47 protein-coding genes and 9 tRNA genes (2 of these 56 running past the window's edge) are annotated in these 57,511 nt (G+C 72.2%); 32 read left to right on the top strand and 24 right to left on the bottom strand.

All coding sequences use genetic code 11. The features are described from left to right. The 5 genes from BCL76_RS11785 to BCL76_RS11805 form a co-directional block, all read left to right on the top strand. Positions 1 to 878: the final stretch of a DNA polymerase III subunit gamma and tau gene (locus tag BCL76_RS11785; protein ID WP_109779487.1), read on the top strand. 1,312 nt of this gene lie to the left of the window's left edge; the window shows 878 of its 2,190 coding nt (coding positions 1,313–2,190); its start codon lies beyond the left edge, outside the window; the stop codon is at positions 876 to 878. A 60-nt stretch (positions 879 to 938) separates the two neighbouring features. After that, entirely contained in the window at positions 939 to 2,192 is a 1,254-nt protein-coding gene (gene purD / locus BCL76_RS11790; RefSeq protein ID WP_109779391.1) for a phosphoribosylamine--glycine ligase, read from the top strand. Between the two features lie 309 nt (positions 2,193 to 2,501). After that, positions 2,502 to 4,334, top strand: coding sequence for a hypothetical protein (locus BCL76_RS11795; protein WP_181382526.1), 1,833 nt, complete (start codon positions 2,502 to 2,504; stop codon positions 4,332 to 4,334). Between the two features lie 238 nt (positions 4,335 to 4,572). Further along, positions 4,573 to 6,060 (top strand): N,N-dimethylformamidase beta subunit family domain-containing protein, encoded by a 1,488-nt coding sequence (locus tag BCL76_RS11800; protein ID WP_030768837.1) that lies wholly within the window; start codon positions 4,573 to 4,575, stop codon positions 6,058 to 6,060. Positions 6,061 to 6,229: 169 nt separating this feature from the next. Then, positions 6,230 to 7,135 carry a phosphoribosylaminoimidazolesuccinocarboxamide synthase gene (locus BCL76_RS11805; RefSeq protein WP_109779393.1) on the top strand — a complete coding sequence of 302 codons (906 nt, stop codon included), beginning with the start codon at positions 6,230 to 6,232 and terminating at the stop codon, positions 7,133 to 7,135. A gap of 49 nt (positions 7,136 to 7,184) precedes the next feature. Here BCL76_RS11805 and BCL76_RS11810 read toward each other — a convergent pair. The 8 genes from BCL76_RS11810 to BCL76_RS11845 form a co-directional block, all read right to left on the bottom strand. Then, a tRNA-Gly gene (locus tag BCL76_RS11810) sits at positions 7,185 to 7,257 on the bottom strand. A 24-nt stretch (positions 7,258 to 7,281) separates the two neighbouring features. Then, positions 7,282 to 7,893 carry a response regulator transcription factor gene (locus BCL76_RS11815; protein WP_109779394.1) on the bottom strand — a complete coding sequence of 204 codons (612 nt, stop codon included), beginning with the start codon at positions 7,891 to 7,893 and terminating at the stop codon, positions 7,282 to 7,284. Continuing rightward, on the bottom strand, positions 7,890 to 9,137 hold the full coding sequence (locus BCL76_RS11820; RefSeq protein WP_109779395.1) for a histidine kinase: 1,248 nt from the start codon (positions 9,135 to 9,137) through the stop codon (positions 7,890 to 7,892). The genes BCL76_RS11815 and BCL76_RS11820 overlap by 4 nt, the downstream gene beginning before the upstream one ends. Before the next feature lie 22 nt (positions 9,138 to 9,159). Beyond that, complete coding sequence (locus tag BCL76_RS11825) at positions 9,160 to 9,924, bottom strand: ABC transporter permease (RefSeq protein ID WP_109779396.1); 765 nt, start codon at positions 9,922 to 9,924, stop codon at positions 9,160 to 9,162. Then, the gene (locus tag BCL76_RS11830; RefSeq protein WP_109779397.1) at positions 9,921 to 10,883 is read right to left on the bottom strand and encodes an ABC transporter ATP-binding protein; all 963 of its coding nucleotides are present in this window, start codon (positions 10,881 to 10,883) and stop codon (positions 9,921 to 9,923) included. The genes BCL76_RS11825 and BCL76_RS11830 overlap by 4 nt, the downstream gene beginning before the upstream one ends. A gap of 173 nt (positions 10,884 to 11,056) precedes the next feature. After that, positions 11,057 to 11,129 (bottom strand) — tRNA-Gly (locus tag BCL76_RS11835). A gap of 74 nt (positions 11,130 to 11,203) precedes the next feature. Beyond that, a tRNA-Gly gene (locus BCL76_RS11840) sits at positions 11,204 to 11,275 on the bottom strand. Positions 11,276 to 11,363: 88 nt separating this feature from the next. Further along, the gene (locus tag BCL76_RS11845) at positions 11,364 to 11,681 is read right to left on the bottom strand and encodes a histone-like nucleoid-structuring protein Lsr2 (RefSeq protein WP_109779398.1); all 318 of its coding nucleotides are present in this window, start codon (positions 11,679 to 11,681) and stop codon (positions 11,364 to 11,366) included. A 327-nt stretch (positions 11,682 to 12,008) separates the two neighbouring features. Between BCL76_RS11845 and purS the strand changes: the two genes are divergently transcribed. From purS to BCL76_RS11875, 6 genes are all read left to right on the top strand, one after another. Next, positions 12,009 to 12,254 carry a phosphoribosylformylglycinamidine synthase subunit PurS gene (gene purS / locus BCL76_RS11850; RefSeq protein ID WP_030009438.1) on the top strand — a complete coding sequence of 82 codons (246 nt, stop codon included), beginning with the start codon at positions 12,009 to 12,011 and terminating at the stop codon, positions 12,252 to 12,254. A 2-nt stretch (positions 12,255 to 12,256) separates the two neighbouring features. Next, positions 12,257 to 12,937 carry a phosphoribosylformylglycinamidine synthase subunit PurQ gene (gene purQ / locus BCL76_RS11855; protein WP_030768819.1) on the top strand — a complete coding sequence of 227 codons (681 nt, stop codon included), beginning with the start codon at positions 12,257 to 12,259 and terminating at the stop codon, positions 12,935 to 12,937. Further along, positions 12,934 to 15,183: a phosphoribosylformylglycinamidine synthase subunit PurL gene (purL, locus tag BCL76_RS11860; RefSeq protein WP_030768816.1), complete on the top strand. Its 2,250-nt coding sequence runs from the start codon at positions 12,934 to 12,936 to the stop codon at positions 15,181 to 15,183. Before purQ ends, purL begins: the two co-directional genes overlap by 4 nt. A gap of 276 nt (positions 15,184 to 15,459) precedes the next feature. After that, positions 15,460 to 15,702, top strand: coding sequence for a hypothetical protein (locus tag BCL76_RS11865; protein ID WP_109779399.1), 243 nt, complete (start codon positions 15,460 to 15,462; stop codon positions 15,700 to 15,702). Positions 15,703 to 15,711: 9 nt separating this feature from the next. Next, positions 15,712 to 16,503, top strand: a complete 792-nt coding sequence (locus BCL76_RS11870) for a maleylpyruvate isomerase family mycothiol-dependent enzyme (RefSeq protein ID WP_109779400.1) — start codon at positions 15,712 to 15,714, stop codon at positions 16,501 to 16,503. Between the two features lie 74 nt (positions 16,504 to 16,577). Beyond that, positions 16,578 to 17,384: an META domain-containing protein gene (locus BCL76_RS11875; RefSeq protein ID WP_181382512.1), complete on the top strand. Its 807-nt coding sequence runs from the start codon at positions 16,578 to 16,580 to the stop codon at positions 17,382 to 17,384. A gap of 12 nt (positions 17,385 to 17,396) precedes the next feature. Here the strand turns inward: BCL76_RS11875 and BCL76_RS11880 are convergent, their stop codons facing one another. Together BCL76_RS11880 and BCL76_RS40485 are read right to left on the bottom strand one after the other, a co-directional pair. Next, positions 17,397 to 18,890: a sulfatase family protein gene (locus BCL76_RS11880; RefSeq protein ID WP_375137906.1), complete on the bottom strand. Its 1,494-nt coding sequence runs from the start codon at positions 18,888 to 18,890 to the stop codon at positions 17,397 to 17,399. Between the two features lie 56 nt (positions 18,891 to 18,946). Next, positions 18,947 to 19,042, bottom strand: coding sequence for a putative leader peptide (locus tag BCL76_RS40485; RefSeq protein ID WP_324617183.1), 96 nt, complete (start codon positions 19,040 to 19,042; stop codon positions 18,947 to 18,949). A 148-nt stretch (positions 19,043 to 19,190) separates the two neighbouring features. Between BCL76_RS40485 and purF the strand changes: the two genes are divergently transcribed. Both purF and purM read left to right on the top strand, forming a co-directional pair. After that, the gene (gene purF, locus BCL76_RS11885; protein WP_109779488.1) at positions 19,191 to 20,708 is read left to right on the top strand and encodes an amidophosphoribosyltransferase; all 1,518 of its coding nucleotides are present in this window, start codon (positions 19,191 to 19,193) and stop codon (positions 20,706 to 20,708) included. A 91-nt stretch (positions 20,709 to 20,799) separates the two neighbouring features. Further along, positions 20,800 to 21,870 carry a phosphoribosylformylglycinamidine cyclo-ligase gene (gene purM, locus BCL76_RS11890; RefSeq protein WP_033223414.1) on the top strand — a complete coding sequence of 357 codons (1,071 nt, stop codon included), beginning with the start codon at positions 20,800 to 20,802 and terminating at the stop codon, positions 21,868 to 21,870. A gap of 78 nt (positions 21,871 to 21,948) precedes the next feature. Here purM and BCL76_RS11895 read toward each other — a convergent pair whose 3' ends face one another. Together BCL76_RS11895 and BCL76_RS11900 are read right to left on the bottom strand one after the other, a co-directional pair. Next, a complete protein-coding gene (locus BCL76_RS11895) occupies positions 21,949 to 22,212 on the bottom strand; it encodes a DUF3073 domain-containing protein (RefSeq protein WP_030009392.1) in 264 nt (87 codons plus the stop codon). 290 nt (positions 22,213 to 22,502) lie between these two features. Next, positions 22,503 to 23,597, bottom strand: a complete 1,095-nt coding sequence (locus tag BCL76_RS11900) for a Leu/Phe/Val dehydrogenase (protein WP_109779403.1) — start codon at positions 23,595 to 23,597, stop codon at positions 22,503 to 22,505. Positions 23,598 to 23,790: 193 nt separating this feature from the next. Between BCL76_RS11900 and BCL76_RS11905 the strand changes: the two genes are divergently transcribed. Both BCL76_RS11905 and bldC read left to right on the top strand, forming a co-directional pair. Further along, a complete protein-coding gene (locus BCL76_RS11905) occupies positions 23,791 to 24,645 on the top strand; it encodes a hypothetical protein (protein ID WP_258309535.1) in 855 nt (284 codons plus the stop codon). A 567-nt stretch (positions 24,646 to 25,212) separates the two neighbouring features. Next, complete coding sequence (gene bldC, locus BCL76_RS11910) at positions 25,213 to 25,419, top strand: developmental transcriptional regulator BldC (RefSeq protein ID WP_003949541.1); 207 nt, start codon at positions 25,213 to 25,215, stop codon at positions 25,417 to 25,419. A gap of 647 nt (positions 25,420 to 26,066) precedes the next feature. On the opposite strand, the gene BCL76_RS11915 is transcribed toward bldC, so the two are convergent. Both BCL76_RS11915 and hrpA read right to left on the bottom strand, forming a co-directional pair. Further along, positions 26,067 to 26,140 (bottom strand) — tRNA-Asp (locus BCL76_RS11915). 81 nt (positions 26,141 to 26,221) lie between these two features. Continuing rightward, positions 26,222 to 30,145 (bottom strand): ATP-dependent RNA helicase HrpA, encoded by a 3,924-nt coding sequence (hrpA, locus tag BCL76_RS11920; protein WP_109779404.1) that lies wholly within the window; start codon positions 30,143 to 30,145, stop codon positions 26,222 to 26,224. Between the two features lie 111 nt (positions 30,146 to 30,256). Between hrpA and BCL76_RS11925 the strand changes: the two genes are divergently transcribed. Genes BCL76_RS11925 through BCL76_RS11935 form a run of 3 tightly spaced genes read left to right on the top strand, consistent with a single transcriptional unit; the run spans position 30,257 to position 32,331 of the window. Further along, complete coding sequence (locus BCL76_RS11925; protein ID WP_181382513.1) at positions 30,257 to 30,676, top strand: hypothetical protein; 420 nt, start codon at positions 30,257 to 30,259, stop codon at positions 30,674 to 30,676. Positions 30,677 to 30,730: 54 nt separating this feature from the next. After that, positions 30,731 to 31,471 carry a DsbA family protein gene (locus BCL76_RS11930; RefSeq protein ID WP_109779406.1) on the top strand — a complete coding sequence of 247 codons (741 nt, stop codon included), beginning with the start codon at positions 30,731 to 30,733 and terminating at the stop codon, positions 31,469 to 31,471. Beyond that, positions 31,468 to 32,331: a cytochrome c biogenesis CcdA family protein gene (locus BCL76_RS11935; RefSeq protein WP_109779407.1), complete on the top strand. Its 864-nt coding sequence runs from the start codon at positions 31,468 to 31,470 to the stop codon at positions 32,329 to 32,331. The genes BCL76_RS11930 and BCL76_RS11935 overlap by 4 nt, the downstream gene beginning before the upstream one ends. Before the next feature lie 38 nt (positions 32,332 to 32,369). Here BCL76_RS11935 and BCL76_RS11940 read toward each other — a convergent pair. The 3 genes from BCL76_RS11940 to BCL76_RS11950 all read right to left on the bottom strand — a co-directional run bounded on the left by BCL76_RS11940 (position 32,370) and on the right by BCL76_RS11950 (position 32,654). After that, positions 32,370 to 32,446 (bottom strand) — tRNA-Phe (locus tag BCL76_RS11940). Between the two features lie 22 nt (positions 32,447 to 32,468). Continuing rightward, positions 32,469 to 32,542: transfer RNA gene (locus BCL76_RS11945), tRNA-Asp, on the bottom strand. A 39-nt stretch (positions 32,543 to 32,581) separates the two neighbouring features. Further along, positions 32,582 to 32,654, bottom strand: a tRNA-Glu gene (locus BCL76_RS11950). A 103-nt stretch (positions 32,655 to 32,757) separates the two neighbouring features. On the opposite strand from BCL76_RS11950, the gene BCL76_RS11955 reads away from it, so the two are divergent. From BCL76_RS11955 to BCL76_RS12010, 10 genes are all read left to right on the top strand, one after another. Then, a complete protein-coding gene (locus tag BCL76_RS11955) occupies positions 32,758 to 33,108 on the top strand; it encodes a metallopeptidase family protein (RefSeq protein WP_030726307.1) in 351 nt (116 codons plus the stop codon). A gap of 125 nt (positions 33,109 to 33,233) precedes the next feature. After that, positions 33,234 to 33,743: a FluC/FEX family fluoride channel gene (locus BCL76_RS11965; protein WP_109779490.1), complete on the top strand. Its 510-nt coding sequence runs from the start codon at positions 33,234 to 33,236 to the stop codon at positions 33,741 to 33,743. Further along, positions 33,740 to 34,132, top strand: a complete 393-nt coding sequence (locus BCL76_RS11970; protein ID WP_109779408.1) for a fluoride efflux transporter FluC — start codon at positions 33,740 to 33,742, stop codon at positions 34,130 to 34,132. Before BCL76_RS11965 ends, BCL76_RS11970 begins: the two co-directional genes overlap by 4 nt. Before the next feature lie 120 nt (positions 34,133 to 34,252). After that, entirely contained in the window at positions 34,253 to 34,804 is a 552-nt protein-coding gene (locus BCL76_RS11975; RefSeq protein ID WP_109779409.1) for a hypothetical protein, read from the top strand. A gap of 308 nt (positions 34,805 to 35,112) precedes the next feature. Further along, on the top strand, positions 35,113 to 37,347 hold the full coding sequence (locus BCL76_RS11980; RefSeq protein WP_109779410.1) for a DEAD/DEAH box helicase: 2,235 nt from the start codon (positions 35,113 to 35,115) through the stop codon (positions 37,345 to 37,347). A gap of 236 nt (positions 37,348 to 37,583) precedes the next feature. Next, positions 37,584 to 37,656: transfer RNA gene (locus BCL76_RS11985), tRNA-Lys, on the top strand. A gap of 232 nt (positions 37,657 to 37,888) precedes the next feature. Beyond that, entirely contained in the window at positions 37,889 to 38,401 is a 513-nt protein-coding gene (locus tag BCL76_RS11995; RefSeq protein ID WP_109779412.1) for a GNAT family N-acetyltransferase, read from the top strand. Positions 38,402 to 38,528: 127 nt separating this feature from the next. Next, positions 38,529 to 38,602: transfer RNA gene (locus BCL76_RS12000), tRNA-Met, on the top strand. 196 nt (positions 38,603 to 38,798) lie between these two features. Then, positions 38,799 to 40,022 (top strand): PP2C family protein-serine/threonine phosphatase, encoded by a 1,224-nt coding sequence (locus BCL76_RS12005; protein WP_375137907.1) that lies wholly within the window; start codon positions 38,799 to 38,801, stop codon positions 40,020 to 40,022. Positions 40,023 to 40,324: 302 nt separating this feature from the next. After that, a complete protein-coding gene (locus BCL76_RS12010; protein WP_109779413.1) occupies positions 40,325 to 41,350 on the top strand; it encodes a M23 family metallopeptidase in 1,026 nt (341 codons plus the stop codon). Here the strand turns inward: BCL76_RS12010 and BCL76_RS12015 are convergent. The 4 genes from BCL76_RS12015 to BCL76_RS39685 all read right to left on the bottom strand — a co-directional run bounded on the left by BCL76_RS12015 (position 41,275) and on the right by BCL76_RS39685 (position 46,740). Then, the gene (locus tag BCL76_RS12015; protein WP_258309538.1) at positions 41,275 to 42,720 is read right to left on the bottom strand and encodes a PrsW family intramembrane metalloprotease; all 1,446 of its coding nucleotides are present in this window, start codon (positions 42,718 to 42,720) and stop codon (positions 41,275 to 41,277) included. The genes BCL76_RS12010 and BCL76_RS12015 overlap by 76 nt on opposite strands. 43 nt (positions 42,721 to 42,763) lie before the next feature. Continuing rightward, positions 42,764 to 43,510, bottom strand: coding sequence for a tRNA (guanosine(46)-N7)-methyltransferase TrmB (gene trmB / locus BCL76_RS12020; RefSeq protein ID WP_234314400.1), 747 nt, complete (start codon positions 43,508 to 43,510; stop codon positions 42,764 to 42,766). 138 nt (positions 43,511 to 43,648) lie between these two features. Further along, positions 43,649 to 44,881 (bottom strand): L-2-hydroxyglutarate oxidase, encoded by a 1,233-nt coding sequence (gene lhgO, locus BCL76_RS12025; RefSeq protein WP_109779414.1) that lies wholly within the window; start codon positions 44,879 to 44,881, stop codon positions 43,649 to 43,651. Positions 44,882 to 44,925: 44 nt separating this feature from the next. After that, positions 44,926 to 46,740: a sporulation protein gene (locus BCL76_RS39685; RefSeq protein ID WP_258309540.1), complete on the bottom strand. Its 1,815-nt coding sequence runs from the start codon at positions 46,738 to 46,740 to the stop codon at positions 44,926 to 44,928. A 629-nt stretch (positions 46,741 to 47,369) separates the two neighbouring features. On the opposite strand from BCL76_RS39685, the gene BCL76_RS12045 reads away from it, so the two are divergent. Beyond that, positions 47,370 to 49,601, top strand: a complete 2,232-nt coding sequence (locus BCL76_RS12045; protein ID WP_258309541.1) for an asparagine synthase-related protein — start codon at positions 47,370 to 47,372, stop codon at positions 49,599 to 49,601. A 40-nt stretch (positions 49,602 to 49,641) separates the two neighbouring features. Here BCL76_RS12045 and BCL76_RS12050 read toward each other — a convergent pair whose 3' ends face one another. Then, positions 49,642 to 50,934 carry an MFS transporter gene (locus BCL76_RS12050; protein ID WP_109779417.1) on the bottom strand — a complete coding sequence of 431 codons (1,293 nt, stop codon included), beginning with the start codon at positions 50,932 to 50,934 and terminating at the stop codon, positions 49,642 to 49,644. Positions 50,935 to 51,088: 154 nt separating this feature from the next. Between BCL76_RS12050 and BCL76_RS12055 the strand changes: the two genes are divergently transcribed. Then, positions 51,089 to 51,595 carry a MarR family winged helix-turn-helix transcriptional regulator gene (locus BCL76_RS12055; protein WP_109779492.1) on the top strand — a complete coding sequence of 169 codons (507 nt, stop codon included), beginning with the start codon at positions 51,089 to 51,091 and terminating at the stop codon, positions 51,593 to 51,595. 85 nt (positions 51,596 to 51,680) lie between these two features. Here the strand turns inward: BCL76_RS12055 and BCL76_RS12060 are convergent, their stop codons facing one another. Beyond that, the gene (locus BCL76_RS12060) at positions 51,681 to 53,717 is read right to left on the bottom strand and encodes a sigma-70 family RNA polymerase sigma factor (RefSeq protein ID WP_109779418.1); all 2,037 of its coding nucleotides are present in this window, start codon (positions 53,715 to 53,717) and stop codon (positions 51,681 to 51,683) included. A gap of 150 nt (positions 53,718 to 53,867) precedes the next feature. Then, positions 53,868 to 54,644 (bottom strand): TetR/AcrR family transcriptional regulator, encoded by a 777-nt coding sequence (locus tag BCL76_RS12065; protein ID WP_109779419.1) that lies wholly within the window; start codon positions 54,642 to 54,644, stop codon positions 53,868 to 53,870. A 338-nt stretch (positions 54,645 to 54,982) separates the two neighbouring features. On the opposite strand from BCL76_RS12065, the gene BCL76_RS12070 reads away from it, so the two are divergent. Continuing rightward, a complete protein-coding gene (locus BCL76_RS12070) occupies positions 54,983 to 56,401 on the top strand; it encodes an NAD(P)/FAD-dependent oxidoreductase (protein WP_109779420.1) in 1,419 nt (472 codons plus the stop codon). Between the two features lie 135 nt (positions 56,402 to 56,536). Beyond that, positions 56,537 to 57,511 carry the 5' portion of an ATP-binding SpoIIE family protein phosphatase gene (locus tag BCL76_RS12075; RefSeq protein ID WP_109779421.1) on the top strand. 837 nt of this gene lie beyond the right edge of the window, so only the first 975 of its 1,812 coding nucleotides appear in the window; its start codon is at positions 56,537 to 56,539; its stop codon lies off the right edge, out of view.

Below are 57,511 nucleotides of genomic sequence, written 5' to 3' on the forward strand. Positions count from 1 at the left end.
CGACACAGGCTCCCGAGCCGGTTCCGGCCACTCCCGCCGCTTCGGCCGCTCCGGCTTCCGCGCCCGCCCCGGCCGCCCCCGGCGCCTGGCCCGGCGCCGCGCAGCCCGGGAGCGGTGCTCCCGGTGCCTGGCCGGGAGCCTCGGCCCCGGCGCCGGCCGCCGCTCCCGCGCCCGCCGCGGGTGCCTGGCCCACCGCGGCCTCCTCCGCCTCGTCCGCCCCGGCCACCGCTCCCGCACCCGTCGCCCCGGCCCCGGCCGCTGCGGCCCCTTCCCCCGGCATGGCCGCCGGAGCCGGGCAGGTGCAGGCGATGTGGCCCGGCGTGCTGGAGGCCGTCAAGAACCGCCGTCGCTTCACCTGGATCCTGCTCAGCCAGAACGCCCAGGTCACCGGCTTCGACGGGACCACCCTCCAGCTGGGCTTCCCCAATGTCGGAGCCCGCGACAACTTCGCCAGCAGCGGCAGCGAGGACGTCCTCAAGGCGGTCCTGGCCGAGCAGTTCCAGGTCAACTGGAAGATCGAGGCCGTCGTCGGCGGTGGCTCCCCGGCCCCGATCCAGACCGCCTCGTACGGCTCCTCGTACGGGGCCCCGGCCGCGCCCGCGCCCGCCTACAACCCGCCGCCCCCGGCCCAGCAGCAACCGCCGTCCACCCCGCAGGCCCCGCCCGCCCAGCAGTACACGCCGCAGCAGTCGCAACAGCCGCAGCATTCGGCTCCCGCCCCGCAGCCCCCCGTACAGCAGGCGCCCCCGCCGGTGGCCCCCGAGGACGACTTCGCCGAGGAGGACGATCCCGACCTCGTCGACAGCGCCCTGACCGGACACGACCTCATCGTGCGCGAGCTCGGAGCCACCGTTGTGGAGGAATACACAAATGAGTAGCCGGTCCTGATTGGGTGGCCGCACGAAGCCGACCGCGCCGTCCCGGCTAGGCTGAGCAGCGTGAAGGTCCTCGTCATCGGCGGCGGCGCCCGCGAACATGCCCTGTGCCGCTCTCTGTCCCTCGACCCCGCCGTCTCCGCCCTGTACTGCGCTCCCGGCAACGCCGGTATCGCCGACGTGGCCACGCTGCGCCCGGTCGACGCCCTAGACGGTGCTGCCGTCGCGACTCTCGCCACCGAACTCGCGGCCGACCTGGTCGTCGTCGGCCCGGAGGCCCCGCTGGTCGCGGGCGTCGCCGACGCCGTGCGCGCCGCCGGGATCCCCGTCTTCGGGCCGTCCGCCGAGGCGGCCCAGCTCGAAGGCTCCAAGGCCTTCGCGAAGGACGTGATGGCCGCGGCCGGGGTTCCGACCGCGCGCAGCTACGTCTGCACCACCCCCGAAGAGGTGGACGAGGCCCTCGACGCCTTCGGCGCCCCGTACGTCGTCAAGGACGACGGCCTCGCCGCCGGCAAGGGCGTCGTGGTCACCGACGACCTGGCCGCCGCCCGCGCACACGCGCTCGCCTGCGACCGGGTGGTCATCGAGGAGTACCTCGACGGCCCGGAAGTCTCCCTCTTCGCCATCACCGACGGCGTCACCGTGGTCCCGCTCCAGCCGGCGCAGGACTTCAAGCGCGCCCTGGACGGCGACGCGGGCCCCAACACCGGCGGCATGGGCGCGTACTCCCCGCTGCCCTGGGCCGACCCGAAGCTGGTCGACGAGGTCATGGAGCTGGTCCTCCAGCCGACCGTCGACGAGCTCCGCCGCCGCGGCACCCCCTTCTCCGGTCTGCTCTACGCGGGCCTCGCGATCACCGGCCGCGGTACCCGGGTCATCGAGTTCAACGCCCGCTTCGGCGACCCCGAGACCCAGGTCGTGCTGGCCCGGCTGCGCACCCCGCTGGCCGGCGTCCTGCTGAACGCCGCCAACGGCACCCTGGACGCGCTGCCCCCGCTCGTGTGGCGCGAGGACGCCGCCGTCACGGTGGTCATCGCCTCCCACAACTACCCGGAGACCCCCCGCACCGGCGATCCGATCGAGGGCCTGATCGAGGTGGCCGCCGAGGACGAGCCCGACGCCTACGTGCTGCACGCCGGGACCCGGCGCGAGGGCAACAGGGTGGTCAGCGCGGGCGGCCGCGTGCTGTCGGTGACGGCGACCGGTTCCGACCTGGCGCAGGCGCGCGCGAAGGCGTATAAGGCGGTGGCGCGCATCCGTCTCGACGGATCGCAGCACCGCACGGACATCGCGGCCAAGGCGGCCGAAGGCCACTGACCAGCGGATCCACAGACCCGCGGGCCCGGTGCGCACCTCGTGCGCCCGGGCCCGCGGGCGTGTCCGCGTGCGACTGCATCGAGCCGCGTTCGAACGCACCCACCTTTACCCAAAGCCATTCCATCGGGTGATCGTCACCCGGTCTGCCTGACGCCCGCGCGTGCCCCAACTAGGGTGCGATGCCAAGCATTCCGGCACTTGGCCCACCGGCATTGCGATGTCAGTGGCGGGTGTCACAGTGGGGGAGTGAGCAACGTCGCCGCAGGGCAGAGGGGGTGAGGTCCGGCCGTGTCCGGAACCGGTTCGATCATGGAAGCGAGCGTGCCGTCCGCGCGTTCCCGCGCTCTGGCCGTGCTGCGCGTGCGCAGCAGGGCCTCGGCCGTCGGGCTGCTGCCCGCCGCCCTCGCGGTGGTGCTGGTGGCCGCCCGGGCGACGGGTCGGCTGGCCGGTGATCCCTGGCCCACGGTGACCCTCGTCGTGTGCGTGGTCGCCGTGCTGGTGCTGCTCGTCGGCGGCGCCTTCGCCGCCGTGGTGCTGCGGGCGAGCCCCGCCGTGACGCCGACCGTGCCGCTCTCGGAGGCCGCCGCGCCCGATCTCTACCGGCTGGTGCGGGACCTGGCGGACCGGATGGACGTGCCGCCGCCGTCCGCGATAGCCCTGACGCCGGACTGCGACAGCTGGCTGGAGGACCGCAGCCACGCGGCCCACCGCCGCGGCGCCGCCCGTGTCTTCGGTGCCACGGCCGGACCCGTCGGGCCGGAGTCCGAGCCGGGCGCGGCCCCGATCCTCGTGATCGGCTCGCCCTTCCTGTGGTGGATGCGGGTCGCGGAGCTACGGGCGGTCCTCGCGCCCGTCGTCGCCGGTACGGGCCCTTCCGCGCACCCGGACATAGCCGACGCGCGCGGTTTCGTCCGGGGCCTGGACGCCGCCGTGGACGTGGGCGGTCGGCGCGGCCTCGGCTGGATCGGCGCCCCGGCCCGGCTGCTGCTGAGGCTGTGCCGGACGGACGCCGCCGAGATGGAGCGCGGGGTGGCCGCGGCCGCCTCGGAGCGTGCCCAGGGTGTGGACTACGGGCTGCGCATCGTCGCCCAGGAGCAGGTCGGCCTCGCCTACGCGGGCTGGGACCGGCTGCTGACCCGGGTCGCGCTGCCCGCGTGGCGGATGGGCCGCTGGCCGGCGCACCTCGACGCCGGGGTGGTCTCCGCGCTGACCGAGCTGTCCCGGCGGGACCGGCTGGCCGAGGGGTTCACCTCGCGGCTGGGCGAGCGCCCCGCCTGCGACCTGCTGGAGCAGCCCGGGCTGATCGACGAGGCGACCTCGCTGTTGGCCGCGCGGCTCTTCCACGGAGGTCCGGCCGAGGCCGGGCCGGACTGGTCCCCGGTGGACTGGGCGGAGTATCCGGAGGAGGTCGTGGACCGCAAGTGGCGGACCGAGGCGGCCCGCCTGCACACGGCGCTGGACGCCCTCGCCGTCCCGGCGGGGCTGCCGGCCAGCCCTTCGGCCGCCCCGGCAACCCCCGTATCCCCGACATCCTCCGCAACGCCCGCACCGGCCGCGTCGGCGCCTGTGGCGTCCCCTGCGGCCCGGCCCGGGTCCCAGGGCTCCGAAGGCTCCTCGGGAGCGGCCGGGGCTGCCGGGGCGCCCGGAGCGGCCGGTCCCGCCACGCTGGCGGCCGCCGACTCCCCCTCCCCCGCCGCGGACGCGTTCGCCGGGCCCACCCTGGAGCGGGTGCTGGGCTATCTCACGGACCTCGGTGGCGACGGCGCGGCCGGCGAGGCGCTGGCCGGCCGGATCACCGGCGAGCTGGCCCGCGAGGAGCGGGCCGCCGGACCGGCCGCCGGGGCCGGGAAGGCACGCGGCGCGGACACCGTCCCGCTGTTCCCGCTCCAGCCGCCGCGCAGCGGCCGGGACCTGCTGGCCGACCACGTCACGGCGATGGTGTGCTGCGCGGCCGTGGACTCGGCCGGGGCCACGCCCGGGCTGGACTGGCTCGACGGGCCGGTCCTGCTGGTGGGCGGCGACCGCCGCTCCGACCTGGCGCCGCGCGTGCTGAGCCTGGTCGAGGAGGGGAACCCGGAGCCGCTGCGGGACTGGCTCTCGGCCCTGGGCGTCCGCCCGGAGAAGCCGGTCCGCCTGGTCTGAGGCGGGTCGAGGCGCCCCCGGGAGGGCTACGGCTCGTACGGACAACCGGATGTCAGTGTTCCGTTCCCGTCAATTCGCGACGAACAGTGACGGGCTGCGTGCGTTATGTGATGTGCTGGGATCGGTCGCGGCCGACTGTCCTGGGAGCGGGTGCCGAAAAGCCCCACCTCGGCTCAGCCGGGAGCCGTGCACCGAGGCGATGTACGCCCGTTCGGGGGGTCGAGGGAGGGGAGCGGTCATGGGTGCGGACCAGATCCGGCGTTGGGAGTCAGGCGCGCTCGCGCACGCGGTGAACGACCCCTTCGGGCAGGGCCCCCTGCCCTGGTTCCGGGGCAGTGAGCTCTACTTCGACGACACCGGCCAGGTCGTACCCTGGTACGTGGACCCGGCCGCCGCGGCCGTCGGCACCGGCCAGATCCCCCGCGCCCGTCGCAACGGCGGTCCCCGCACCGCCGACGACGTGCACCGGCAGATCAAGGGCTTCGCCTCCACCGGCGGTGTGGCCCCCGGCGAGGCCATCGACTTCCACATCACCGTCGATCCGCCCCAGCAGTTCTCCGTCGACGTCTACCGGATCGGCCACTACGGCGGCGACGGGGCATCCAAGATCACCACCAGCCCCCGGCTCTCCGGCATCGTCCAACCGGCCCCGCTCGCCGCCGACCGGACCGTGTCCTGCCACCACTGGTGGCTGTCCTGGCGGCTCCAGGTGCCCTCGTACTGGAGTGTCGGCGCGTACGTCGCCGTCCTCACCACCGCCGACGGCTACCGCTCCCACATCCCCTTCACGGTCCGCGACGACCACCCCGCCGACCTCCTGCTCCTGCTCCCCGACATCACCTGGCAGGCCTACAACCTCTATCCGGAGGACGGCCGCAGCGGCGCCAGCCTCTACCACGCCTGGGACGAGCAGGGCCGACTGCTGGGCGAGCAGGACGCCGCCGTCACCGTGTCCTTCGACCGCCCCTACGCGGGCGCGGGCCTGCCCCTGCACGTGGGCCACGCCTACGACTTCATCCGCTGGGCCGAGCGCTACGGCTACGACATCGCCTACGCGGACACCCGCGACCTGCACGCCGGCCGCGTCGACCCCACCCGCTACCGCGGCCTGGTCTTCCCCGGCCACGACGAGTACTGGTCGGCCCCCATGCGCCGCACCGTCGAACGCGCCCGCCGGCACGGCACCTCACTCGTCTTCCTCTCCGCCAACACCATGTACTGGCAGGTCGAGCTCGGCCCGTCCCCCTCCGGGGTCGACGACCGGCTCCTCACCTGCCGAAAACGGCGCGGCCCGGGCCGTCCCAGCCTGTGGCGCGAGGTCGACCGCCCGGAGCAGCAGCTGCTCGGCATCCAGTACGCGGGCCGGGTCCCCGAACCCGCGCCCATGATCGTGCGCAACGCCACGCACTGGCTGTGGGACTCCACCGGCGCGGGCGAGAACGACGAGCTGCCCGGCCTGGTCGCGGGTGAGGCCGACCGCTACTTCCCCCGCACCCAGCTCCCCGAGCACCAGGACCGGATCCTGCTGGCGCACTCCCCGTACCTCGACAGCGAGGGCCACCGCCGCCACCAGGAGACCTCCCTCTACCGGGCACCCAGCGGCGCGCTGGTCTTCGCCTCCGGCACCTTCGCCTGGTCCCCGGCCCTCGATCGCCCCGGCCACGTCGACGAGCGGGTGCAGCGGGCCACGGCCAATCTCCTCGACCGGATCTGCAAGCACGACTGACCCCACCCCCCGACTCACGGACGGCCCCACGTACGGCCCACGGGCGATCCCGCCGCCGGCCCCCGCGATCGACCCGCGGCCGACCTGCGGCGCGGACCCCTGTCCACAGGTGGGGACACCGGTGCGCGAGAATCGAGGGGCGCTTCATACAGAACTACAGGGAGACCCCGTGTCCGGATTCGTCGAAAAGCCCGAGCCGGTTCAGGTACCTGGCCTCGTCCACCTCCACACCGGCAAGGTGCGCGACCTCTACCGTGACGAGGACGGCCGCCTCGTCATGGTCGCCAGCGACCGCCTGTCCGCCTTCGACTGGGTGCTGCCCACCGAGATCCCGGACAAGGGCCGCGTCCTGACCCAGCTCTCCCTGTGGTGGTTCGACCAGCTCACGGACCTCGTCCCGAACCACGTCATCTCCACCGACCTGCCCGCCGGCGCCCCCGCCGACTGGGCCGGCCGCACCCTCATCTGCCGCAACCTCGACATGGTCCCGGTGGAGTGCGTGGCCCGCGGCTACCTCGCCGGCTCCGGCCTCGTCGAGTACGACGAGAGCCGCACGGTCTGCGGGCTCGCCCTCCCCGAGGGGCTCGTGAACGGCTCGGAGCTGCCCGCCCCGATCTTCACCCCGGCCGCCAAGGCCGCCGTCGGCGAGCACGACGAGAACGTCTCCTACGAGGAGGTCGCGCGCACCACCGGCGCCGAGACGGCGGCGCTGCTGCGCCAGACCACACTCGCCGTGTACGGCCGCGCCCGGGACATCGCCCGCGAGCGCGGGATCATCCTGGCCGACACCAAGTTCGAGTTCGGTTTCGACCCGAAGGACGGCACCCTGGTCGCCGCCGACGAGGTGCTGACCCCGGACTCCTCCCGCTTCTGGCCGGCCGACGAGTGGGAGCCGGGCCGCGCGCAGCCCTCCTTCGACAAGCAGTACGTCCGCGACTGGCTGTCCTCCCCGGCCTCCGGCTGGGACCGCAAGGGTGAGCTCCCGCCGCCGGCCCTCCCGGCCGAGGTCGTCGCCCGGACCAGCGCCAAGTACATCGAGGCCTTCGAGCGCCTCACCGGCCAGTCCTGGTCGTAGAACGAGAGAAGCCCCCCGGTCCGAGGACCGGGGGGCTTCTTCGTCACAGAGCGGACAACGCGACTCGAACGCGCGACATCCACCTTGGCAAGGTGGTGCTCTACCAACTGAGCTATGTCCGCAGGTGCGCCGTAGCGCGAGAACTACTATACCCAACCTCGCTCGCGTGCGAGACGCACTGCCGTGTGCCGGTTCTCCGCGCCCAGCTTCGTCGCCGCCGAGGACAGGTAGTTCCGTACCGTCCCCTGCGACAGCGAGGCCCGCTCCGCGATCTCCGCGATCGGTGCCCCGTCCGCCGCGAGTTCGAGTACCTCCGCCTCCCGGGCGGTCAGCGGCGAGTCCCCCGCGCTGATCGCGTCGGCCGCCAACTCCGGGTCCACGTAGCGACCTCCGGCGTGGACGGTCCGGATCAGCTCGGCCAGCCGCTGCGCCGACACGGTTTTCGGGGCGAAGGCCCGCACGCCTGCCGCCAGCGCCCTCTTCAGGTGCCCGGGACGGCCGTGACTGGTCACGATCATGGTCTTGCAGCCGGGCAGTTCGGCCCGCAGGGTTGTGGCGACACTCACACCGTCCGCCCCCGGCATCTGCAGGTCCAGCACCGCCACGTCCGGCTTGTGGGCCCGTGCCATCGCCAGTGCCTCGGGGCCGGAGGCCGCCTCCGCGACGACGAGCAGGTCGTCCTCCAGCGCGAGCAGCGCCGCCAACGCGCCCCGGATCAGATGCTCGTCATCGGCGAGCAGTACGCGTACGGGGCTCACGCCCGCACCTCCAGTCCTTGCAGTCGTCGGTCCGGGATCTGCGCGAGCAGCCGGAACCGGCCGTCGCCGACCAGCCCCGCCTGCAACGTCCCGTCCAGGGCCGCGAGTCGTTCCCGCAGCCCGGCCAGCCCCGAGCCGGGCGGCCCGGTAGGGGTCTCGGGAGCCCCGTCGTTCTCCACCACCAGCTCCACGGAGCCGCTCTCCTCGGCGGTCAGCCGGATCAGGCAGCGCTGCGCGTCCCCGTGCCGCAGGATGTTCGTCGTGGCCTCGCGGACCACCCAGCCGAGGGCCGACTGGACCTCGGCGGGCAGCTCCCTGCCCCGCCCGGCCAGGGAGTCCACCCGGCAGTCCATCCCGGCCGCGCTGAGCACCCCGCGCGCGCCTTCCAGCTCCACCGAGAGGTCCGCCTCCCGGTAGCCCCGCACCACGTCCCGTACCTCCCGCTGGGACTCCTGGGCGATCCGCTGGACCTCGATCATCTGGTCCACCGCCTCCGGCCGTTCACGCCGGGCCAGCTGTATCGCCAGCTCGCTCTTGAGCGCGATCACCGCCAGGTTGCGGCCCATGACGTCGTGCAGGTCACGGCCGAACCGCAGCCGCTCCTCCGCCACCGCGAGCCGCGCCTGCACCTCGCGGGAGTGGTCCAGCTCGTAGACCGTTCTCAGCAGCCATGCGGAGAAACCGCAGGTGGCGCCGAAGAACAGGCTGCCGAGCAGAACGCCTACGACATACCCCAGCGCGGTGACGGCCGGCGTGCCCAGGGCGAGCGCGGCCAGTCCCGTCGCCACCCCCGCCGCCGGCGGGATGAACAGCATCCGCTTCACCGACCGCAGGCACAGCACCAGCGATCCCGCGGCGAACCAGGTCAGCCCCGACACCAACGTCGGCGCCACGGCCTCCTCGGAGATGTGCCCGGTCGCCCGGAGGCCGAGCACGGCCACGGTGCACGCGGCCGTCGTGACCGCCGTCACCACCGCGAGCCGGGTGGGGCGTTCGCGCCGGCCCACCACCCAGTGCAACGCCTTGGAGGTGAGCACCCCGCACAGCACCGCGTGGCCGCACACCATGAGGAGGAGGGCGAGGGGCAGCAGGACCGGGGGCCTGCCGGCGGCGGTGGCGGCCACGGGCATCAGTCCGAAGGACGTGATCTCCAGGAGCACGAAGAGATGGAACGACCCCCTGGTGTAGAGCTCGATCTTCCCCGCACTGCTGCGGTTCTTCCACCACCCCGTCATCTTCGACACGTTCCTCGTCCCCCGACTCGTCCTACCGGCGCGGTTCCCAACGGAACCACCTCCGAACAGAAAACACGGTGATCATGATCCAGGCCAGTGCGGTCAGCCCGGCGCCCAGCAGGTCCCCGCCCGTCGAGCCGCCGCTCCACCCGGCCCGTACGAGGGTCATCACGCCGCTCAGCGGCAGCAGTTCGCACAACGAGCCGGCCAGGTCCGGCATCGAGTCGGTCGGGACGAACAGCCCCGAGCCGAGCACGGTCGCCAGGAACAGCGGCAGCGTGGTGAGGCCCGCGGTCTCCACGGTGCGGGTGAACGAGCTGATCAGCGCGGACATCCCGGCCAGCAGCACGATGCCCGCGAGCACGGCCACCACGAGCAGCAGGGGGTTGCGTGGCATCCGTACGTCCATGGCGGTCGCCCCGGCCACGGTGAGGACGGTGATCTGCCCGAAGGCCAGGACGGCGGCGGGCAGGGCGGTGCCGGCGATGATCTCCAGGTCGGTCGCCTCGCCGGTACGGAGCCGCTTGAGGACGAGCTCCTCGCGCCGGGCGACGTAGGCGGAGACCAGGCTCATGTGGACGACCAGGATCAGCACCATGCCGATCCCGCCGGTCAGGGTGGTCTCGCCCAGGGCTTCGGCGCCCTCGGCCCCGCTCAGCGAGGAGCGCAGGAGGAACACCATCAGCAGGGGCATCAGGACGGCCAGGCTGAGCGTCGCCCGGTTGCGCACCAGCAGGGTGAGCTCGGAGCGGCCCAGCGCGGTGAGCCGGCCGGGGTTCAGGGAGAGCGTGTTCATCGGGTCCCCGCCTCGGTGTTCTCGGTGCTCCGGGTGCTCTCTGTGCGGCCGCCGGTCGTGCGGCGGTTCTCCGCGATCTCCAGGAAGGCCTCCTCCAGGGAGGCGGAGCGGGCGTCGAGCCCGACCAGTTCCACGTCGCACTCCCGGGCCCAGTCCAGCAGTTCGGCCAGGTCGGCCTGGAGCCGTTCGGTACGGATCTCCACGCGCTGCCCGTAGGCCGCCGCGCGCAGCGCCAGCGGGAGCCGGGCCGCGGGCACCTCGGCCGGCAGGGTGAAGCGGATCCGGGCCGGCCGGTCGGCGGTCACCTCGGCCGGGCTGCCGGACAGGACGATCTCGCCCTCGTGGAGGATGGCGAGGCGGTCCGCGAGCTCCTCGGCCTCCTCCAGGTAGTGCGTGGTCAGCAGCACCGTGGTGCCCTGGTCGCGCAGCTCCCGCACGAGCGCCCAGGTGTCCCGGCGCCCCTCGGGGTCCATACCGGTGGTCGGTTCGTCCAGGAAGAGCACCTCGGGCCGGCCGAGCAGGGCCAGCGCGAGGTCGAGGCGCCGCCGCTCACCGCCGGAGAGCTGTTTGACGCGTACGGAGGACCGCGCGGCCAGGCCGACCAGTTCCAGCACCTCCGCCGCCGGGCGGGCGCCGCTGGTGACCCCGCCCCACATCCGGACCGTCTCGGTCACCGTCAGGTCGGAGGGGAATCCGCCCTCCTGGAGCATGACCCCGGTGCGCGGGCGGACCTCGGCCCGCCGCGTGTACGGATCGAGCCCGAAGACGCGCACCCGGCCCTCGCTCGGCGCTGCCAGTCCCTCCAGCAGCTCGACGGTGGAGGTCTTGCCGGCGCCGTTGGTGCCGAGCAGCGCGAAGATCTCGCCCCGGGCCACGGAGAAGGAGACGCCGCGCACGGCCTCGAATCCTCCTGCGTAGCCACGGCGTAGGCCCTCGGCCTCGATCACGGTGTCAGTCATGATCCAAGACTCGCGGCGCCGGCGCCGGGTCGGCAGTGCGCGCTGTCACCGCCCCCGATGACATTTGTCAGGGCCGAGGTCGTCGGCGTCGAAGTCGGGTAACACGTCGGTGAAGCACGCCGGGGAACACGAAGAAGGCCCCGATCGTAATGATCGGGGCCTTCTTCATACAGAGCGGACGACGCGACTCGAACGCGCGACATCCACCTTGGCAAGGTGGTGCTCTACCAACTGAGCTACGTCCGCAAGCACTGCATTGCCCTGAGGCGATGCGTGCATCACTCTACCCGATCCACAGCAGTGGTTCGGAAGTGATGCAGAGCGGGTGACAGGAATCGCACACTGCGCCTTCCCTCTGGAAGAGGGATGTTCTGCTACTGAACTACACCCGCACGACCTCGGAGGCTTTGACCTGCGGTCTGGCCCCTCGGCGTGATCCACACACTAGCCGACGGATGGGGGTGCATGGCAAATCGACCCTCAGTGGGCCGCGTTGTAGGCCTCGTAGATCTTCTTCGGGATGCGGCCGCGGGGTGGCACGTCGAACTGGTTCGAGCGGGCCCAGGCGCGGACGACGGCCGGGTCGGGGGCGACGGCGGTGTGCTTGAAGACCCTCCCCGAGCGTGACTGGCGACGGCCGGCGGCCACGAAGGGGGCCAGGCCCTTCCGCAGTTTCTTTGCGTTCGCCACATTGAGGTCGATCTCGTAGGACTTTCCGTCCAGAGCGAACACGACCGTTTCCGCCGCTTCTCCGCCATCGATGTCGTCGGAGAGCGTGACTACTACGCGCTGCGCCACGGATATCGGTCCCTTCGTGCGACGCCGCCACCTGTTGACGTGCGGTGATGTCGCCTGTGTGGATGTTTCGGGGCAATGCAACTTTCCTCCGGAATCCGGAGTGATTCCTTTGTACCTCGATTCCCATTGCATTGCGAAGCCCAGTTAATTCTCTCCGCGTGTCCCGCCGCAATGCCGGGCGCGTGGTTTTCCGGCGGATTTTGCGAAGCGTTGGTGAAGCCGAAACGGCGTGGTGATCAAGGCTCCGCGATATCTACCCGCGTAGAAATTTCAGCCGGGTACGCTGATGGAACCGCCTTCGCACCAACCACCACACGGGAGTGCCCGATGGCACGCGTCGTAGTCGACGTCATGCTCAAGCCGGAGATCCTCGACCCCCAGGGCCAGGCGGTGCAGCGTGCGCTGCCGCGCCTGGGCTTCGAAGGGATCGCCGACGTCCGCCAGGGGAAGCGCTTCGAGCTCGAGGTGGAGGGACCGGTCGACCAGGCCGCCCTCGACCGCATCCACAAGATGGCCGAAACGTTCCTCGCCAACACCGTCATCGAAGACTTCACCGTGAAGGTCGAGGCCTGACGGTGACCACTCGCATCGGAGTCGTCACGTTCCCCGGAACGCTCGACGACCGTGACTCGCTGCGCGCCGTCCGCCTCGCGGGGGCCGAGCCGGTCTCGCTGTGGCACCGCGACAAGGACCTGCACCAGGTCGACGCGGTCGTCCTCGCGGGCGGCTTCTCCTACGGGGACTACCTGCGCGCCGGGGCCATCTCCCGCTTCTCGCCGGTGATGGAGACCATCATCGAGCAGGCCAAGGGCGGCATGCCCGTCCTGGGCATCTGCAACGGCTTCCAGGTCCTCACCGAGGCCCACCTGCTGCCGGGGGCGATGCTCCGGAACAACCACCTGCACTTCATCTGCCGCGACCAGAAGCTGCGGGTGGAGAACGCGGAGACCGCGTGGACCGGCGACTACACCGCCGGCCAGGAGATCTCCGTACCGCTCAAGAACATGGACGGCCGCTACACCGCCGACGAGCGCACGCTCGACGAACTGGAGGCCGAAGGCCGAGTGGCCTTCCGGTACCTGGACGGCAACCCGAACGGTTCGCTGCGCGACATCGCCGGCATCACCAACGCCGCGGGCAACGTCGTCGGCCTCATGCCGCACCCCGAGCACGCGGTCGAGCCGCTGATCGGGACGGGCCGCACCGACGGCCTCCCGTTCTTCACCTCGGTCCTGAAGAAGCTGGTCAGCGCATGAGCCTCGACACCGTCAAGAACGCCACCGAAACCCCGGACGCCTCCCAGCCCTGGAAGGAACTCGGCCTCAAGGAGGACGAGTACGCCCGGATCCGGGAGATCCTCGGCCGCCGCCCCACGGGCGCCGAGCTCGCCATGTACTCGGTCATGTGGTCCGAGCACTGCTCGTACAAGAGCAGCAAGGTCCACCTGAAGCAGTTCGGTGAGAAGGCCCCCCAGAACGACGCCATGCTCGTCGGCATCGGCGAGAACGCCGGCGTCGTCGACGTCGGCCAGGGTTACGCGGTCACCTTCAAGGTCGAGTCGCACAACCACCCGTCGTACATCGAGCCCTACCAGGGCGCGGCCACCGGCATCGGCGGCATCGTCCGCGACATCCTCGCGATGGGCGCCCGCCCGGTCGCGGTCGTGGACCCGCTGCGCTTCGGCGCCGCCGACCACCCCGACACCCGGCGCGTCCTGCCCGGCGTCGTCGCGGGCATCGGCGGCTACGGCAACTGCCTGGGCCTGCCCAACATCGGCGGCGAGGTCGTCTTCGACGCCTGCTACCAGGGCAACCCGCTGGTCAACGCCGGCTGCATCGGCGTGATGAAGCACGAGGACATCCACCTCGCCCAGGCCTCCGGCCCCGGCAACAAGGTCATCCTCTACGGCGCCCGCACCGGCGGCGACGGCATCGGCGGCGTCTCGGTCCTCGCGTCCGAGACCTTCGACGACACCAAGCCCACCAAGCGCCCCGCGGTGCAGGTCGGCGACCCCTTCCAGGAGAAGCTCCTCATCGAGTGCACCCTGGAGATCTTCAAGGAGAAGCTGGTCGCGGGCATCCAGGACCTCGGCGGCGCCGGGCTCTCCTGCGCGACCTCCGAGCTCGCCTCCGCCGGTTCCGGCGGCATGCGGGTCGAGCTGGACACCGTGCCGCTGCGCGACGCGACGCTCTCGCCCGAGGAAATCCTCATGAGCGAGTCGCAGGAGCGCATGTGCGCGATCGTCGAGCCGCAGCACGTCGACCGCTTCATGGAGATCTGCGAGAAGTGGGACGTCATCGCCACCGTCATCGGTGAGGTGACCGAGGGCGAGCGCCTGGAGATCTTCTGGCACGGCGAGCAGATCGTGGACGTGCCCCCGGGCACCGTCGCCCACGAGGGCCCCGTCTACAACCGCCCCTACGCGCGCCCCTCCTGGCAGGACGCGCTGCAGGCGGACGACGCCGGCAAGCTGCCGCGCCCGCAGACCTCCGAGGAGCTGCGCGCGCAGGTCCTGGCCCTGGTCTCCTCCCCGAACCAGGCGTCGAAGTCGTGGGTCACCGACCAGTACGACCGCTTCGTGCAGGGCAACACCGTGCTCTCGCAGCCCGAGGACGCGGGCATGGTCCGTATCGACGAGGAGTCCAACCTCGGCGTGGCCATGGCCACCGACGGCAACGGCCGCTTCGCCAAGCTCGACCCGTACACGGGCGCGCAGCTGGCGCTGGCGGAGTCGTACCGCAACGTGGCGGCGACCGGCGCCAAGCCGCTGGCCATCTCCGACTGCCTGAACTTCGGTTCCCCCGAGGACCCGGACGTCATGTGGCAGTTCGCCGAGGCCTGCCGCGGGCTGGCGGACGGCTGCCTGGAGCTGGGCACCCCGGTGACCGGCGGCAACGTCTCGCTCTACAACCAGACCGGTGACATCGCGATCCACCCGACCCCGGTCGTGGCGGTCCTCGGTGTGATCGACGACGTCAACCGCCGTACGCCGATGGCGTTCTCGGAGGCCGGCCAGCTGCTGTACCTGCTGGGCGACACCGCCGAGGAGTTCGGCGGTTCGGCCTGGTCGCAGGTGGTCCACGACCACCTCGGCGGCATGCCGCCGAAGGTGGACCTGGGCCGCGAGAAGCTGCTCGGCGAGATCCTGATCTCCGCCTCGCGCGACGGCATGATCGACGCCGCGCACGACCTGTCGGACGGCGGCGTGATCCAGGCGCTCACCGAGTCCTGCCTGCGCGGCGGCAACGGTGCCCGGATCGTGGTGCCCGAGGGCCTGGACGCCTTCACCTTCCTGTTCTCCGAGTCCGCGGGCCGCGCCGTCGTGGCCGTCCCGCGCAGCGAGGAGCTCCGGTTCACCGACATGTGCGGTGCGCGCGGCCTGCCCGTCACCCGCATCGGTGTGGTGGACGGCGAGGAGATCGAGATCCAGGGCGAGTTCACCCTCCCCCTGGCCGAGCTCCGCGAGGCCCACGAGACGACGATCCCGGCCCTGCTGGCCTGATCCCGTTCGAGTCGAGCCCCCGTCCGGTCCTGCGGACGGGGGCTCGGTCGTTCTCGGCCCGGTGGCCGGCCGGACCGACAGCTGCGGCTGGTACGCCGCCCACCTGCGGTCGGCCGACGGCGGACGGCTGCCCGACACGGCCGCCGCAGTGCCCGTGGGCACGGGCGCCCGCGAGGAGGGCTGTCTGCTCGCGGTGGGTCCCGAGGCGACGTCCTGCGGATATCGCCCTGGTGGGCCCGGAGCCGCTCGTACTTCGGCGACGACGCGGCCGCGCTCGTGGTCGACGTCCCCGGCAGGCGCAGCCCGGAGCCGCTGGTGCCCTGCACGGCGGGCCGCTTCGGCGACGTGCTCCACGGTTCGGCGACCTGCCAGGGGCAGCCGGCCACCCTGACGATGTCCGTCCCGTTCCGCTACCGGTCCGTCCTCGGCGCGCGCCTCGACGGCCTGTTCGTCGCCTACGCCACCGACTCCGCGCAGCGGCGCGGCTGCACCGGGGTGGTGCTGCCGGCCCCCGAGTAGGGTCGGAGCATGCCGCCCCGAGGGAAGAAGCCGCGTACCTACGACCCCGTCCGGATCCGCACGGCCGTCACCGCGCAGTTCGCGCATGTCTGCGGGGCCGTCGCGGAGTTGGGCCCCGAGCAGCTGGCGCGCCCCAGCGGGCTCGGTGGGTGGAGCGTCGCCGAACTGGCCGGGCACATCGCCTGGATCGCCGATTCGCTGGCGGGGAGCCTGGCCCGGCCGCCCGCCGCCGTCGCCGAGCTGCCGGCGGTCGAGTGGCCCTTCGCCACCGCCTCCCTCGCCGGGAAGATCTCCGAGGCGGCCAGGGAGACCCTGACCGGGGCCCCGCTGCCCGAGCTGTACGACCGGGCGGCAGCCCGGATGGCGCAGGCGCTCGCGGCGAACCCGGGCGACCGCGTACTGGACCTGTGGATCGGGGACATGACCCTGGCCGACTTCCTGGTCACCCGAACCGTGGAGCTGGTGGTCCACACCGACGACCTGAACCGGGCCGCCGGACTGGACATCCCGATCGACCGGCAGGCGCTGGCCGCCTGCACCCGGCTGCTCGCCGACGCCCTCGCCCTCAAGGCGCCGGGCGGTTCGGTCGAGGTCCGCATCCCGCCCTTCGCGGTGGTCCAGTGCATCGAGGGCCCGCGGCACACCCGCGGCACCCCGCCGAACGTCGTGGAGACCGATCCGCTGACCTGGATCCGGCTCGCGACCGGCCGTACGCAGTGGGCCGCGGCCCTCGACGAGGCACACGTACGGGCCGGCGGCGAGCGGGCCGATCTGTCGGCGCTGCTGCCGCTGATGAGCTGATGAGCTGATGGGCTGAGGAGCTGAGGGGAACAACCATGGTGGAACCACCGCGACGCCCGGTCCGTCCCAGGGACATGCCTACCTTCCGGCACGTCCCCGCCGCCGCGAGCCTGACCCTCGTACTCGCGCTCGCCCTGGCCGGCTGCGGCCGGGGTGAGTCCGGTCACGGCGCCCGGCTGCCCGATCCCGAGGGTTCCTGGGCCGTCGAGTCCCTGACCACCGGCGGCCGCACCCTGCACGCGCCCGAGAGCGCCCACCTCGACATCGGCCCGAACCAGGTCAAGGGCAACTACGGCTGCAACGGCTTCACGGCGGTGGCGGCCTTCGCCGGCACCTCCTCGGTGACCGTCACCCCCGGCGCCTCGACCACCATGGCCTGCGCGGACATGGAGTTCGAGACGGCCTTCGCCAAGCTGTTCCGGGGCAAGCTGGCGATCGACCGGGGACCCGACCGGCTCACCCTGAAGACCGCCGACGGAAGCACCATCGCCATGACCTCGGCGCCCCCGGTCACCGCCGCCCCGCTCACCACGACCGAGTGGACCGTGGAATCGCTGGTCAGCGGCGAGAGCGCGGCCTCCCTGCCCGCCGAGGCGGCCGGGAAGGCACGGTTCACCATCGCCCCGGACCTCGCGGTGAGCGGCAACCTCGGCTGCAACCGGTTCAGCGCCAAGGCCACCGTGGAGGGCTCCACGGTCACCTTCGGGCCGCTGACCTCGACCCGGATGGCCTGCGAGGGGCCGGTGGGCGAGGTCGAGCGGTCCCTGACGGCGCTGCTGGGCAGCGGTCCGCTCACCGTGAAGATCGAGGGCCGGACCCTGACCCTCACGGCGCCCGACGGCAAGGGCCTGACCGCGAAGGCCGCCTCCGCCGCCGAGTGAGCACGACCGCGGTCAGGCCGGGTACGGCAGGAGCTGGGCGTCCACCCGCTCCCAGGCCGCCCGCAGCCTGGCCAGTCGGTCCGGTTCCACGGCTGCCTTGTCGGCCTGTTCGCGGACGTCCCCGGCCAGGTCGAACAGCTGGTCCCGGCCCGCCTTGCCGCGGTAGTACTTCCAGTTCCCGCGGCGCAGCGCGCGTTCGCCCCGGACCCGCCAGAACAGGTCCCGCTCGGCGACCTTCTCGCCGCGCAGCAGGTATCCGGCCAGGCTCGCCCCGTCCAGCGGGTAGGCGGGGTGCGGGCGCGCGCCGGCCACCTCCAGCAGCGTCGCCGTCCAGTCCGGGCTGAACACCGGGACGTGGCTGACCTGGCCGCCGTCCAAGCGGGCGGGCCAGCGCGCGATGTTCGGCACGCGGATGCCGCCCTCCTGGAGGGAGGCCTTGTTGCCGGACAGCGGCCAGTTGTACGAGAACCGCTCGCCGCCGTTGTCGCTGGAGAAGACCACGAGGGTGTCCTCCTCCTGGCCGGAACGCTTGAGCGCCGCCAGCACCTTGCCGATCGAGCGGTCGAGGTCCTCGACCATCTCCCGGTACTTCTCGACCGAGCCGCCGTCCTGGTGCCACAGGGCGCGCCCGTCGCCCGCCTCGATCCGCCGGACGATCTCGGCGCTCTGCTCCGTGTCCCCGTCGGCGATCCACGGCCAGTGCGGGGTGGTGAAGTTGAGGTTCAGCAGCCACGGCTTGCCGTGGTGGTCGCGGGAGACGTACTCGCTCGCCCGCTCGGTGATGATCCGGGTGTAGTAGCGCAGGTCCTTGTACGTGGCGTCGCCCTCGTAGAGGTCGTACTCGCCGCCCAGGCCGAGCTTGGAGTAGTACTCCAGCGCGCCGCCGAAGTTGCCGAAGAACTCCTCCCAGCCGGATCTGGTCGGGCTGTGGTCGGGCAGGTACCCCGCGTGCCACTTGCCGATCAGCGCGGTCGTGTAGCCGGCGGACCTGAGCAGCGAGGCCAGCGTGGGGTGCGTGGGGTCCAGGCCCACGGACCTGTCGGCGATCGGCTCGGCCAGCCCGCCCTCGGTACGGCCCGGGTAGCGCCCGGTGTAGAGGCTGAACCGGGTCGGCGAGCAGGTCGACGAACCCGCGTAGGCGTCGGTGAACCGGACGCCCTGGCGGGCGAGACGGTCCAGGTTCGGGGTCTGGATGTGCGGGGAGCCGTACGAGGAGAGGTCGGCCCAGCCCAGGTCGTCCCCGAGGACGAACAGGATGTTCGGTCGGCGGGACGGCCGGGGCCGCCCGGCCCGGAACTCCCGCTCCTGCGGGGCGTTCCCCCCGTCCTCGGGGGTCGGGGCGGCGGCGGCCGGGGAGGCGGCCGGCCCCACCGCGGCGGCGACCGCGCTCACGCCGACCGCGCCGCCGAAGGCGCGCCGGGACAGGTGGGGTTCGTACGAGGTCACAGGTACTCCAAGGCATGGCCTGCCGGCCCGCCCCGGGCGGCGCGGGACGGCGCACGGCACGGCAGGGCAGGCTCGGTCAGGGAGCAGAAAGAAAAAGAACGAAAAGCGGCGTGTGACTACGCAGAACAGCGACAGATGGCGCTCGCGACACGGACAAGGTCCACGTGCCGGCGCTCGACGAGGGTGACGGTTCGGTCACCGAGAGGCTGCATGGGGCGAGAGCCTGTACGAATGCCCCTGGGCCTGTCAACAAGGGCATTCCGGATACCGAGACGGAATGGATCCGTCACCCTCTGTGCTGTGACATTTCCCGGCCGTCCCCAATTCGGACCAGTGGTCGATCTCGCCTACACTCGAAGCGTGCCTCGTGGTGATGGACGACTCAACCACGACCTGCTCCCCGGCGAAAAGGGCCCCCAGGACGCTTGCGGCGTCTTCGGTGTCTGGGCTCCGGGTGAAGAGGTCGCCAAGCTCACCTACTTCGGACTGTATGCACTGCAGCACCGTGGACAAGAGTCCGCGGGAATCGCTGTGAGCAACGGTTCCCAGATCCTCGTCTTCAAGGACATGGGCCTCGTTTCCCAAGTCTTCGACGAAACCTCTCTCGGCTCGCTCCAAGGTCATATCGCGGTCGGTCACGCCCGCTATTCGACCACCGGGGCCTCCGTCTGGGAGAACGCCCAGCCGACCTTCCGTGCGACCGCCCACGGCTCCATTGCCCTGGGTCACAACGGCAACCTGGTGAACACCGCCGAGCTTGCCGAGATGGTCGCCGACCTCCCCCGTCAGGACGGCCGTGCCACCCAGGTGGCGGCCACCAATGACACCGACCTGGTCACCGCCCTGCTCGCCGGTCAGACCGACGACGAGGGCAAGCCCCTGACCATCGAGGAGTCGGCCGCCAAGGTCCTGCCTCAGGTCAAGGGCGCCTTCTCCCTCGTCTTCATGGACGAGGGGACCCTCTACACCGCCCGTGACCCGCAGGGCATCCGCCCGCTGGTCCTCGGCCGCCTGGAGCGCGGCTGGGTGGTCGCGAGTGAGACCGCCGCCCTCGACATCTGCGGCGCCAGCTTCGTCCGCGAGGTCGAGCCGGGCGAGCTCATCGCGATCGACGAGAACGGTCTGCGCACCTCGCGATTCGCGGAAGCGAAGCCCAAGGGCTGTGTCTTCGAGTACGTCTACCTGGCGCGCCCGGACACCGACATCGCCGGCCGGAACGTCTACCTCTCGCGTGTCGAGATGGGCCGACGCCTGGCCAAGGAAGCCCCGGTCGACGCCGACCTGGTGATAGCGACGCCGGAATCCGGCACGCCCGCCGCCGTCGGTTACGCCGAGGCCAGCGGGATCCCGTACGGATCCGGCCTGGTCAAGAACGCCTACGTGGGCCGGACCTTCATCCAGCCCTCGCAGACGATCCGCCAGCTCGGCATCCGGCTCAAGCTCAACCCCCTCAAGGAAGTCATCCGGGGCAAGCGCCTGGTGGTCGTCGACGACTCGATCGTCCGCGGCAACACCCAGCGCGCCCTGGTCAAGATGCTCCGCGAGGCCGGCGCGGCCGAGGTCCACATCCGGATCTCCTCGCCGCCGGTGAAGTGGCCGTGCTTCTTCGGCATCGACTTCGCCACCCGGGCCGAGCTGATCGCCAACGGGATGACGGTCGACGAGATCGCCACCTCCATGGGCGCGGACTCGCTCTCCTACATCTCGCTCGACGCGATGATCGAGGCGACCACCATCCAGAAGCCCAACCTCTGCCGTGCCTGCTTCGACGGCGAGTACCCGATGGAGCTGCCCGACCCGCAGCTCCTGGGCAAGCAGCTCCTGGAGAACGAGCTGGCCGGCGGTAAGGACGCCGCCGACGCGCTCCGTCGCCCGTAGCCCTGGCTCAACCTGCGCCGGGCCCTGTCTTTGAGGCTTCTCCCAGGGCCCGGCACCACACGCAGTAACGACACGAAAGCTCTCTCCTGTCATGACAGAGAAGACCACCGGTGCCAGCTACGCAGCCGCAGGCGTGGACATCGAAGCGGGCGACCGCGCCGTCGAGCTGATGAAGGAGTGGGTGAAGAAGACGCAGCGCCCCGAGGTCCTCGGTGGCCTCGGCGGCTTCGCCGGCCTCTTCGACGCCTCCGCCCTCAAGCGCTACGAGCGTCCGCTGCTCGCCTCGGCCACCGACGGCGTCGGCACCAAGGTGGACATCGCCCGCCAGCTCGGCGTGTACGACACCATCGGCCACGACCTGGTGGCGATGGTCATGGACGACATCGTCGTCTGCGGCGCCGAGCCGCTCTTCATGACCGACTACATCTGCGTCGGCAAGGTGCACCCCGAGCGTGTCGCGGCCATCGTCAAGGGCATCGCCGAGGGCTGTGTCCTCGCCGGCTGCGCCTTGGTCGGCGGCGAGACCGCCGAGCACCCCGGCCTGCTGGGCCCGGACGACTTCGACGTGGCCGGTGCCGGAACGGGCGTCGTCGAGTACGACCGCCTGCTCGGCGCGGATCGCATCCGTACGGGGGACGCCGTCATCGCGATGGCTTCGTCCGGCCTTCACTCGAACGGGTACTCGCTGGTCCGTCACGTCCTCTTCGAGCGCGCCAAGATGTCGCTGGAGAGCCACGTGGAGGAGCTCGGCCGCACCCTCGGCGAGGAGCTGCTGGAGCCCACCAAGATCTACTCGCTGGACTGCATGGCCCTCACCCGGACGGCCGAGGTGCACGCCTACTCGCACATCACCGGCGGTGGCCTCGCGGCGAACCTGGCCCGGGTGATCCCGGACCACCTGCACGCCACGGTCGACCGTTCGACCTGGGCCCCCGGCGCCATCTTCGACCTGGTCGGCAAGGCCGGGCAGGTGGAGCAGCTGGAGCTGGAGAAGACCCTGAACATGGGCGTCGGCATGATGGCCGTCGTTCCGCAGGAGTCGGTGGACGTGGCGCTGACCGCGCTGGCCGACCGGGGTGTCGACGCCTGGGTCGCGGGCGAGATCCTGGACCGCGGTGACCACACCGAGGGCGCGACCATGACCGGTTCCTACGCGAGCTGAGCAGCACTGAAACCCGGTCCGGGGCGATGCCCAGGACCGGGTTTCAGTCTTTGTCTGTCGTGCAGACGCCTCAGGGCGTCAAGCGCCGCGACGCTGTGACGACGGCCCGGACTCCTCGTCCTCGTCGTCGTCATCCCTGTTGTAGAGGTCCGCGTACCGAGCGTACGGGTCGTCCTCGTCCAGTTCGTCGTCGTCTACCTCGACCGGCTCGCTGACAGGCAGCGGTTCTACGGTCGATGCGCCCAGCTCGTTGGCCAGACGCGAGAGGTCAGTCCCGCCGCTGCTGTACTTCAGCTGGCGGGCGACCTTCGTCTGCTTGGCCTTTGCCCGGCCGCGCCCCATGGCTCGACCCCCTCGGTGACGGGGCTCGACGGCCCCAGAGTCTGACACGCGTTCATGGTTCGGAGCGGGCTCTCCGTGGAGAGACCGTCCGTAGGGGTTTAACGGTACCTGCTTCCGCGGCCATACGGTACGCCGCCCGCATGACGCGCCCCGGTGCAGAACCAACAAGGCGCCCCGTCCTCGCTGGTCAGCTGCGATTTTAACCTTTTCCTGGCGGGCGACCCGCCGAAGTGCAGTGAGTTCCGTCTCGCCGCACCCCGGCGGGCGTGCCCAAGGGCCCCTGGAAGTGCCTAGACCGCGCGCGCGGCGCGGCCGTCGGCCATCCGCTGCTCGGCGATCCGGTCGGCCGCGGCGGCCGGCGGAATGCCGTCTGCCTTCGCGCGAGCAAAGATCTCCAGAGTGGTGTCGAAGATCTTCGTGGCCTTGGCCTTGCAGCGGTCGAAGTCGAAGCCGCGCAGCTCGTCGGCGACCTGGATGACACCGCCCGCGTTGACCACGTAGTCGGGCGCGTAGAGGATCCCGCGGTCCGAGAGGTCCTTCTCGATGCCCGGGTGCGCGAGCTGGTTGTTCGCCGCGCCGCAGACGATCGTCGCGGTGAGCGCCGGGACGGTCTCGTCGTTCAGGGCACCGCCGAGCGCGCAGGGGGCGTAGATGTCCAGGCCCTCGGTGCGGATCAGCGCGTCCGTGTCGACGACCGCGGTGACCTTGCCCGGGTGCTTGTCCAGGATCCGGCGTACGGACTCTTCCCGTACGTCCGTGATGACGACCTCGGCGCCGTCCTCCAGCAGGTGCTCGACCAGGTAGTGGCCGACCTTGCCGACACCGGCCACGCCGACCTTGCGGCCGCGCAGGGTCGGGTCGCCCCACAGGTGCTGGGCGCTGGCGCGCATGCCCTGGAAGACGCCGAAGGCGGTGAGGACCGAGGAGTCGCCGGCGCCGCCGTTCTCGGGGGAGCGTCCGGTCGCCCAGCGGGTCTCGCGGGCCACGACGTCCATGTCGGCAACGTAGGTGCCGACGTCGCAGGCCGTCACGTAGCGGCCGCCGAGGGACTCCACGAACCGGCCGTAGGCCTGGAGGAGTTCCTCGCTCTTGAGGACGTCCGGGTCGCCGATGATCACGGCCTTGCCGCCGCCGAGGTCGAGACCGGCGAGGGCGTTCTTGTACGACATGCCGCGCGAGAGGTTCAGCGCGTCCTGGACGGCCTCCTCGTCGGAGGCGTACGCGTGGAAGCGCGTACCGCCGAGGGCGGGGCCCAGGGCGGTGGAGTGGATGGCGATGACGGCCTTCAGGCCGGTGGCGCGGTCCTGGCACAGCACGACTTGCTCGTGGCCGCCCTGCTCCGTACGGAACAGGGTGTGCAGGACGCCGTCGGTCATTTCGGTCACGGTGGTGACTCCCATGGAAGAGATGCGGCGGAAATACGCCCGCCCTGCGGGTGGGGGAGGGCGTGCTGGGAGCAGAGTAAGACCTGAGGGCCGCCCGTAGGTGACCTGTCCGAGGATCGAAACACTCCCGTGGTGCGAGGGCGCGCGGGCACCCGGAGGTGAACCGGGCCCCGCCGCAGGGCAGTACGAGAGCGTGAGCGAATCCTCCGATCTCCCGCTGCCGTCCGCGCGCTCGGCGCCGACCATCCCGTACGCCTCCTACCTGCGCGTCTACGAGCCCCTGGCGGCCTTCGCCGAGCCGGAGCGCACGCACTGGGCCGACTACGCCCGGCGCGGGGCGACCCCCACCGCCCAGGACGAACTGCGCCGGTCGCTGTCGGACTTGGTGCGGGTCCCGGTGGTGGGGGTGCCGGCCCACGAGAGCGGGGACGCCTTCACGACGGTGGTCGACGGGGTGCTGCTGGTCTGCCCGTGGCGCACCCGGCTCCGCGGCTGGCTGGCGTTGCAGGAGCTCGTCGAGTGGTTCCCGCGCCCGGTGCTGGACGCGGCGCTCCCGCCGGGGGCACGTCTGCGGGCGGTCGAGGACTACGAGCGCTGGCGCGAACGGAACCCGGACGCACGCCCGTGGATCCGCACGGGTGTGTGGCAGGTCCCGCTGCGCTGGTTCGTCCTGGTGGCGGACGAGGAGCGGGATCACGTGCCGGGCGAGCGGCTGCGCTACCGCACGCCGATGGTGCAGGCCCGGCGGCGGCTCGCCCGGGCGCTGCGGACCCTGCGCGACGCGGAGGGGTACGGGGCGCTCGCCGACGGGCTGGTGGAGGTGGGGAGCTGGCTGGAGGAGTTCCACCCGCGCTCGCTGGTCGAGCTGGACTACGGCGGACTGGTGCACGCGCTGCCGGCGGACCGGTTGGCGGCCGATCGCTCGGCCGGGGACCTCGCGGCGGGCATCGCGGCCCTGCGGGCCGGGGACACGGAGGGCGCGACCGAGGTCTACGAGGGGCTCGCGGAGCGGTGGCGGGCGGTCCGGGAGCGACTTTTCGCGAATTAGGCCGAAAGGGGCCTGTGTGGCTGGATTCACCCGAGAGGGGGTCGCACGTATCGTCCGGTATCGGTCGATCGGTCAATACTGGCTGATCAGAGGCCTGATCATGGCATTTGGGACGTAGTACCAGGACCTACGTCCCGATACGGGCCATTGGCCCAAGCGTGACGGACCGCACTAACTACACCCTTGCGCCCTTCCCCTACCCTCGTGCCAAAATAGGACAAGGAGTCCGGGGAGGGTTCCTTCCGCCCAACTAAGGGCGGAATGCTCGGCATTGCACTCTACGGGGGGTCTGACGACTCCTGATCGCTCTGTGACTGATCGTCACAGTGGGGTGACTGTCCGTTATGGGACGGTCCATCGGCTTCCGCCGCTGATGAACACCTCGGAGGGCAATTCCGTCGGTTTGGCCGTCGAGGCTGGACGGATGGTGTAGTTGTAGTGCCGAGGACAAGCCGTTCGTCCTATAACCGACTCGGCCCGCGTATGTCCATTTCGGGCAACGCGGGCCAAGGTGCAGAATTTAGAGGAAAGAACCGAGATGGTTCGGTTCTCCCGAGGAGGCCGCTCATGACCGCTCGCACCCCTGATGCCGAGCCGCTGCTGACCCCGGCTGAGGTTGCCACGATGTTCCGCGTGGACCCGAAGACGGTCACCCGCTGGGCCAAGGCTGGCAAGCTCACGTCCATCCGCACCCTGGGTGGACACCGCCGGTACCGCGAGGCCGAGGTTCGCGCACTGCTCGCGGGAATTCCGCAGCAGCGCAGCGAGGCCTGAGGTCGCGTTAACACCCCGCTTTAACGGGTTTATCGGGTCCCCCAATCCGATGAAACCCACATAGCTTCATACGGCCGAGCCTGCCCCAACAGGCCGAGGTCGTTCGATCGCGCTGGACTCCGCCGGGTCCAGCGCGATCTTTTTTATGCCCAGGTCAGGGCGGTCTCGATCGCGCGAGGGGGCACCGGCGGAGTAGGTGCCATTGCACATATTCTATCGAGCGGGCGTATGGGTGCGATAAAAGTATGAGTCTCAAAAACTCATACGGTGACTCCCGTCACAGATGATCACTCTTGTATATCCGGTAATGCACCCCGTAAAGGGGACGAGCATCCCGAGGCGCATCATGCGAACGGGGGATTCCGTGCGACGGCCCACGGTTCGCCCGTGTTCCGTCCGTCCACGGCGTGCCCGTGGCGTGCTCACGGCGTGCCCGCGGTCGGCCCATGGCGTGCCCGGGGTCTGCCCATGGGCGCGCGGGCGAGCTGCAGGGGCCCCGGAGGGCGGGCGGGCGCGGCCCGGAGGTGTTCACGGGCGACGCGGGCGCTCCACGAGCCCCAGGCGCCTCCCAAGGCCGCCCGGGCGATGACACCCGCCAACGCGTCAGGGCCCGCATCCCCAGAGGGATACGGGCCCTGACGTTTCTGCGAACCTGACGGGACTTGAACCCGCGACCTCCACCTTGACAGGGTGGCGAGCTAACCAACTGCTCCACAGGTCCTTGATTTGCGGCCGCTCGGCGGCTGCGAATCAGACTGTACCGCAGCTCAGGGGGTGCAGTCGAACCGGACCACGGCGACGGTCACGGAGCCGCCGCGTCCACCGCCTTCACGATGCGCTTGTCGGAGATCGGGTACGCCGTCCCGAGCGCGTGCGCGAAGTAACTGACGCGCAGTTCCTCGATCATCCAGCGGATGTCGGTGACCGTGGACGGGACCGGCCGTCCCTTCGGCAACTGCTCCAGCAGCCAGGCGTACTCGTCCTGCATCTCGTGGACCTTCTCCATGCGCGTGGTGTCGCGCTGGACGCCCGTCGGCATCTGCTGGAGCCGCCGGTCCGCCGCCACCAGGTAGCGCATCAGGTCCGGCAGCCGGCGCAGCCCCGTTAGCGTCACGAAGCCCGCCGGCATGAGGGCCGCCAGCTGCGTCTTGACGTCCTGGATGTTCGCGACCAGGGCCAGGCTGCCCGTGGCCTTCAGCCGGCGCTCACAGGCCTGCCAGGCGGCCAGCACCTGCTGCACCTGGCTCACGGTGCGCACGGTCGTGTCCACCAGGTCGGCGCGGACGGCCTCGTAGAGCTTCCGGAAGCCCGCCTCGTCCCACGCCGGGCCCCCGTGGTCGGCGATCAGCTTGTCGGTCGCCGCGGTCGCGCAGTCGTCGAAGAGCGCCTGGATGGAGCCGTGCGGGTTCCTGGACAGGGCCAGCTTCTGCTGGTTGCTCAGGTGGTCCGAGGCGAACTTCGCCGGGTTCACCGGGATGTTCAGCAGGATCAGCCGCCGGGTGCCCAGCCACATCGCCCGCTGCTGCTCGGCCTCGGTGTCGAAGAGCCGGACCGAGACGGCCTGGCCCTCGTCCACCAGCGCCGGGTAGGCCTTGACCGGCTGGCCCGCGCGCCGGGTCTCGAAGACCTTCGTCAGCGAGCCGATCGTCCAGTCCGTCAGCCCGGTGCGTTCCACGGACTCCCCGCCCGCCCGCTCGGCGGTGGCCGCGGCGGCCTTGGACAGGGCCTGGCGGGCCTTCGGCTTCAGGCGCAGCCGCAGGGCCTCCAGGTCCTTGTCCTCGGCGAGGTTCTTGCGGCGCTCGTCGACGATCCGGAAGGTGATCTTCAGGTGGTCCGGGATCCGGCCGAGGTCGAAGTCCTCGGCCGAGACCGGGACCCCGACCATCCGCTGGAGCTCGCGGGCGAGGGTGACCGGCAGCGGCTCCTGCAGGGGCACCGCCGTGTCCAGGAAGCGGCCGGCGTAGTTCGGAGCGGGTACGTAGTGCCGGCGGATCGGCTTCGGCAGCGAGCGGATCAGCTCGGTGACGACCTCCTCGCGCAGGCCCGGGATCTGCCAGTCGAAGCCCTCGTCGGTGACCTGGTTCAGCACCTGGAGCGGGATGTGGACGGTCACGCCGTCGGCGTCCGCGCCCGGCTCGAACTGGTAGGTCACCCGGAACTTCAGCTGACCCTGGCGCCAGGAGTCCGGGTAGTCGGCCTTGGTGACCCCGGCCGCCTTCTCGGTCAGCAGCATCTCGCGCTCGAAGTCGAGGAGTTCGGGCTCCTCGCGCTTCTTGTGCTTCCACCACGAGTCGAAGTGCGCCCCCGAGACCACATGGGCGGGGATCTTCTGGTCGTAGAAGTCGAAGAGCGTCTCGTCGTCGACCACGATGTCGCGGCGCCGGGCCCGGTTCTCCAGCTCCTCCACCTCGGTGAGGAGCTTGCGGTTGTCGGCGTAGAACTTGTGGTGGGTCCGCCAGTCGCCCTCGACGAGAGCGTTGCGGATGAACAGCTCGCGCGAGACCTCGGCGTCGATCCGACCGTAGTTGATCTTCCGCTGGGCCACGATCGGTACGCCGTACAGCGTGACCTTCTCGTACGCCATCACGGCCGCCTGGTCCTTCTCCCAGTGCGGCTCGCTGTACGTGCGCTTGACCAGGTGCTGCGCCAGCGGCTCCACCCACTCGGGCTCCACCTTGGCGTTCACCCGGGCCCACAGCCGCGAGGTCTCCACCAGCTCGGCGGACATCACGAACTTGGGCTGCTTCTTGAAGAGCGAGGAGCCCGGGAAGATCGCGAACTTGGCCGACCGCGCGCCCAGGTACTCGTTCTTGTCCGTGTCCTTGAGCCCGATGTGCGAGAGCAGACCCGCCAGCAGCGAGACATGGACGACCTGCTCGGGGGCGTCGGCCTCGTTGACGTGGATGCCCATGCCCTTGGCGACCGTGCGCAGCTGGGAGTAGATGTCCTGCCACTCGCGGATCCGCAGGAAGTTGAGGTACTCCTGCTTGCACATCCGGCGGAACGAGGACGAGCCGCGCTCCTTCTGCTGCTCGCGCACGTAGCGCCACATGTTCAGGAACGAGAGGAAGTCGCTGGTCTCGTCCTTGAAGCGGGCGTGGTTCTGGTCGGCCTGGGTCTGCTTGTCCGAGGGCCGCTCGCGCGGGTCCTGGATGGACAGGGCCGCCGCGATGACCATGACCTCGCGGACGCAGTTGTTCTTGTCGGCCTCGATGACCATGCGGGCCAGCCGCGGGTCCACGGGGAGCTGCGAGAGCTGGCGGCCCATCTGGGTGAGCCGCCGCGTCGGATCCTTCTCGGTCGGGTCCAGCGCGCCGAGTTCCTGGAGCAGCTGCACGCCGTCGCGGATGTTGCGGTGGTCCGGCGGGTCGATGAAGGGGAACTTCTCGATCTCGCCGAGGCCGGCCGCGGTCATCTGGAGGATGACGGAGGCCAGGTTCGTCCGCAGGATCTCGGCGTCGGTGAACTCGGGACGGGCGTCGAAGTCGTCCTCGGAGTACAGCCGGATGCAGATGCCGTCGCTGGTACGGCCGCAGCGGCCCTTGCGCTGGTTGGCGCTGGCCTGCGAGATCCGCTCGATCGGCAGCCGCTGGACCTTGGTGCGGTGGCTGTAGCGGGAGATCCGGGCGGTGCCCGGGTCGATCACGTACTTGATGCCGGGGACGGTCAGCGAGGTCTCGGCGACGTTGGTCGCGAGGACGATCCGGCGCCCGGTGTGCTGCTGGAAGACGCGGTGCTGCTCGGCGTGCGAGAGGCGTGCGTAGAGGGGAAGGACCTCGGTGAAGCGCAGGTTCCGTTTGTTCAGGGCGTCCGCGGTGTCGCGGATCTCCCGCTCGCCGGAGAGGAAGACCAGGATGTCGCCCGGACCCTCCGCCTGGAGCTCGTCCACGGCCTCGCAGATCGCGGTGATCTGGTCCCGGTCGCTGTCGTCGCCCTCCTCCTCCAGGAGTGGGCGGTAGCGCACCTCCACCGGATACGTCCGGCCGCTGACCTCGACGATCGGCGCGTCCCCGAAATGCCGGGAGAACCGCTCCGGGTCGATGGTCGCCGAGGTGATCACGACCTTGAGGTCGGGGCGCTTGGGCAGCAGCGTGGCCAGATAGCCCAGCAGGAAGTCGATGTTCAGCGACCGCTCGTGGGCCTCGTCGATGATGATCGTGTCGTAGGCGCGCAGCTCGCGGTCCGTCTGGATCTCGGCGAGCAGGATGCCGTCCGTCATCAGCTTCACGAAGGTCGCGTCCTGGTCCACCTGGTCGGTGAAGCGGACCTTCCAGCCGACGGTCTGGCCGATCTCGGACTTCAGCTCCTCGGCGATCCGCTCCGCGACCGTGCGGGCGGCGATCCGGCGGGGCTGGGTGTGCCCGATCATGCCCCGGACGCCGCGGCCCAGCTCCATACAGATCTTGGGGATCTGCGTGGTCTTGCCGGACCCGGTCTCGCCCGCGACGATCACGACCTGGTGGTCGCGTATCGCCTCGGCGATCTCGTCCTTCTTCTGGCTGACGGGCAGGTTCTCGGGATACGTGACCTCCGGCATCCGCGAGGCGCGGCCGGCCAGACGCGCGGCGGCCTTGGTGGCCTCCGCGGCGATCTCGTCGAGCACGGCCTGCTTGGCCTCGGGCTTGCGGATACGGCGGGCGCCTTCGAGGCGGCGGCCGAGGCGGTGCGCGTCACGGAGGGAGATCTCACCGAGAAGCGTCTGCAGGGCGGCGAAGGAAGTAGACATACCTGATCGAGGATCTCACCTGGGCCCTCCGGGTGGCGAACGCATTTGTCGGGTGGACCCGTACCATTTCGGGACGAGTCCGTCGGCCGTATGTATGAGAGGCAGCCCACCTTGTCCCGCCCCCGCCTGTTCGGCTGCGCCGTGCTCGCGGTACTGGCGCTCCTCATGGGCTGCCGGGCCGTCGCGGCGGCGGACACCCAGGTCCACCCGCCCCGGGCCGGGACGAAGGCTCAGGTCGGGACGAAGCCTCAGGTCGGTGCATCCGTCCAGGCCGGGACGACGGCCTCGGCGGGGTCGGGCGCGTCCGGGTCCACCGACACCGGTGGGCCCGCCTGTGCGCCGGCGGCCCCCCAGCGTGACGGTACGCCCGCCGTCCCCGCGCGGGCCTGGGGCGAGCACGCCCAGGTCCCGCTCGGCCGGGCGGCGCCCGAGGAGACGAGCCCGCCCGCGGCCGTGCCCGTACACACCCTCGTACGCGGCCCCGAGCGCCCGGCGCCCGATCGGCTGGAGCTGTGCGTGATGCGGGTCTAGAGGAACCGGTCCCCCTCGGTCCCGTCCCACCACCCGCAGAACCGGAGCACCCGTATGCCCTCGTCCAAGAAGTCCACCAAGAAGTCCTCCACCAAGCCCCTGCTGATCTCCGCCGGGGTGGCCCTCGCCGCGATCACCCTCGGGCTCGTCTCCTGGCAGGCCACCTCCCCCAACGGGGCCGGCTCGGCCGGCGCCGGCTCCGGCGCAGTGGCCGCGCCCAGGACGGACCCGGCCGCCGAGCTCAAGGCACTGGCCCGCCGCGAGTCCGGCGACAAGCTCGCCGTCGGCCGCGCCGACGCGCCCGTCGTGCTCATCGAGTACTCCGACTTCAAGTGTGGCTACTGCGGCAAGTTCGCCCGGGACACCGAGCCCGAACTGGTGAAGAAGTACGTGGCGGACGGCACCCTGCGCATCGAATGGCGCAACTTCCCGATCTTCGGAGCCGAGTCCGAGGCCGCCGCCAAGGCGGCCTGGGCGGCCGGGCAGCAGGACCGTTTCGACGCCTTCCACGCGGCGGCCTACGCCGGCGGCTCGAAGGAGAAGGGCTTCGCCGAGTCCCGGCTCGTGGAGCTGGCCCGCGAGGCCGCAGTCCCCGACCTGGAGCGCTTCAAGGCGGACATGGCCGGCGAGCAGGCCGCGGCCGCCCTGCAGAAGGACCAGGAGGAGGGCTACCGCATCGGCGTCACCTCCACCCCTTCCTTCCTGCTGAACGGCAGGCCCATCGCCGGCGCCCAGCCGCTCGACACCTTCACGGCCGCCATCGCCAAGGCGAAGGCCGAGGCGGCGAAGCAGTGACCGACATCGGATATCTGGCCGCCCTGCTGGGCGGCCTCCTCGCGCTGCTCAGCCCGTGCAGCGCGCTGCTGCTGCCGGCCTTCTTCGCGTACTCCATCGACTCCACCTCGCGGCTCCTGGCGCGCACCGGGATCTTCTACGCGGGCCTCGCGAGCACCCTCGTACCGCTCGGGGCGGCCGGCTCGTACGCCGGGCGGTTCTTCCACAGCAACCGCGACCAGCTCGTACTGGCCGGCGGCTGGCTGATCATCGCGCTCGGCCTCGCACAGATCCTGGGCCTCGGTTTCGCCCCGAAGCGGATCTCGGAGCTGTCGGGCCGGATCCGGCCGACCACCGCCCTGTCGGTGTACGCGCTCGGCGCGGTCTACGGCCTGGCCGGCTTCTGCGCCGGCCCGATCCTGGGCAGCGTGCTGACGGTCGCGGCGGTCAGCGGCAGCCCCGTCTACGGCGGGGTGCTGCTCGCCGTCTACGCCTTGGGGATGGCCGTGCCGTTGTTCGTACTGGCCCTGCTGTGGGAGCGGTTCGACCTGGGCAGGCGGCGCTGGCTGCGCGGGCGGGCCCTGCGTGTCGGCCGCTTCGAGCTGCACACCACCTCGCTGCTGTCCGGGCTGTTCTTCATCACCCTGGGCGTGCTGTTCCTCGTCTACGAGGGGGCGAGCGCGCTGCCGGGCCTGCTGGACGTGGACGACTCGTTCGCGGTGGAGCAGTGGGTCGGCTCGCTGGCGGACGCGGTCCCGGACGGGGCGCTGCTGGGCCTGGTCGCCGCCGGGGCTGCGGCGGTCGGCGTCGTGCAGTGGCGGCGCCGGGAGCGCACGGCGGCAGCCGGCACGGGAGAGGCCGAAGGAGCCGAGGGGGAGTAACCACAGAAGGCCCCGTCCGATGGACGGGGCCTTCTTGATGGTGGCTGGGGCCGGGGTCGAACCGGCGACCTATCGCTTTTCAGGCGATCGCTCGTACCAACTGAGCTACCCAGCCACGAAACCGTTTCCGGCTTCAGCGATCCTGACGGGACTTGAACCCGCGACCTCCACCTTGACAGGGTGGCGAGCTAACCAACTGCTCCACAGGACCTTGCAGTGTGCGAGAACAAGTCTTGCACACGGTAATGCGTACCCCCAACGGGATTCGAACCCGTGCTACCGCCTTGAAAGGGCGGCGTCCTGGGCCACTAGACGATGAGGGCTAAAGGCCCGCCGGGCACTTCTCAGCGCGTCGGGGACGTGAGAAGCATATGGGATCCGGGGAGCTATCGCCAAAACGGTTTCCCCCGGAGCGACAATGGCCGGGTGCTGGAGATGACGCGCGAGGAGTTCGAAGAGCTCGTCGCAGAGGCCCTGGACCGGATTCCGCCGGAGCTGACGCGGCTGATGGACAACGTGGCGGTGTTCGTCGAGGACGAACCACCCGCCGACGACCCCGAGCTGCTCGGTCTGTACGAGGGAACTCCGCTGACGGACCGCGGCGAGTGGTACGCCGGGGTGCTGCCGGACCGGATCACCATCTACCGCAATCCCACGTTGCGCATGTGCGAGGACCGGGAGAGCGTGGTCGCGGAGACGGAGGTCACCGTGGTGCACGAGATCGCCCATCACTTCGGGATCGACGACGACCGGCTGCACGCGCTGGGCTACGGGTGACCGGGCCGGCTCGGGATCCGGGTCAGGGCCCGGGTCGGGATCCGGGTCGGGATCCGGCATGGTCACCCGGTCCGGGGCCGGTTCCCGGTGACGGGGCGGGACGGGCGGCGGATGTCGCGGAGGCGATCGATCCGGACGTCGACCTGCACGTACCCGCGCAGCGCGCCGAACCGCAGGGCCGGGTGCTCGCGGCGGTGGCGGCGGGCGGCGCGGCCGGAGGGGCGGCGCGGTACGGGATCTCCCTGCTGTGGCCGGCCGGGCCCGGGGCCTTCCCGTGGGCGACCCTGTGGATCAACGCCTCCGGAAGCGCGCTGATCGGCGTCCTCATGGTGTGCATCGGCGAGGGCGGCCGGACGACACCGCATCCGCTGCTGAGGCCCTTCGTCGGGGTCGGCGTGCTCGGCGGCTTCACCACCTTCTCCACCTACGCGGTCGACTTCTCGCGGCTCCTGGACGCGGGGGAGACCGGGACCGCCTTGGCCTACGGCGGGCTCACGGTGGTGGCGGCGCTCGGCGCGGTGTGGGCGGCGGCCTCGGCGACCCGGCTCGCGCTGCGCGGGCGCGGCCCCGGGCCCGGCCCCGGACCTGGTCCCGGACCCAGGCCCGGCCCCGGCTCCGGGCGGGCTCCGCGGTGAACTGGCTGCTCGTGGTGGCGGGCGCGGCCGTCGGCGCGCCGCTGCGCTACCTGCTGGACCGCGCGGTGCAGACGCGGACGGTCGGCCCGGACGGTTCGGACGCCCTCTTCCCCTGGGGCACCTTCGTGGTCAACGCGACCGCCTGCCTGGTGCTCGGGTCGCTGGCCGGGGCGGCGCTGGCGGGGGCCGCCTCCTCGCGGCTCCAGTTGCTGCTCGGGGCCGGGCTGTGCGGGGCGCTCAGCACGTACTCGACGTTCTCGTACGAGACGCTGCGGCTGGCCGAGCGCGGCCGGGGGTTCCTGGCCGCGGCGAACGTCGTGATGTCGGTGCTGGTCGGGCTGGGCGCGGTGCACCTCGGCTCGCAGGTGGCGCGGCAACTCCTCGGCTGAGGGTTGCCGAGGATCGGGCCGGGGGTTGGGCCGAGGGCGTGTCCCTTGCGGGTCAAAGGGAGTTGGGCACATTGACCCGCTCATGCGGAAAGTTCACCCACAGGCTCCGGAGGTGCCCCCGTGCGCCAGTTGTCCGCTTCCCTCCGACTGGCCGTCACCGCGCTCGCGGTCGCGGCGACGGCCGGCTGCATGAGCGTCGGTGAGGACGCGGCGAAGCCCGGGCCCGCCGCTTCGGGGGACCGCCGCAGCGGCGCCGAGGCGGGTGCGGGGACCGTCTCGGGGCGGGGCTCCGGAGTCCACGGCAACGGGCACGGCACGAAGGACGGTGCCGGGAGCCAGGGCAGGTCCAAGGAGGACGGCAAGGCCTCCGGCGCGACCGGGGCCTCACCGAGCGAGGGCGCGCCGAGCGGGCGTCCGGGGGTGCCCGCGCCGTCGGCCGGGCCGGGCGGCGGCGCCGGCGGGCAGGGCCCGCAGGAACCCACCACGGGCGGATCGAACGGTTCGAGCGGTTCGGGTGGATCCGGCGGCGGCCCGGGCGGATCCGCCGGTGGGCAGCAGTCGGCCGGCCCGACCCCGGCGCCGCCGGCCACCACTCCCCCTGTGACGGAACCCACGTCGGCGCCGCCGAGTCCGCAGCCGGAGCCGACCACCGCGCCGGCCCCCGAGCTCTAGGCCCGGCGGGCGGTCGGCCGGGCCTGACCGGGCTCGGCCCGGTGCCCACCCTCGGGGAGTCTTCGCAGGTCAGAGGTCTATTGGGTGGAGCGACTTGCCAGACCCCGGGGAGGGTGCGTATGGTTATAGATCGTTTGATCCCATTGCCCGGCGCCGAATCCGAAGAGCGCCGTGTGGCGCGTACTCTCCCTAGCCGTGGCTGACCGCATTGAGGCGGTCGATTTGCGATTCACGGAGTTTGGGCGCGTGCCGAGACTCCGGAAGGTTTCGCATTTCGCATGTCCATTTCCAGTTCTGACCGTTCCGTCATGCCCGAGAACGACACCAACGAGATCATCGACGCCGAGGCCCTTGTGGTCACCGAGGCGATCGAGGCCGCCGAGGCGGACGAGATCATCGAGGCTCTTGAGGCCGACGTGAACACCGACGAGTCCTTCGAGGACTCGACCACCGACTTCGACGACGACGCCGACGCGGACGCCGAGCCCTCGATCACCTTCGGCGACCTCGGTCTCCCCGAGGGCATCGTGCGCAAGCTCGCGCAGAACGGCGTCACCGCCCCCTTCCCGATCCAGGCCGCGACCATCCCGGACGCCCTGGCCGGCAAGGACATCCTCGGCCGTGGCCGCACCGGCTCCGGCAAGACCCTCTCCTTCGGTCTGCCGACCCTGGCCTCGCTGGCCGGCGGTCACACCGAGAAGAAGAAGCCCCGCGCGATCATCCTCACGCCGACCCGTGAGCTCGCGATGCAGGTCGCGGACGCGCTCCAGCCCTACGGCGACGTGCTCGGCCTGAAGATGAAGGTCGTCTGCGGCGGTACCTCCATGAGCAACCAGATCTACGCCCTGGAGCGCGGTGTCGACGTCCTCGTCGCCACCCCGGGCCGTCTGCGCGACATCATCAACCGTGGCGCCTGCTCGCTGGAGAACGTCAAGATCGCCGTCCTCGACGAGGCCGACCAGATGGCCGACCTGGGCTTCCTGCCCGAGGTCACCGAGCTGCTCGACCAGATCCCCGGCGGCGGCCAGCGCATGCTCTTCTCCGCCACCATGGAGAACGAGATCGGCACCCTGGTCAAGCGCTACCTGTCCAACCCCGTCACGCACGAGGTCGACAGCGCGCAGGGCAACGTCACGACCATGACGCACCACGTCCTCGTCGTGAAGCCGAAGGACAAGGCGCCGGTCACGGCCGCCATCGCCGCCCGCAAGGGCCGCACCATCATCTTCGTCCGCACCCAGCTGGGCGCCGACCGCATCGCCGAGCAGCTCGTCGAGGCCGGCGTGAAGGCCGACGCGCTGCACGGCGGCATGACGCAGGGTGCCCGTACCCGCGTCCTCGCCGACTTCAAGGACGGCTACGTCAACGCGCTCGTCGCCACCGACGTCGCCGCCCGCGGTATCCACGTCGACGGCATCGACCTGGTCCTGAACGTGGACCCGGCCGGCGACCACAAGGACTACCTGCACCGCTCGGGCCGTACCGCCCGCGCCGGCAAGTCCGGTGTCGTGGTCTCCCTGGCGCTGCCGCACCAGCGTCGCCAGATCTTCCGCCTGATGGAGGACGCGGGCGTCGACGCCTCGCGTCACATCGTCCAGGGCGCCGGCGCCTTCGAGCCGGAGGTCGCCGAGATCACCGGTGCCCGTTCGCTGACCGAGGTCCAGGCCGACTCCGCGAACAACGCCGCCAAGCAGGCCGAGCGTGAGGTCGCCGAGCTCACCAAGCAGCTGGAGCGCCTGTCGCGCCGCGCCGTGGAGCTGCGCGAGGAGGCCGACCGCCTCGTCGCCCGTTCCGCCCGTGAGCGTGGCGAGGACCCGGAGGCCGCTGTCGCCGAGGTGGCCGAGGCCGCCGAGGCCGAGGTCGCGGCCGCTGCCGCCGCCGCTGCCGCCGAACTGGCCGCGCAGGAGCGCCGCGAGGAGCAGCGCGCCCAGCGTGACGACCGTGGCAACTTCGAGCGTCGCGACAACCGTGGCGGCGACCGCGGTGGCGACCGTGGCGGCTTCCGCCGCGACGACCGCGGTGACCGCGGTGGCCGTCCGTCCGGTGGCTTCAACCGTGACGACCGTGGTGGCGACCGTGGTGGCTTCCGCCGCGACGACCGTGGTGGCGACCGTGGTGGCTTCCGCCGCGACGACCGTCCGTCCGGTGGCTTCCGCTCCGGTGGCGACCGTCCGTCCGGTGGTGGCTTCCGTCGTGACGACCGTCCGTCCGGTGGCTTCAACCGCGATGACCGTGGTGGCGACCGTGGTGGCTTCCGCCGCGACGACCGTCCCTCCGGTGGCTTCAACCGTGACGACCGCTCCTCGGGCGGCTTCAACCGCGACGACCGTCCGTCCGGTGGCTTCCGCTCCGGTGGCGGCGACCGCCCGTTCAACCGTGACCGTCGTGACGACCGTCCCTCCGGTGGCTTCCGCTCCGGTGGCGGCGAGCGCCCGTACGGCCGCCGTGACGACCACCGTCCGGCGGGTGGCTCCGGTTCCGGTTCCACCGGCGGCTTCGGTGGCCGTCGCGACGACAAGCCGCGCTGGAAGCGCAACGGCTGATCGCAGCTGAGCTGAACCCCTGAGAAAGGGCCCGTACGACACCCAGGTGCCGTACGGGCCCTTTCCGTATCCCCGGACGCCTCGTAGGCCTCGGAAGCTGATGGTCCGTAACACCCCCTGGAAAGCCGGTCCCAGGCCGTGTGAAGGGCCACGGGACCGACGGCGACAGGCCGGTCGGCGGATACCCGATCGGCTGACCGGCGCGGTCCGGCTATGCTCTGGGGTGAGCACCTGGAGGGCCATTAGCTCAATTGGCAGAGCAGCGGACTTTTAATCCGTTGGTTGTCGGTTCGAGTCCGACATGGCCTACCGCTCGCAGGGACGGGGAGACATCCTCCGACCTGCTGCTGAGCGCCCCACCCAGCTTCGGCCGGATGGGGCGCTCCGTCGTTCCCGGGGGCCGGCCGGCCGCCGGGGCCGCCGAACCGGCGGACCGTGGCCGGGCGATGGGCGCCGCCTCCGGTGGGGTGGACACGGGCGGCGGCGTGCCGCCCGGAAAATCCGGTGACCGTTCAGGGCCGCGGAGGTAGCGTCGCCGATCATGACGCCTGTTCTGCGTACCGAGCGCCTGCTCCTCGACCCGTACACACCGGCCGACGAGGAGGCGTTCGTCGCCCTCTTCCAGGACCACCGGGTGTCCCGGTGGATGGGGGACGGTCCCACTTCCGAGGACGAGGACCGGGCGCTCTTCGGGCGGGTCTTCTCGAAGGTCTACGCCGAGAACCTCTTCGACGTGTGGGCCGTGCGCCGGGACGGCCGGCTGGTCGGGCACGCCGAGATCAAGCGCACCGACGAGGTCGACGGCCACGAGATCATCTACGCCCTGGCCGCCGAGGCCTGGGGGGCGGGCCTGGGTACCGAGATCGCCGAGGCGATCGTCGCGTACGGCTTCGGCGCCCTCGGTCTGACGGAGGTGCACGCCACGGTGGCCGACGCCAACACGGCCTCGCTGGTCCTGCTGGAGCGGATCGGCTTCAGCCACGTCCGGGACGTACGGGAGGACGACGGGAGCACGACCCACGTGCTGACCCGGCACCGGGACCCCGTCGCCTGACGGCCACCACCGGGCCGGTTCCGGGCCGGTTTCAAGGCTTTGACCTGCGACGATGCCCTCCTGTGGGGCGCGTGGCGGTTAATTGGTGAAGGGCTCTCCCCGGATGGCGTAGAGTTGTGTTCACCGACGCGGGGTGGAGCAGCTCGGTAGCTCGCTGGGCTCATAACCCAGAGGTCGTAGGTTCAAATCCTGCCCCCGCTACTCAGTACGAAGGCCCGGTTCCTCACCAGGAACCGGGCCTTCGTCGTGCTCCGGCCCCGCCGGTCCTCTTGCCTCGTCACCCGTCCGGCCGCTGTCAGGTCGCCGTACGGATGCTCCTGCCGCCAGCCTTGAGGGGCGATCGGACAGCGGGCCCGGACCCGTGTGACGGACCGGGCGGCGGGAGAGCGGCGTGGGGCTGGGCCGGCAGGGCGACGGCGCTGGGCGCGCGTACGGGAACGACACGGGGAACGGCACGGGGAACGGCACGGGGAACGACACCGTTCCCGGCGCCGGGAACGGTGTGACCCGTCGCGTGGTCCGGCTGCTGCCGGGCGTGCTGATCGTCCTCGGCATGGTCTTCGACGTGCTGACCCCGCCCAGTTTCACCGGATCCCCGTTCTTCACCGCGGCCCCGCTGATCGCCGCTCCTCTCTTCACCCTCTGGGCCACGGCCCTGACCGGCGGGGTGGCGCTGTTCGCGGTGTTCGTGCTGCACATCTTCAACGGCACCAGTTGGAGGGTCGAGGCGTTGACCGAGCTGGTGACCGTACTGACCGTCGCCGGGCTGGCGCTCCTGATCAACCGGATGGTGCGGCGCAGCGGTGAGCGGCTCGCCTCGGCGCGCGGGATCGCCGAGGCCGCGCAGCGGGCGGTGCTGCCGAAGCCCGCCGAGCGCATCGGGGGGTTGCACGTCTGCGCCTGGTACGAGGCCGCGCAGGCGGACGCCTTCATCGGCGGCGATCTGTACGCGGTCCAGGAGACCCCGTACGGGGTGCGCCTCGCGGTGGGCGACGTACGCGGAAAGGGGCTGGGGGCGGTCGAGGCCGTCGCGGTGGTCCTCGGGGCGTTCCGGGAGGCGGCGGACACCGAGCCCACGCTGCAGGCGTTGGCGCAGCGGCTGGAGCGGGCGCTGGCCCGCGAGGGCACGCGGCGCGACGGTCTGGACGCGGTGGAGGGGTTCACGACGTGCGTGCTCGGGGAGATCCCGCCAGGGGCGGGCGCGCTGCGGCTGCTCAACCGTGGCCACCCCGAGCCGCTGCTGCTGCACGGGAACGGGGAGGTTGCGGTCCTCGCCCCGACGGAGCCGGCCCTGCCGCTCGGGATGGGCGAGTTGGGTGGCTGGCCCGACGTGGTGCAGGAGTGGGCCTTCCCGGCGGGGACCACCCTGCTGCTGTACACGGACGGGCTGACCGAGGCCCGGGACGGCGCGGGGGACTTCTACGATCCGGCGGCCCGGCTGCGCGGGCGGATCTTCCCCGGGCCGCAGGCCTTGCTCAGCGCGCTCAGCAGCGATGTGCGCCGGCATACGGGCGGCGGGGCGATGGACGACATGGCGCTGCTGGCGGTGGGGCGGCCGGGGGAACGGGAGCCGGAGCGGCGGCGGACCGTGCCGGTGGTGCCACGCGGCGACGCGATGTGACGATCGGTAGTCGAACGAATGCTTTCCGCAAGGAGATTGACGGGTCGTCATTTCAGGCCTGTGGCTGAAGTGATAGGGGAGTCGGCTGATTTTTGCACCGGTTGGGGTGGGTTCGTTCGAGAAAGGTGTGGCCAAAGCCAGTCGGTGAGTGGCTGATTGGTGGGAACGATCAAGCGGAGAAGCTTGGAATCACTCCCCTACGTCTATTACCTTTCGATAACGCAGCGCGGTCGTCCCAGCCGTCGCAAGAGACGGCACCGTGCGCGCGCGCGTCTCTGCGCGTCGATGAGGAGTGTGCCCCGGTGGCCTCCAACTTGCCTGCCCCTGAAGGCATCGAGATCCAGGAGCAGCCGCCCACCGCGGGTGCCTGGGGCGAGTGGAATCCCACCGAGGATTCGGTGCGCCCGGTCCGAGGCAAGCACCGGGTCGCCAAGCAGCGCGGGGGACTCGCCCGCAGCTCCACCGTCCTCGGCGTCGGCGTCATCGCGGCGGTCGGCGCCGGCGGCATCGCCACCGCGCAGGACCGGCCCCAGGTCGCGATATCCCTGCCGGCCCTCCCCGACATGATGGGCGGGAACAAGGCCCAGCAGGACGAGGGCGGTTCCGGATCGGCGGCCGCGACGGGCGAGCGGACCGGGATCATCGCGCAGCAGTCCGCCCAGGGCGCGGACGCGGGCGAGGTGCTGCGCAACCGCATCCTCCAGCAGGCCGAGTCCCAGCAGGACGCCGCCGAGGCGAAGGCCCGGGCGGAGGCCGAGCAGGCCGCGCAGCAGGCGGCCGCGCAGGAGGCCAAGCAGAAGCTGGACGAGGCCCGTAAGGCCGCCGAGGAGGCCAAGACGCAGGCCGAGGCGAAGGCCAAGGAGGAAGCCGAGGCGAAGGCCGCGGCGGAGGCGGCGGCCAAGGCCGAGCAGGAGCGCCCCGCCCAGCCGGCCGGCAGCTACTCCCTGCCCACCTCCGCCTACACCCTCACTTCGCACTACGGCGACTCCGGCTCCATGTGGTCCTCGGGCCACCACACCGGCCTCGACTTCGCGGCCCCGACCGGGACCCCGGCCAAGGCCGTGGCCGCCGGGAAGATCACCTCGGCCGGCTGGTCCGGCGCGTACGGCTACCGGATCGTGCTGGAGCTCCCGGACGGCACGGAGATCTGGTACTGCCACCTCTCCTCGATGTCGGTGACCTCAGGCACGGTCGGCGCCGGCGAGACCATCGGCCGCGTCGGCGCCACCGGCAACGTCACCGGACCTCATCTTCACCTGGAAGTACGCAAGGGTGGATCGACGCAGGACCCGTTGGCGTGGCTGAACTCCAAGGGCCTGAACGTCTGATCCGCGGGTTCCGGATCCCGTTCCGGGTCCCGTTCCGGATCCCGTTCCGGATCCCTGTCCGGGTCGTGGACCTTCTCCGGGTCCGCCGAGCCGTGGTCGAGGTGCGGGTCGTGGTCCGCCCGGCGCGGACCGGGTACGTCCCTCCGCGCGGCCGGCGGGTCCACCGGGTCCAGCGGGTCGAACCACGGCGGGATCAGCTCCTCCATGACCGCCGCCCGGGCCAGCGCGGGACCCGCCGTCGCCCGGGACCGCCAGAGCCGGTGCAGCAACTCCCGCTCCCGGCGCGCGAAATCCCGATCCCGTACGGGGCCGCCGCGCCGCGCCCGGTGCCGTAGCAGGGCCAGGGCCGCCGCGTCCGCCTCGTAGCGGGCGACCGTGCGTCCGGCCGCCCGGCCCCCGCTGTGCCGGGCCAGGGCGCGGGCCAGCGAGCGGGCCGGCATCGACGCCAGGGCCGGGACCTCGGCCCGACCGAGCCAGCCCGCGGCCGCGTACAGCGCGAGCTCGTCCTCGACGGCCCGCAGCCGGTCACGCCTTATCCGCACCGCCAGCCACACCAGCAGCCCGAACGCCGGGACCATCACGCAGCTGTAGACCACGTAGAACCCGTGCTCCCCGAACTGCGAGGAACCGTTCCACAGCGCGTGCATGCCCATGGCCGGCGCCAGGCCGAGCAACGGCAGGCAGATCCTGCGCGCACGGCGGGCGCTGACGGCGGCCATGCCGAAGCCCAGCCCGGTGAGCACGGTGAACAGCGGGTGCGCGAACGGCGACAGCACTATCCGTACGAAGAAGGTCGCCGCCGTCACCGATTCCAGCGGGCCGCTGCCGTCGGCCAGGTCCTCCACGAAGGCGTTGCCGAGGTAGAGGATGTTCTCGGTGAAGGCGAACCCGGTGGCGGTGAAGCCGGCCACCACGAACCCGTCGGCGGGGCCGGTGAAATGCCCTCTTCGGAACGTGAACACCAGCAGCAGGGCTGCCGCCTTCGCGCTCTCCTCCACCACCGGGGCGATGGCCACCGAGCCGAGGTGATCGACGGCGGAGGCGTCGGTGGTGGTCGCGGCTATCCACTCGGTGGCGAAGTTGTTGGCCAGTATCGCGATCAGCGCCGCGGTGCAGGCACCCCAGCCGAAGCAGAACAGCAGCTGCGACCAGGGCGCGGGCGCGGCCCGGCCCAGCCACCGGAAGGCCGCCATGAGCGGCGCCACCGGCAGCACGGCCAGACCGAGACCGACGAAGAAACCGGCGGTGCCGGTCTGTTCCCGCACGAGTTCGAGGATCGCGATCCCGGTCGCGCCGAGCAGGGCGAGGAGCACGCAGGTGCGGACCGTGCCGGACGGACGTGGGAGTACGAGGTGGAGCGCTCGGTACACACCACGACCCTAGCGAGCGGGTCTGACACGCGCGGTGACCTTGTCAGTTCTCCGTGCGACGGAAGAGCAAGTCGTGTACGAGGTGGCCCTTGTCGAGGCCCTGGCCCTCGAAGCGGGTCAGCGGCCGGAAGGCGGGGCGCGGGGAGAAGCCGCCGTCGGGCTGCGTGTTCTCGAAGTCCGGGTGCGCGGTGAGCACTTCGAGCATCTGCTCGGCGTACGGCTCCCAGTCGGTCGCGCAGTGCAGTACGGCCCCGGGCGCCAGGCGCGTGGCGGCCAGCGTGAGGAAGTCGGGCTGGATCAGCCGGCGCTTGTGGTGGCGGGCCTTGGGCCACGGGTCCGGGAAGTACACGCGCATCCCGGCCAGCGAGTCGGGCGGCAGCATCTCCCGGAGCAGGATGATCGCGTCGCCGTTGGCCACCCGGATGTTGGTCATGCCGCCGCGCTCGGCGAGGGCGAGCAGGTTGCCCTGCCCGGGGGTGTGCACGTCGGCGGCGAGGATCCCGGTGCCGGGGTCCTCGGCGGCCATCTGGGCCGTGGCCTCGCCCATGCCGAAGCCGATCTCCAGGACGACGGGGAGCCCGTCGAAGAGAGCGTCGAGGTCGATGACCTCGTGGCCGTCGATGTCCAGGCCCCAGGTGCCCCACAGGCGCTTCAGGGCCTCGCCCTGGCCGGTGGTGACCCGACTGCGCCGGGGCTGGAAGCTCCGGATCCGCCGCTCGTGGTGCGAGCCGGCCGGGTCCGGCGCGGGCCCGTCGGGGAAGCGGGGCTCGGTGCGCCACTTGGGCGGCACGTACGAGTTCGTCTCCGGCGCGGCGTCCGGGAGGCGGGGCGACTGGGGATTCAGGGACTCAGACACAATGCGCTGATTCTACGACGGGGGTCGCGTCGGCCGCCGCGCGAGCGGCCTCCGCACCCCCCGAAGTGGTCCTCAGGCCGAGGCGAGGGTCCGCAGGGCGCGGGTGGCGATCTCCCGGCCGATCGGCAGGGAAGCGGTCGCGGCGGGCGAGGGGGCGTTGAGGACGTGGACCGTGCGCGGGGCGTCCCGGATCAGGAAGTCGTCCACCAGGGTGCCGTCGCGCAGCACGGCCTGGGCGCGGACCCCGGCCGCGGCGGGGCGCAGATCGGCGGCGGTGACGGCGGGCAGCAGGCGCCGTACCGCCCGGGTGAAGGCCTGCTTGGACAGCGAGCGGTGGATCTCGCCCGTCCCGTACCGCCAGTGCCGTGCGGCCATCCGCCAGGATCCCGGCCAGGCGAGCTCGTCCGCGATGTCCCGGGGGCGCACCGTCGACCAGCCGTATCCCTCGCGGGCCAGCGCGGGCACGGCATTGGGCCCGACGTGGACGCCGCCGCCGATGCCCCGGGTCAGGTGCACGCCGAGGAAGGGGAACGCCGGGTCGGGCACCGGGTAGACCAGGCCCCGGACCAGGTCCGGCCGCGCCAGGTCGTAGTACTCGCCGCGGAAGGGGATGATCCGCATGCCCGGGTCGTCCCCGGCGAGGCGGGCGATCCGGTCGCACTGCAGGCCCGCGCAGTTCACCAGCACCCGCGCCCTGACCACCAGGCCGGAGGTGGTGCGGACGGCCACGGCCGACGCGCGCCGGGAGATCAGGTCCACGGCGCCGCCGTAGACGATCTCCGCGCCCGAGGACTCCGCGAGCTGCGCGCTCACCTGTCCGTAGTCGACGATCCCGGTGCTGCCGACATGGATCGCCGCCAGCCCCCGGACCTCCGGCTCGTACTCCGTGATCTGGGCCGGGCCGAGCTCGCGCACCGGAATGCCGTTCTCCCGGCCGCGCTGGACCAGGGCGTGCAGCCGCGGCAGTTCCTCCCGCTCCGTGGCGACGATGAGCTTGCCCGTCACCTCGTGCGCGATGCCGTGCTCCGCGCAGAACTTGACCATCTCGGCGGCCCCGCTCACCGCGAAGCGCGCCTTCAGGGAACCCGGGCGGTAGTAGATCCCGCTGTGGATCACCCCGCTGTTGCGGCCCGTCTGGTGCCGGGCCGGACCCGACTCCTTCTCCAGGACCACGACCCTGGTCCCCGGAGCCAGGCGCGCCACGGCATGCGCCGTCGACAGGCCGACGATCCCGCCGCCGATCACCAGCACATCGCAGTCCACGCCGCCACCCACGCTGACACCTCCCACCCCTGCATACTGCACCCCGGCACCGACAACCCGGCCACGCGGCCCCCGGAAGACAGGTCCTAGGCCTGTGCCACCAACAGCGGCCGGGCCCGCTCCCGCAACTCCGCCACCCGCGGCTCGTCCCCGTACGGTTCCAGGCGGTGCAGCAGGTCCCGTACGTATTCGGTCGTCCGTGCCGAGGAGATCCTCCCCGCCACTTCCACCGCCCGGGTGCCCGCCGCGCACGCCGCGTCGAGATTTCCCGACTCCAGCTCGGCGACCGCGCTCACCACCAGCCGCAGCCCGTGCGACCGTACGTACTCCTCGGTGGGGCGCGACAAGGCCTGCTCGGTGAACCGCCGTACCTGCCGGGGCAGTTTCAGATCCCGGTAGCATTCTGCAGCATCCGCCGCGAAACGGTCGTACGAGTAGAAACCCAGCCAGGTCGGATCCGGATCGCCCTCCCGGGACCGCTCCAGCCAGCCCTCCGCCGCCCGCAGCGCCGCCCCGGCGGCCGTCGAATCGCCGGCCTTCGCGTGCGCCCGCGCCTCGACCAGCCGGAAGAAGCTCATGGTGCGGGCGGTGGCGAGGCCCCGGTTGCGCTCGACGGCCGCCTGCGCGAGGTCCACCCCTTCGTCGGGGAAGTCCCGGTAGGTCGCCTGCAGCGACATCGAGGCCAGCACGTAGCCGCCGAGCGGTACGTCCGCGGCCGCGCGGGCCAGCCGAAGCGCCTGGATGTAGTAGCGCTGGGCCGCTTCCTGCTGGCCGGTGTCGAAGGCCATCCACCCGGCCAGCCGGGTCAGTTCGGCGGTCGCGCCGAACAGTGCGCGGCCCACCTCGTCCGTGTAGGAGCCGAGCAGCAGCGGCGCCGCGTCCACCCGCAGGCACTCGGGCACCATCGACGAACGCCAGTCCCCACCGCCGTACTTGGAGTCCCAGCGGCGTGCGTCCTCGGCGGCCTCGCGCAGCTTCGACACATCGCTGTGGCCCACACGCTGGCCGTGGTCGCGCGGCGTTTCGGGTCCGGGCTGGGCGGGCACAACGGTGGACGGCGGGCCTGTCGCCGGTCCCGTCATCGGGCCTGCCAGACCCGTCATCGGGCCGGTCGTGCGGCCGTCCGGGGAGGGTCGCGGACCCGGTGCCGTCGCCTCGCGCGCCGGTCCGTCGTGAGCCGAGGGGGTCGCTGCTACGGGGCTCTGGACCATGGAATGCCGCGCCGCGGGGTCGAGCGCCGCGGAGCTGCCGGCGGTCGGGTCGTGGGCGGTGGCGTCGGCCCTCGCGTCGGCCCTCGCGTCGGTGGTCGTCGGGGTGTCGGTTGCCGCCGGGCCGGTGGTCGTGGCGTTGGGCAGCGTGGCGTCGGGCGGCGTGGATCCGGGCGTCGGTGCGCCGTGCGTGAGGTGCGGTGTTCGGCTGCCCGCCGCTTCCCGGGCCACCGAGCTGTCGGCGGGAGATATCAGCCAGCGCGAGGCGGGCGTCGCGTACGCCGCCACGGAGAACGAGCCCGCGAGCGACTGCCAGATTCCGCCACCCCCGCGCCGCCCGGCGAGGTCGAGCCGGTAGAGATCGGTGGCCGAGCGCACCGCCGCGCCCACGTCACGCGGGAAGGCCAGCCCGACCTCGGGCGCGGGGTCCGCGTCCGCCAGCCCGATCTCGTGCAGCGGCACCGGCCGGCCCAGCTTCGCGCCGATCGCGGCGGCGATCAGATGCGGGGCGGCGCCCTGGGGCACCATCCCCTTGGACACCCACCGGGCCACCGACGTCTTGTCGTACCGAAGCGTCAGGCCGCGCTGAGCGCCGAGGTCGTTGACCCGCCGGGCCAGCCCGGCGTTGCTGATGCCCGCGAGGGCGAGGACGGCGCCGAGCTTCTCATTGGGCTCGCGGAGCTCCCTGGACATGCGCCACCCCTCGTCACACGCGGAACGCAGACGCCGCCGGGGCATAGGCGCCCGGCATTTCGTAAACCCAGCGTAGTTCCCCGCCTCCCAAGCGTTAAGGCCCTTACTTCCGTATGGCGGGATTGTTGTCCGTTTGCACAGTCCGCCCCGGACCCGGCGCCGGGGCGCACGTGTCAGCGCGTGCTCCGCCCGTGTGGCCGTGCGCCCACCCGTGCGCTCTGGCCGGTCCCCGGACCCGGCGATTCGATGTGCGGTGCGTGGGTCGACCCGCCGCCTGACCGGGCGGGTCGGGGGATGCCGCTGCCTCAATCCCCGCGGGTGGCGGAACGGTCCGGGGGGTGGATTGCGCCCCCCGTACCGCGCCCCCATGTCGGACGCCGGCGGCCCGTGGCGGCTCTTCCGGCGGTCGAAGAATGGCTGAAAGCGACCTATGGGGCGGTGGGAACGGAACGCCAAATACCGAGTTGCCGGGGCGTGTTCGTTTGCGTGTGCGCCCCCTTTAACCCCTCTCGCACGCCTGTCCCGTGGCAGCATGGACCCCGAGCCACCCGGGGTCCCGCGGCCGCGCCCTCAGCGCTGTCCGTGCTGCCTGTGCCCCGGTCATGTGCCCACGGGTCGGGGAGGCGGCGGTGCGCTGGTTGGTGGGTTGGAGCAGTATCGCCGCGAGCTTCGGCACGGCCGGACGGGTCTCGGGCCAGAGCTCCGGGCAGAGTTCCGGTCAGGCCTTCGGCCAGGGCGGATACGGCCAAGGCGGCGGCTACGGCGACAGCGGTGCGCCCCTGCGCGGCGGCCTCGCGGACGCCGCCCATCCGGACGACCCGGGCGCGGACGCGGAACGCACCGTCCACCCCGTCGGCGCACAACTGCTCTGGGGAGACCCCGACCCCCTCTGGGCTGTGGGCGACTGGCGCCCCGACGAGATCCGCACAGTCACCGCCGATCCCGCCGACCCCTTCACCCGGCTCGCGGTCCTCGGCTGCTGCGGCGCGACCGACGCCGAACTGCGCCGCGCCCTCTACGCCGCCCGCGGCGGCGCGCTGCGCCACCTCACCCAGTGGTCCGGCAGCTACACCGCCGTCGTCCAGGCCGGCCGCCGGATCACCGTCCTCGGTGACCTCGCGGGCGCCCGGCCCGTCTTCTACACGCCCTGGGCGAGCGGTACCGCGTACGCCACCGCCGCCCTCCCGCTCGCCGACCTGATCGAGGCGCAGCTCGACATCGGCCATCTCGCCGCCCTGCTGGCCTGCCCGGACAGTCCCGAGGCGCTGGGCGACGGCACACCGTACGCCGGGGTCCGGCGGATCCCGCCCGGGCACGCGCTGATCCTGCGGGAGGGCTCCCGCGAGATCACCGGCTACGAGCAGGTCGCCTCGCTCGCCGTGGCCGCCCCCGAGGCCGACGCCGAGCGCGCGGTGGAGGGCGTACGGGAAGCGTTGGTGGACGCGGTGCGCGCCCGGCTCACGGCTCCGCGGCATGCTCCCGACACCTTGCCGCCGTACGATCCCGGCCCCGTGCCCGGAATGGGCCCCGCCGACCGGCGTGCCGCCCGTGGCGCCCCGGCCCCCGGGGTGGGCGCCGACCTCTCCGGCGGCAGTGCCTCCGCCACGCTGGCCCTGCTGGCCGCCGGCCTGCCGGGGGCCCCGGGCACCCTGCTCAGTCCCGCCGGGGCGCGGTTGCTGGCCGTCACCTTCAACGACCTGGCCACCCCGCAGGGGCGTGAGGCCGAGCTGGAACGGGCCAGGGTCATCGCGGCCGACCCGCGCCTGCACCACGTGGTGGTGGCCGCCGCCGCGGAGGCCCTCCCGTATGCCGAACTCGACGGCCCGCTGACCGACGAACCCGGCCCCTCGCTGGTCTTCGCCGCCCGCGAGCGGCGCCGACTGGCGGCCGGTTCGGCCGACCACTTCACCGGCCACGGCGCCCGTCAGGTCCTCGACGCCCACCCGGCCCGCATGGCCGACCTCCTGATGGACCGCCGGCGCCGGCACCTGCTGCGCCCGGTGGCGGCGCTGGCCCGTTCGGCGTCCGCGTCCGGAACCTCCGGGGAGTCCCTGCTGGTGCCGCTCACCGTGTACTCGGCGGCCCGAAGACTTGCCCGTACGTCGTACCGCGCGGGCATGGAAGCCGCCGCGGCCCGGCTCCGCGAGGGCGGGGTCACCGAGAGATCCTCCGGTCCGGTGGACGCTTCCCTCGCCGCCCTGACCTGGTCCCGCCCGGGACCGGCGGCGGGCTGGCTCACGGGGGAGGCGCTGGCGGAAGTATCGATCCGTCTGACGGCGGCGGCCGGCCGGCCGCCGCTTTCGCTGCGGCCGGGGGAGGCCCGCGCCCGCTCGCTGCTCGCCCGCCACGCGGCCGACCACCGGGTCTTCGAGCAGGCCGTGGAGGTCCGCAGCCAGCGGTTGCACGCCCCGTTCCTGGACAACCAGGTCGTACGGGCCGCCCGCGCCCTGCCCGAGTCCTTGCGGGTCCAGCCCGGGGCCCGGGCCGCGATCCTGCGCAGCGTCCTGTCCTCGGCGGGGGTGCGCGAGTTCCCGCCGGGCTGGGGTGCCACGGACCGCGAGCCGAACGAGACGGCGACCCGGCTGGGGCTGCGCGCCGCCCTGAACGGCCTGCTGGACCTGTTTGAGTCGCCGTTGCTCGCGGACGCCGGGCTGATCGAGGCCCGGGTCGTGCGCCAGGCCCTGCTCGACGCGGCGGACGGGCGCCCGGTCCCGCTGGACGGGCTGGCGGAACTGGTCTCGATGGAGCTGTGGCTCGGCCGCCTGCTGGCCCGGCGCGGCACCTGCTGGACGGGTACCTCCGCGGCACGACGCCGGGCGGTGCCCGAGGGAGTCCCCGTGCACCGCCCGGCGCTGTCCTGACGGATCAGGCTCTTCCTCCGGCCCTTGCTCCGGCTCCGGCTCAGGCGGTGAGCACCAGAGCGGTCGCGATCGCCGGGCCGAAGGCCCCGCCCAGCTGGTAGCAGAGGGCGAACAGGCCGATGGCCGTGGGGCGCTGGGGGTCGGGGGCGCTCGACGCGGCGTGCATCGACAGCACCGCGTTGGCCCCGGTCGCCGCGAAGACCCCGCCCACGGTGGCGACCAGCAGCAGCGGACCCCAGCTCGCGAACACCGCGATCGCCGCGGCCAGGGCGCCGACCCCGACGAGCACCGAGCGGACGGCCACCCGGCTCATGCGCGCGGACGCCGCGGCCAGCAGCCAGGAGAGCGCGGATCCGGTGAGCAGAGCCACGAGCTGACCGGTGCCCGCGGTGCCGGCGTCCCAGCCGGCCCGGTCGGCCAGCAGCCGGGGCACGGAGAACAGCAGGGTGAAGTACGAGCCCGAGAGCGCGAGCGCGAGCAGTGCGGAACCGAGGAAGAGCGGCTTGCGGATCAGCGCGACCGGGACGAATCCGTCGGGCTGCCGGCGTACGTGGAGCGCGAGCAGTGCGGCGACGACGGCCGCGGAGCCGAGGGCGGCGGCCGGCGCGTGGGGCAGCAGGACCAGGGCGGTGACGAACGCCGTCAGCAGAGCCGCGCCGCGGACGTCGAACCGGCCCTGCGGTGCGGCCGCCGGGGCGGACGGGGCCGACGGGTTCTTCGGGCTCGGGGCCGTCGCGTACCGGCTCACCATCGGTATCGCCAGGACCGCGATCACGGAGACGGAGAGCGAGAGGCGCCACGAGACGGCGTGCGCGAGCTGGGAGCCGAGGAGCGGGCCGGACGCGCCGAGGATGCCGAAGCCGGCGCTGATCACGCCCATCCGACGGGCCGAGCCGGCCAGGGTCATGGCGACCGCGGTGAGGCCCGCGCCGCCGGCGGCCTGCGCGGCCCGCCCGGCGAGGGTGAGCGGCAGCCAGGGGGACGTGGCGACGAGCAGGGTGCCGCCGAGGAGGAGGGCGCCGGCCAGGTGGAGCGCCGCCCGCAGGCCCCGGCGGCGCAGCAGTCCGGCCAGCAGGGGGGTGCCGACGGCCATGGCCCAGGCGAAGGAGGCGACGAGCCAGGTGGCGGTCGAGCCGCTCACCCCGAGGGAGCGGGCCATGTCCGGAAGGATCAGTACGGGGGCGTTGGCCCCGGCGGCCAGGGGGGTGGCCAGCAGTGCCAGCCACAGGACGGGAACGGGGCCGACTCGGGGGCGGGACGTGGCGCGCGCCTTCGTGGCGACGGTGGCGGCGGCTGCGGGGGTGGTCACGGTCGTGGTCGTGTGCGTGGTCATGTGGCGCCCGGTCCAATCCATCTCAAGACTGAGAATCTCAACGTTGAGATAAAATCATCGACTCCTCTCAACGTCAAGTGTCTCAACGTTGAGATATCTTGTTCATGGCAGGACAGGCAGGCACCGAGACAGGCGAGCGATGGAGGAACAGCGCATGAGCGACGCAGTGGACGCGATCGTCGGCCAGTGGACGGCGGAGCGCCCCGATCTGGCGGCAGGCCTGTGGCCGGTGGAGGTGGTGGCCCGCATCCAGCGGATGACCCGGGTCATCGACAAGCAGCAGAAGGCCTTCGCGGCCGAGCACGACCTGGAGGTCGGCGAGCTCGACATCCTCTTCACGCTCTGCCGCTCGGGCCCCCCGTACGCGCTGACCGCCGGAGCCCTCATCCCGGCCGCCATGGTCACGTCCGGCGCGATCACCAACCGCATCGACCGCATGGAGGCCAAGGGCCTGGTCGAGCGGGTGCGCGACGGCCAGGACCGCCGCACCGTCCGGATCCGACTGACCGAGCAGAGCCTCACGCTGACGCAGTCGATGATCGACGGGCATCTGAGCGGCTACGCGGAGCTGCTCGCCCCGCTGGACCCCGCCACCTGCGCCACGATCGCCCAGGCCCTGCGCACGCTCCTGGAGGCCAACGGGGACACCTCGATCAGCTGAGGTACGGCCGGCAGCCCCGGCAGCCCCGGCAGCCCCGGCAGCCCCGGACGCCCCGGCCGCCCCGGCGGCGACGCCGACCGCGGGTTCAGCGGCAGCTGAGCACCGCGTCCGCCCAGCTCGCCAGCGTCGGCAGGCTGCCCGGCCCGGCCCTTTCGACCATCAGCCGTAGCGTCTTGCGTCCCGCGAGGGGAACCTGCACGGCCGCGGGCGGGTCCTCGTGCCCGAGAGCGGCGGACTGCCACAACCGCTCCCCGTCGGCGTACACGGAGAACCGCACCGCGCCGTCCGTGAACAGCGACAGGCCGTCCACCCCCGCCTGCGCCGAGAAGGTCGTGCACTGCCGGTTGAGGGTGATCTCCACCGAGGAGCGCGAGTTCACGGTGATGCCGTGCGCGAAACGCCGGCCGCCCACCTCCAGCCCGTGGCGCTGCCACACCCAGCCGCTGCGCCAGGTCTGTACCTCCGGGCCGCTGTGGTCCCCGTAGATCGAGTGGGCGAGCCCGGCCAGTTGGAACCCCTGCGGCGGCTTCGGGGCCGGTGGCGGTGTCGGTTTCGGTGAGGGCCGCTGCGGCGACGGCGTGGGCGAGGCCTTCTCCGCGCCGGCGGAGGGCGACGGGGGCGAGGAGGGTACGGGGGCGGGAGCCGCGGAGGCCGCCGCCGAGGGCGTCGGCCCGGGCCGCGGGGCTACGGGGCCCTGCGCGGCCGGCGGTTCCTGCGCGGGCGGCTCCGGCTCGGCCGGGGCCGGGGACGGCGCGGGAGCCTTGGGCACCGACGGCGCGGCGGGCGCCGCCACACCGGGCGCGGCGGTCGCCGGGGCCCGCGGCTCGGTGTCGTCCCCGGCCAGCGCGAACACCACCCCGGCGGCCGCGGCCACCGCGATCCCGGCGGCGATGGCCACCTTGGCGGGCAGCCCGAGCCCTTCGGCGGCCACGGACCCCCCGGCACCGCTCCCCGCCCCGGCGGCGCCACCCGTGGCCCCCGCCCCGGCGGCAGCGCCGCCCGTGGCCCCGGCCGTGCCGGCCGCCCCCGCGGTCGACCCACCGGCGGCGGCCGCGGCCGCACCGCCCACGGCAGCCCCGCCCGCGGCGACGGCTCCGCCGGCCAGTGCCCCGGCGGCCTTGCCCGCGTACCCGGCGGCGAACCACCCGATGACCGCGACCGGCAGCAGCGCCGGAATGCCCGCGTTGACATCCTGGAGCTCACCGGCGGCCAGCCGGCACTTCACGCACTCCTCCAGGTGCTTGCGCAGCCCACGCTCCGCCCGCATCCGCAGCCCGCCCCGCGCGTAGGCGCCCAGCCGGTCCGCGTACCGCGCGCAGTCGCCGCCCTCGCTCAGTGCCGAACTCACATGGGCCTGCAGATACGCCTGCTTGAGCCCTTCCCGGGCTCGACTGGCGAGCACGGCGGTGGCGTTGGCGCTCAGCCCGAACAGCGGCGCGATCGCACTGGGCGAGGCCTCCTCGACGGTGGTGTGCCACAGCACGGCCTGCCACCGCTCGGGCAGGCTCCGGAAGGCCTGCACGGCCAGTGACCGCTCGGCCTCGTGCATCGCCCGTACGTCCGCGCCCAGTTCGAGCGTGTCGTCCCCCGAGAGACCTGAGAGCCCGGACAACCCCGACAGCCCGGCCGCCCCGCCGTCCGTACCCGGGGAGGCCTGCTCCGCGAAGACGGCGAAGTCCTCGACGAGTTGCTCCCGCTTGGCGGTCTTCGCCCAGGCCGCGGCGACCCTGCGCACAGTCGTCAGCAGATAGGCCCGCACCGACTGGTCCGGCCCCGCCCCGCCCCGTACCGCCTGCAGGGTCCGCGCGAACACCTCGGCGGTCAGGTCGTCGGCGGTGTGCGCGTCCCGGCAGCAGGAGCGCGCGTAGCGGCGCACGGAATCGGCGTGCCGACGGAACAGCTCCTCGTACGCCCCGTCGTCGCCGCCCCGCATCCGGGCGATCAAGTCCCCGTCGGACGGCGGCAGATCACCCCCGGTGCCTCCGGGTCCGGAAGAGCCCGAGGGGCGTGCCTTGCGCCCGCCCGGGTCGCGCTGGGCCGGCACCTGTCGGGCGGGCGAACTGCCCGCCTCCACCTCGCTGCCGCCGCCACCGCGTGGCTCTTCCCGACCGTCAACGCTCATCGCGGAGACTCCCGCACGACACACTCAACCGGTACACCGGTCAAGCGTGTCACACGGGGGACGGGCGCCGAAGCCCTCGGCGCGCCATCCACTCGTCCGGGCACATTCCGGCGAATCGCCCTACCGGGCCCGCGCCGACACCCGCCGAGGTCACACCGTCCGGGACCGCAGCCCTTCGAGCAGGATGTCGAGCAGTCGCGTCGAGGCCGCCGCCTGCTGCGCCGGGTCGGGCAGCGCGGGCGCCGCCGTCGCTATCACCAGCAGCACATCGGCCACCGTGACATCGCCGCGCAGTTCACCGGCCTCCCGCGCCCGGTGCACCAGCCGGCCGACGACCTCCAGCAGCGCACCCGCACCCGCGTCGTCCGAGGGCTCGTTCTCGACGGAACCGCGCGTGCCCACGACCCGCAGGTCGGGAGCCCCGGCGGCCGACACGGCCTGCCGCTGGTGCGGAACCCGGGCGGCGACCTCCGCCTCCTCGGCCTCGTCCTCGACGGTCGAGCCGACCCGCAGGACCTGCGGCGGCAGCAGCCGCCCGGCGCCCGAGGCCACGGAGGTGCGCAGGAAGCGCGACAGCGCCTGCCACGGCTCCTCCTCCTGACCCAGCGCGGCCTTGGCCTGCTCGGTCAGTCGGGCCGTCTCCTCCTCGGCTATGCGCCGCACCAGGACGTCCTTGCTCGGGAAGCGTCGGTACACGGTGCCGACACCGACCCGGGCGCGGCGAGCCACGTCCTCCATCGGAGCCCCGTAGCCCAGCTCGCCGAAGACCTCACGAGCCGCCCGCAGGACGTGCTCCAGGTTGCGCTGGGCGTCGACGCGCAGCGGCGTCGACCGGCCTACACCGTGCGTGGTGCCGCCCGTCAGACCGCGCCCGTTGCTCTCGACCGAGAGCGCGGTCGCAGAACCATGGAAATCGGAAATGTTCATATGTATCCCCCGGTAATCATTTGTCTCCCCCCGGAGACACTCCCCGCCTTCACGTCGAGGGGGCCACGGTCTCGGGCCCGGTCCTACTCCTCGACGAGATACGAACATAGTTGAGCCAGAGTCAATTCAGAAGAGGCAGCCCCGGACGGAGCACCGCCCGATCGGAGCATTCACCCCCACTTTTCCGTTCCGTGCCTCCGGAATCTTCTATTCCGTATGGCCTGACCTGCAGATTTTCGCCACAAGCTGACGTCCTCTTGCGTCCCGCCCCAGCACTCACTCCGGTCACACAATTTGCCGGGCCTGTGGACAAACTCCCGGCCACGATGCGTCATGGGATGGTGAAGGCTGCTAACTCCCGGGGCACGGCCCCCGGTACCCCGCCCCGTACGCGCATCCTGATCGTCGGCGGCGGTTACGTCGGCATGTACACGGCGCTCCGCCTCCAGCGAAAGCTGAGAGCCGGGGAAGCCGAGGTCACGGTGGTCAGCGCCGAGCCCTACATGACGTACCAGCCCTTCCTCCCCGAAGCGGCCGCGGGCGCGATCTCACCCCGCCACGTCGTCGTCCCGCTGCGCCGCGTCCTCGGCAAGTGCCGCATCGTCATCGGCGAGGCCGAGCGCATCGATCACGCCAAGCGGACCGTCACCGTCAGCACCCTCGCCACCGCCGACGAGGGCACCGGCCCGATCGAGATGGAGTACGACGAACTCGTCCTCGCCCCGGGCTCCATCTCCCGCACCCTGCCCGTCCCGGGACTCGCCGACTACGGCATCGGATTCAAGACGGTCGAAGAGGCCATCGGGCTGCGCAACCACGTCATCGAACAGATGGACATCGCCTCCTCCACCCGCGATCCCGCCCTCCGCGACGCCGCCCTCACCTTCGTCTTCGTCGGCGGCGGCTTCGCCGGCGTCGAAGCCCTCGGCGAGCTGGAGGACATGGCCCGCTACGCCTCGCGGTACTACCACAACATCAAGCCCGAGGACATGAAATGGGTCCTCGTCGAAGCCAGCGACCGGATCCTCCCCGAGGTCGGCCCCCAGATGGGCGTCTACACGGTCCGCGAACTACGCCGCCGCAACATCGACGTACGCCTGGAGACCCGGCTCGAATCCTGCGAGAACCGCGTCGCCGTCCTCAGCGACGGCGCCCGCTTCCCCACCCGCACCGTCGTATGGACCGCAGGCGTCAAACCGCACCCCATCCTCGCCGCCTCCGATCTCCCCAAGAACGAACGCGGCCGCCTGGCCTGCACCTCCTTCCTCACCGTCGAAGGAGTCGAGCACGCCTGGGCCGCGGGCGACGCCGCCGCCGTCCCCGACATCACCGCGGACGAGAAGGGCCGCGAATGCGCCCCCAACGCCCAGCACGCCGTCCGCCAGGCCAAGGTCCTCGCCGACAACCTCCTCGCCGCCCTGCGCGACGAGGTCCTGACCGAGTACGCCCACAAGTACGCGGGCTCGGTCGCCTCGCTCGGCCTGCACCGGGGCGTCGCCCACATCTACGGCCGCAAGCTCAAGGCCTACCCGGCCTGGTTCATGCACCGCGCCTACCACCTCAGCCGCGTCCCCAGCTTCAACCGCAAAATGCGCGTCCTCGCCGAATGGACCCTCGCCGGCCTCTTCAAGCGTGAGATCGTCTCCCTGGGTTCACTCGAACATCCCAGGGCAGAATTCGAACTGGCCGCAGGCGGCGGCCCCAAGCCCCCTCCTCCACCCCCCGCCTCCAACCCCCCGCAGAACGGCCAGGGCTGACGTTGTCAGTGCGGTCGGCCACACTGGACGTGTGACCATAGGTGCGCTCACCCCTGCACAGAGTGACATCGTCCAGTCAGCGACCGCCCACGAGCGACACAGCGACCACTCGCGACACCACGAGGCTTGAACGCAGTGAACTTCACGCGCTGGAGCGCCCGGTTTCCCGGAACGCAGCGCCGCGCCGCCGCCCGGTCCGAACACGCCGCCGCCCAGGCCAAGCGAGGTGAAGGCGCGGTCCCGGCAGCCCGCGGCGGCCGCGCCGACCCCGGAGCCGAGCGATCCACGCCCGCCGACGGCCACCCCGCCGACCCCACGGTCTGCGGGACCGGAAGCGGCGGTGGCAGCAGCGGCAGCGGCACCGGAACGTCACCGTCCCCGGCCACGTCCCCGGCCCAGGGGACGGGCGTCCTCACCGCCGTGCCCTCCCTCGACGAGCTCTCCGTACGCGAGGTCCTCGGCCGGCTCCCGGCCCTGGTCGCCCTCGTCCACGGCCCCGAGCACCGCGTCGCCTACGTCAACGACGCCTACACCGCCGGTTTCGGAGCCCGCACCCCCGGCGCCCCCGCGCACGAGGCCCTCCCCGAACTGGGCGAGCTCGGCCTCCTCCCGCTCCTCGACCAGGTCCAGCGCAGCGGCAAGTCCCGTACCGCCAAGAACCGCACCGCACCGGGCGGCGGCAGCTCGTACACGGTCACCTGCACCCCCGTCGAGTTCCCCGCATCCCCCACCGAGGGCGAGCCCGACCCCCACCACACCGGCGTCCTGATCCACCTCGCCGACGTCACCGACCACGCCGAAGCCGTCGAACGGCTCCGCGCCAGCGAACGCCGCCAGCGCGAGGCCGCCGTCACCCTCCAGCGCTCCCTCCTCCCCCAGGAGCTGGAACAGCCCGACGACCTGCGCGTCGCCGCCACCTACCAGCCCGGCGGCACCGAGGCCGCCGTCGGCGGCGACTGGTACGACGTCATCACCCTCGGCGCCGGCCGCACCGCCCTGGTCATCGGCGACGTCATGGGCCGTGGCGTGCGCGCCGCCGCCGTCATGGGGCAGCTGCGCACCGCCGTCCGCGCCTACGCCCGCCTCGACCTGCCCCCGCACGAGGTGCTC

Origin of the sequence: Streptomyces sp. CG 926, from assembly GCF_003148825.1 — a bacterium.
Classification (GTDB): Bacteria; Actinomycetota; Actinomycetes; order Streptomycetales; family Streptomycetaceae; genus Streptomyces.

Excerpts from the sequence above, each read along its gene's own strand:
- BCL76_RS11875 (WP_181382512.1), top strand. The coding sequence starts at position 16,578 with ATGCCTACCTTCCGGCACGTCCCCGCCGCCGCGAGCCTGACCCTCGTA.
- BCL76_RS12065 (WP_109779419.1), bottom strand. The coding sequence starts at position 54,644 with ATGAACATTTCCGATTTCCATGGTTCTGCGACCGCGCTCTCGGTCGAG.
- BCL76_RS12070 (WP_109779420.1), top strand. The coding sequence starts at position 54,983 with ATGGTGAAGGCTGCTAACTCCCGGGGCACGGCCCCCGGTACCCCGCCC.
- purM (WP_033223414.1), top strand. The coding sequence starts at position 20,800 with ATGACAGAGAAGACCACCGGTGCCAGCTACGCAGCCGCAGGCGTGGAC.
- BCL76_RS11795 (WP_181382526.1), top strand. The coding sequence starts at position 2,502 with ATGGAAGCGAGCGTGCCGTCCGCGCGTTCCCGCGCTCTGGCCGTGCTG.
- bldC (WP_003949541.1), top strand. The coding sequence starts at position 25,213 with ATGACCGCTCGCACCCCTGATGCCGAGCCGCTGCTGACCCCGGCTGAG.
- BCL76_RS11830 (WP_109779397.1), bottom strand. The coding sequence starts at position 10,883 with ATGACTGACACCGTGATCGAGGCCGAGGGCCTACGCCGTGGCTACGCA.
- purL (WP_030768816.1), top strand. The coding sequence starts at position 12,934 with ATGAGCCTCGACACCGTCAAGAACGCCACCGAAACCCCGGACGCCTCC.
- BCL76_RS39685 (WP_258309540.1), bottom strand. The coding sequence starts at position 46,740 with ATGTCCAGGGAGCTCCGCGAGCCCAATGAGAAGCTCGGCGCCGTCCTC.
- BCL76_RS11800 (WP_030768837.1), top strand. The coding sequence starts at position 4,573 with ATGGGTGCGGACCAGATCCGGCGTTGGGAGTCAGGCGCGCTCGCGCAC.
- BCL76_RS11930 (WP_109779406.1), top strand. The coding sequence starts at position 30,731 with ATGCCCTCGTCCAAGAAGTCCACCAAGAAGTCCTCCACCAAGCCCCTG.
- purS (WP_030009438.1), top strand. The coding sequence starts at position 12,009 with ATGGCACGCGTCGTAGTCGACGTCATGCTCAAGCCGGAGATCCTCGAC.
- BCL76_RS12050 (WP_109779417.1), bottom strand. The coding sequence starts at position 50,934 with ATGACCACGCACACGACCACGACCGTGACCACCCCCGCAGCCGCCGCC.
- BCL76_RS12060 (WP_109779418.1), bottom strand. The coding sequence starts at position 53,717 with ATGAGCGTTGACGGTCGGGAAGAGCCACGCGGTGGCGGCGGCAGCGAG.
- BCL76_RS11895 (WP_030009392.1), bottom strand. The coding sequence starts at position 22,212 with ATGGGGCGCGGCCGGGCAAAGGCCAAGCAGACGAAGGTCGCCCGCCAG.
- BCL76_RS12055 (WP_109779492.1), top strand. The coding sequence starts at position 51,089 with ATGAGCGACGCAGTGGACGCGATCGTCGGCCAGTGGACGGCGGAGCGC.
- BCL76_RS11825 (WP_109779396.1), bottom strand. The coding sequence starts at position 9,924 with ATGAACACGCTCTCCCTGAACCCCGGCCGGCTCACCGCGCTGGGCCGC.
- BCL76_RS11980 (WP_109779410.1), top strand. The coding sequence starts at position 35,113 with ATGCCCGAGAACGACACCAACGAGATCATCGACGCCGAGGCCCTTGTG.
- BCL76_RS40485 (WP_324617183.1), bottom strand. The coding sequence starts at position 19,042 with ATGCAGCCTCTCGGTGACCGAACCGTCACCCTCGTCGAGCGCCGGCAC.
- BCL76_RS11995 (WP_109779412.1), top strand. The coding sequence starts at position 37,889 with ATGACGCCTGTTCTGCGTACCGAGCGCCTGCTCCTCGACCCGTACACA.
- hrpA (WP_109779404.1), bottom strand. The coding sequence starts at position 30,145 with ATGTCTACTTCCTTCGCCGCCCTGCAGACGCTTCTCGGTGAGATCTCC.
- BCL76_RS11870 (WP_109779400.1), top strand. The coding sequence starts at position 15,712 with ATGCCGCCCCGAGGGAAGAAGCCGCGTACCTACGACCCCGTCCGGATC.